The sequence below is a fragment of the Streptococcus parasanguinis genome (assembly GCF_015557775.1).
Classification (GTDB): Bacteria; Bacillota; Bacilli; order Lactobacillales; family Streptococcaceae; genus Streptococcus; species Streptococcus parasanguinis_AA.
The window spans coordinates 1-49,589 of the sequence record NZ_JADNOY010000006.1 but is presented as its reverse complement, the minus strand read 5'-3'; the positions used below and the strand labels follow the sequence as shown (position 1 = coordinate 49,589).

42 protein-coding genes and 1 pseudogene are annotated in these 49,589 nt (G+C 44.4%); 36 read left to right on the top strand and 7 right to left on the bottom strand.

The window, feature by feature from the left end; all coding sequences use genetic code 11:
* Positions 1-2,946, bottom strand: a 2,946-nt coding sequence (locus I2F76_RS08245; protein WP_195487629.1) for a Spy0128 family protein, incomplete at its 3' end; no start/stop codon positions are given.
* 194 nt (positions 2,947-3,140) lie between these two features.
* On the opposite strand from I2F76_RS08245, the gene recJ reads away from it, so the two are divergent.
* The 5 genes from recJ to I2F76_RS08220 all read left to right on the top strand — a co-directional run bounded on the left by recJ (position 3,141) and on the right by I2F76_RS08220 (position 8,368).
* The gene (gene recJ / locus I2F76_RS08240; protein WP_195487628.1) at positions 3,141-5,366 is read left to right on the top strand and encodes a single-stranded-DNA-specific exonuclease RecJ; all 2,226 of its coding nucleotides are present in this window, start codon (positions 3,141-3,143) and stop codon (positions 5,364-5,366) included.
* Entirely contained in the window at positions 5,363-5,956 is a 594-nt protein-coding gene (locus I2F76_RS08235) for a TipC family immunity protein (protein ID WP_155172178.1), read from the top strand. Before recJ ends, I2F76_RS08235 begins: the two co-directional genes overlap by 4 nt.
* 160 nt (positions 5,957-6,116) lie before the next feature.
* A complete protein-coding gene (locus I2F76_RS08230) occupies positions 6,117-6,629 on the top strand; it encodes an adenine phosphoribosyltransferase (protein WP_003007878.1) in 513 nt (170 codons plus the stop codon).
* A gap of 101 nt (positions 6,630-6,730) precedes the next feature.
* Positions 6,731-7,675 carry a homoserine O-acetyltransferase MetA gene (metA, locus tag I2F76_RS08225; RefSeq protein ID WP_061591464.1) on the top strand — a complete coding sequence of 315 codons (945 nt, stop codon included), beginning with the start codon at positions 6,731-6,733 and terminating at the stop codon, positions 7,673-7,675.
* 9 nt (positions 7,676-7,684) lie between these two features.
* Positions 7,685-8,368, top strand: coding sequence for a DnaD domain-containing protein (locus I2F76_RS08220; protein WP_045759626.1), 684 nt, complete (start codon positions 7,685-7,687; stop codon positions 8,366-8,368).
* Between the two features lie 317 nt (positions 8,369-8,685).
* Here the strand turns inward: I2F76_RS08220 and add are convergent, their stop codons facing one another.
* Positions 8,686-9,705: an adenosine deaminase gene (add, locus tag I2F76_RS08215; protein ID WP_045759625.1), complete on the bottom strand. Its 1,020-nt coding sequence runs from the start codon at positions 9,703-9,705 to the stop codon at positions 8,686-8,688.
* A gap of 138 nt (positions 9,706-9,843) precedes the next feature.
* On the opposite strand from add, the gene yghU reads away from it, so the two are divergent.
* From yghU to I2F76_RS08120, 19 genes and pseudogenes are all read left to right on the top strand, one after another.
* Positions 9,844-10,632, top strand: coding sequence for a glutathione-dependent disulfide-bond oxidoreductase (gene yghU / locus I2F76_RS08210; RefSeq protein ID WP_049475298.1), 789 nt, complete (start codon positions 9,844-9,846; stop codon positions 10,630-10,632).
* 270 nt (positions 10,633-10,902) lie between these two features.
* Positions 10,903-11,592 (top strand): tRNA (adenine(22)-N(1))-methyltransferase, encoded by a 690-nt coding sequence (locus I2F76_RS08205; protein WP_195487627.1) that lies wholly within the window; start codon positions 10,903-10,905, stop codon positions 11,590-11,592.
* Positions 11,579-12,376, top strand: coding sequence for a Nif3-like dinuclear metal center hexameric protein (locus I2F76_RS08200; RefSeq protein ID WP_195487626.1), 798 nt, complete (start codon positions 11,579-11,581; stop codon positions 12,374-12,376). The genes I2F76_RS08205 and I2F76_RS08200 overlap by 14 nt, the downstream gene beginning before the upstream one ends.
* Before the next feature lie 6 nt (positions 12,377-12,382).
* A complete protein-coding gene (locus tag I2F76_RS08195) occupies positions 12,383-13,474 on the top strand; it encodes an NAD(P)/FAD-dependent oxidoreductase (protein WP_045759621.1) in 1,092 nt (363 codons plus the stop codon).
* Between the two features lie 252 nt (positions 13,475-13,726).
* Positions 13,727-14,553, top strand: a pseudogene (locus I2F76_RS08190) (ZIP family metal transporter).
* Between the two features lie 92 nt (positions 14,554-14,645).
* Complete coding sequence (rfbA, locus tag I2F76_RS08185; protein ID WP_003002772.1) at positions 14,646-15,515, top strand: glucose-1-phosphate thymidylyltransferase RfbA; 870 nt, start codon at positions 14,646-14,648, stop codon at positions 15,513-15,515.
* Complete coding sequence (locus tag I2F76_RS08180) at positions 15,515-16,108, top strand: dTDP-4-dehydrorhamnose 3,5-epimerase family protein (protein WP_045759620.1); 594 nt, start codon at positions 15,515-15,517, stop codon at positions 16,106-16,108. Before rfbA ends, I2F76_RS08180 begins: the two co-directional genes overlap by 1 nt.
* 269 nt (positions 16,109-16,377) lie before the next feature.
* Positions 16,378-17,424, top strand: a complete 1,047-nt coding sequence (gene rfbB / locus I2F76_RS08175; RefSeq protein ID WP_049515463.1) for a dTDP-glucose 4,6-dehydratase — start codon at positions 16,378-16,380, stop codon at positions 17,422-17,424.
* A gap of 124 nt (positions 17,425-17,548) precedes the next feature.
* A complete protein-coding gene (locus tag I2F76_RS08170) occupies positions 17,549-18,661 on the top strand; it encodes a hypothetical protein (protein ID WP_195487625.1) in 1,113 nt (370 codons plus the stop codon).
* A gap of 141 nt (positions 18,662-18,802) precedes the next feature.
* Entirely contained in the window at positions 18,803-19,441 is a 639-nt protein-coding gene (gene udk, locus I2F76_RS08165; RefSeq protein WP_003002524.1) for a uridine kinase, read from the top strand.
* Between the two features lie 183 nt (positions 19,442-19,624).
* A complete protein-coding gene (locus I2F76_RS08160; protein WP_031576960.1) occupies positions 19,625-20,305 on the top strand; it encodes a YoaK family protein in 681 nt (226 codons plus the stop codon).
* Between the two features lie 380 nt (positions 20,306-20,685).
* A complete protein-coding gene (locus I2F76_RS08155) occupies positions 20,686-21,183 on the top strand; it encodes a GAF domain-containing protein (protein ID WP_070466698.1) in 498 nt (165 codons plus the stop codon).
* The gene (dnaX, locus tag I2F76_RS08150; protein ID WP_195487624.1) at positions 21,183-22,859 is read left to right on the top strand and encodes a DNA polymerase III subunit gamma/tau; all 1,677 of its coding nucleotides are present in this window, start codon (positions 21,183-21,185) and stop codon (positions 22,857-22,859) included. Before I2F76_RS08155 ends, dnaX begins: the two co-directional genes overlap by 1 nt.
* 38 nt (positions 22,860-22,897) lie before the next feature.
* Positions 22,898-23,095, top strand: a complete 198-nt coding sequence (locus I2F76_RS08145; protein WP_003002577.1) for a DUF3272 family protein — start codon at positions 22,898-22,900, stop codon at positions 23,093-23,095.
* Between the two features lie 206 nt (positions 23,096-23,301).
* A complete protein-coding gene (locus I2F76_RS08140; RefSeq protein ID WP_155169522.1) occupies positions 23,302-24,564 on the top strand; it encodes an ABC transporter permease in 1,263 nt (420 codons plus the stop codon).
* Positions 24,565-24,570: 6 nt separating this feature from the next.
* Entirely contained in the window at positions 24,571-25,212 is a 642-nt protein-coding gene (locus tag I2F76_RS08135; protein ID WP_049472614.1) for an ABC transporter ATP-binding protein, read from the top strand.
* A gap of 12 nt (positions 25,213-25,224) precedes the next feature.
* A complete protein-coding gene (locus tag I2F76_RS08130) occupies positions 25,225-26,601 on the top strand; it encodes an ABC transporter permease (protein WP_195487623.1) in 1,377 nt (458 codons plus the stop codon).
* A 72-nt stretch (positions 26,602-26,673) separates the two neighbouring features.
* The gene (locus I2F76_RS08125) at positions 26,674-27,327 is read left to right on the top strand and encodes a response regulator transcription factor (RefSeq protein WP_003019030.1); all 654 of its coding nucleotides are present in this window, start codon (positions 26,674-26,676) and stop codon (positions 27,325-27,327) included.
* Positions 27,324-28,649, top strand: coding sequence for a sensor histidine kinase (locus tag I2F76_RS08120; RefSeq protein ID WP_195487622.1), 1,326 nt, complete (start codon positions 27,324-27,326; stop codon positions 28,647-28,649). Before I2F76_RS08125 ends, I2F76_RS08120 begins: the two co-directional genes overlap by 4 nt.
* Positions 28,650-28,690: 41 nt before the next feature.
* Here I2F76_RS08120 and I2F76_RS08115 read toward each other — a convergent pair whose 3' ends face one another.
* Positions 28,691-29,380, bottom strand: coding sequence for an ABC transporter ATP-binding protein (locus I2F76_RS08115; RefSeq protein ID WP_195487621.1), 690 nt, complete (start codon positions 29,378-29,380; stop codon positions 28,691-28,693).
* 1 nt (position 29,381) lies between these two features.
* Positions 29,382-30,485 carry an ABC transporter permease gene (locus I2F76_RS08110; protein WP_195487620.1) on the bottom strand — a complete coding sequence of 368 codons (1,104 nt, stop codon included), beginning with the start codon at positions 30,483-30,485 and terminating at the stop codon, positions 29,382-29,384.
* Between the two features lie 97 nt (positions 30,486-30,582).
* Between I2F76_RS08110 and I2F76_RS08105 the strand changes: the two genes are divergently transcribed.
* On the top strand, positions 30,583-30,786 hold the full coding sequence (locus I2F76_RS08105) for a hypothetical protein (protein WP_195487619.1): 204 nt from the start codon (positions 30,583-30,585) through the stop codon (positions 30,784-30,786).
* Positions 30,787-31,445: 659 nt separating this feature from the next.
* On the opposite strand, the gene birA is transcribed toward I2F76_RS08105, so the two are convergent.
* The 3 genes from birA to I2F76_RS08090 all read right to left on the bottom strand — a co-directional run bounded on the left by birA (position 31,446) and on the right by I2F76_RS08090 (position 34,310).
* Entirely contained in the window at positions 31,446-32,387 is a 942-nt protein-coding gene (gene birA, locus I2F76_RS08100) for a bifunctional biotin--[acetyl-CoA-carboxylase] ligase/biotin operon repressor BirA (RefSeq protein ID WP_195487618.1), read from the bottom strand.
* Positions 32,388-32,401: 14 nt separating this feature from the next.
* Positions 32,402-33,409, bottom strand: a complete 1,008-nt coding sequence (locus I2F76_RS08095) for a LacI family DNA-binding transcriptional regulator (protein ID WP_195487617.1) — start codon at positions 33,407-33,409, stop codon at positions 32,402-32,404.
* Between the two features lie 67 nt (positions 33,410-33,476).
* The gene (locus I2F76_RS08090) at positions 33,477-34,310 is read right to left on the bottom strand and encodes an AraC family transcriptional regulator (protein ID WP_195487616.1); all 834 of its coding nucleotides are present in this window, start codon (positions 34,308-34,310) and stop codon (positions 33,477-33,479) included.
* A gap of 160 nt (positions 34,311-34,470) precedes the next feature.
* Here I2F76_RS08090 and I2F76_RS08085 point away from each other — a divergent pair, with 160 nt between their 5' ends.
* The 11 genes from I2F76_RS08085 to I2F76_RS08035 all read left to right on the top strand — a co-directional run bounded on the left by I2F76_RS08085 (position 34,471) and on the right by I2F76_RS08035 (position 49,202).
* A complete protein-coding gene (locus I2F76_RS08085) occupies positions 34,471-36,633 on the top strand; it encodes an alpha-galactosidase (RefSeq protein ID WP_195487615.1) in 2,163 nt (720 codons plus the stop codon).
* A gap of 14 nt (positions 36,634-36,647) precedes the next feature.
* Complete coding sequence (locus I2F76_RS08080) at positions 36,648-37,907, top strand: extracellular solute-binding protein (protein ID WP_195487614.1); 1,260 nt, start codon at positions 36,648-36,650, stop codon at positions 37,905-37,907.
* Between the two features lie 13 nt (positions 37,908-37,920).
* Entirely contained in the window at positions 37,921-38,787 is an 867-nt protein-coding gene (locus I2F76_RS08075; RefSeq protein ID WP_049523549.1) for a carbohydrate ABC transporter permease, read from the top strand.
* Between the two features lie 13 nt (positions 38,788-38,800).
* Positions 38,801-39,634 carry a carbohydrate ABC transporter permease gene (locus I2F76_RS08070; protein ID WP_021153463.1) on the top strand — a complete coding sequence of 278 codons (834 nt, stop codon included), beginning with the start codon at positions 38,801-38,803 and terminating at the stop codon, positions 39,632-39,634.
* 254 nt (positions 39,635-39,888) lie between these two features.
* Positions 39,889-41,331 carry a sucrose phosphorylase gene (gtfA, locus tag I2F76_RS08065; RefSeq protein ID WP_195487613.1) on the top strand — a complete coding sequence of 481 codons (1,443 nt, stop codon included), beginning with the start codon at positions 39,889-39,891 and terminating at the stop codon, positions 41,329-41,331.
* A gap of 127 nt (positions 41,332-41,458) precedes the next feature.
* Positions 41,459-43,870, top strand: a complete 2,412-nt coding sequence (locus I2F76_RS08060) for a glycoside hydrolase family 3 N-terminal domain-containing protein (protein ID WP_195487612.1) — start codon at positions 41,459-41,461, stop codon at positions 43,868-43,870.
* A gap of 241 nt (positions 43,871-44,111) precedes the next feature.
* Positions 44,112-45,290 (top strand): galactokinase, encoded by a 1,179-nt coding sequence (locus I2F76_RS08055; protein ID WP_155167614.1) that lies wholly within the window; start codon positions 44,112-44,114, stop codon positions 45,288-45,290.
* 9 nt (positions 45,291-45,299) lie between these two features.
* Entirely contained in the window at positions 45,300-45,959 is a 660-nt protein-coding gene (locus I2F76_RS08050; protein ID WP_195487611.1) for an HAD family hydrolase, read from the top strand.
* On the top strand, positions 45,956-47,428 hold the full coding sequence (galT, locus tag I2F76_RS08045) for a UDP-glucose--hexose-1-phosphate uridylyltransferase (RefSeq protein WP_195487610.1): 1,473 nt from the start codon (positions 45,956-45,958) through the stop codon (positions 47,426-47,428). Before I2F76_RS08050 ends, galT begins: the two co-directional genes overlap by 4 nt.
* A 63-nt stretch (positions 47,429-47,491) precedes the next feature.
* Positions 47,492-48,490 carry a UDP-glucose 4-epimerase GalE gene (gene galE / locus I2F76_RS08040; protein WP_070594975.1) on the top strand — a complete coding sequence of 333 codons (999 nt, stop codon included), beginning with the start codon at positions 47,492-47,494 and terminating at the stop codon, positions 48,488-48,490.
* 127 nt (positions 48,491-48,617) lie between these two features.
* Positions 48,618-49,202, top strand: coding sequence for a DUF1307 domain-containing protein (locus I2F76_RS08035; protein ID WP_070594973.1), 585 nt, complete (start codon positions 48,618-48,620; stop codon positions 49,200-49,202).
* The last annotated feature ends 387 nt before the right edge of the window (positions 49,203-49,589 follow it).

The window sequence follows — 49,589 nt, the reverse complement described above, 5'->3', positions numbered from 1 at the left end:
TTTCTTACCGTCGTATTGCACATCCGCATTCAATTGTCCAGTTTCATCTTTTGTGACAGTCACTGTTACAGTATGAACAGACTCATCATAAGTGATCGCTGATTCTGGTGTAGCTGGTTTTTGTTCAACAATTGTATAGGTGAAAGTACCAGCTTCATTAAAGCTTACTGGATTGAAGAGAATATCCCCATTCTCACCATTTGTCTTGGTATCAACGAGCGTACCATTTTGATCCTTGAGAAGGAAAGTAAACTCATTTGCTTTCAATGTACGATCGCTCGAACCGTTGATCGCCAATACTTTTTTAGCCTTGAATTGAGCTGTCGTTGGTTTCACTGTTGGAGGAACAGGCGCTGGAGGTGTATAAGTGTTGGTAAAAGTAGGAGTATCCTTCTTACCGTCGTATTGCACATCCGCATTCAATTGTCCAGTTTCATCTTTTGTGACAGTCACTGTTACAGTATGAACAGATTCATCATAAGTAATCGCTGATTCCGGTGTAGCTGGTTTTTGTTCAACGATTGTGTAGGTGAAAGTACCAGCTTCATTAAAGGTTACTGGATTGAAGAGAATATCACCATTCTCACCATTTGTCTTGGTATCAACGAGCGTACCATTTTGATCCTTGAGAAGGAAAGTAAACTCATTTGCTTTCAATGTACGATCGCTCGAACCATTGATCGCCAATACTTTTTTAGCCTTGAATTGAGCTGTCGTTGGTTTCACTGTTGGAGGAACAGGAGTTGGAGGTGTTTTCGTATTTGTAAACGTATCTCCTTTTTCAGCATCCCCACCTGAGTAAGTCACAGTAGCGACGAGTTTGTCGTTTGCTTTCTTCACATCGACAGTAGCCGTGATGCTTTGTGTGCTATAGTTGATAGAAGCATCCGTACCTTTATTTTCGGTAATGGTATAAGTATGTGTTCCTTCTTCACTATAAGAAAGGTCCTTAAAGGTTACAGTACCATTTGCCTTGTTCTTGGCAGTTTCAAGGGTATTGTTTCCTTCTTTCAAGACAAATTCAAATTGATCGTCTGTCAACGGTAAGGATGTTTCACCTTCTTTAAGGAGCTTGTTCACTTGAAGTGTAGCTTTTACACTTTCTGTTTTAGGAGCTTCTTTTTTGTTGGTGAACGTATCTGTGCCAGTTTGACCATCAGAGTAGGTGGCTTGTTCTACAACCAAGGCATTGTCTTTTTCAACCACTACAACCGTAGCTGTGATGGTTTTATCACTGTAGGTAATGGTTTTGTCCGTACCTTTTGTTTCAGTGATCGTATATTTGAATGTCCCTGCTTTATCTACAGTGATGTTATCAAAAGTAATCGAACCATTTTTTTGGTTCTTAGCTGTAGCAACAACTTTATCGTTTGCATCTTTTGCAACAAATTCAAAGTCATCGCCCTTGAGTTCACCACCTTCAAATGCTTTTTTAAGGTTTAAGGTCACCTTAGCATTTGAAACTTTTGGTTTGTTTTGAGTATTGGTGATCGTATTTTTTTGTTCACCATCTCCACCTGAGTAAGTGACACTAGCAACGAGTTCATCATTTACTTTTTTCACATCAACTGTAGCTTTAACGACTTGTGTACTATAGTTGATACTAGCATCTGTACCTTTATTTTCGGTAATGGTATAAGTATGTGTTCCTTCTTTATTGAAGGTCAGAGAATTAAAGTTAACAGTGCCATCTGCTTTGTTTTTAGCAGTTTCAACTACCGTATTATTTTCATCTTTCAAGACAAACTCAAATTGACCTTCTGTAATCGGAAGTTGTGTATGTTCCTGATCACTGGCTACTTCGAAAGCTTTTTTTACAACAAGATTTGCTGAAACCGGGCTAATAGTTGGTTCGCTATTGAAAACTTTAGCATCGGCTGAGGCAGCTTTATTCACCCAAGTGTTTTCTTTTGAAACACTTTCTTGGTGTTGATCACTTTTTAGGCTAGCTACATTAGTAACACTCTTAATTTGATCAGCATGTTGCAACAGTGTTTGGTAAGAAAGAGTAATTACATCTGTTGATGCATTTTTAAATTGGTCACTAATCTTAGTTAGATCAAGTTTAAATCCGTGTTCAGTCCACTCAATATATGGTTCTAACCCAAGGCCAGCCATTGGGACTCCATTGGCAACAAAAGTTTTTCCATTAACCCTCAAGTCAAATGAAGCAGGAAGATAAGTTCCTCCCTTAAAGTATTGAGCAACATCTTGTCCTTTAGCAGATTTAATACGGCTAAAATCAAGTGATGGAAGGTTAGGCATTTGGTCAGTAAAGACAATGCTTGATGCAGGTGCTTGTTTATCGACAGCATTATTTACTGAGATATGCCAAGTTAAAAACCCATCTGCTTGTTCATCAGTTACTGTTAAAGTATCTCTCCAGTCAGGAATTCCTGTTGGTCCCCAAATTTTCTGAGCATGTTGTAAATTAGTATTATCAGTAGCACCAGAATTGTACTTTTTAATTGGAAGTAATAATGGAACTGGGCCCTGTCCAGAACGTTTAACGATAACGGATTCGGTACCGATTTTAATCGTTCGTTCTTGATCTTTTCCGGTCGTATTGTCTTTATCCCATTTGTAATAGAAGGAGACATTTCCTTCAGCCCCTTTATTTCCACCTTTAACAAAGGTGATGGTTAGGGTCTTTCCGTCGTCTGAGACTTTACCAGTTGCGATCTCTTCTCCCTTTTCGTTCTTCATTGAATTGAAGGCAGAAGAAGCGAATTTGACGTCTTCTGGCATAGAAATTTTAAAGGTATCACCTATTTCTACGCCAGTTTCGATTTCCCAGTGGTAAGAGATTTGATCTCCGTCCAATTTTGCTTGGGTTATCTTTACTTGGGTTGTTAATTCTTTTGCTTGTGTTACTTTACTTCCTGCTACAAACAGTAAAAGCACAGCAGCTAGCAATGAAAAAACAACTAAAATTGGTTTTTTCATAATTCCTCCTAATTTTTAGTATTACCAAACAAGTCCATTGTACTAATATATAGTAATAAAGTCAAAGAAAAAACACTATTTTATTATACTGTTTTGTCATAATGATTTTATACCAAAAAAATCGTTTATTTCCCGCCATTTTAGCCTTTCATGTTATAATATTCAGATAGGAAAAAGAGGAGACCAAAAGCTAGATGATCACTTCAAAATACGATTGGCAGTTAGCTTCGCCAAGTGCAGATGAGGCCTTTTTAGCCCTTGCCAAAAAAGCAGGCCTAGAAGCATCTGTAGCAACCTTGCTGTATGAGCGTGGTATTCAGACCAAAGAGGATTTAGAAGACTTTTTAGAACCCAAGCTGGAGAAGCTACACGACCCTTATTTGCTCCATGATATGGACAAGGCAGTGGGGCGCATCCGACGGGCCATCGAAGATTATGAGCAAATCTTGATTTATGGTGACTATGATGCGGACGGGATGACTTCGGCCTCTATTATGAAGGAAACTTTGGAGCAGATGGGAGCAGAGGTGCAAGTCTACCTACCCAACCGCTTCACAGACGGCTATGGTCCCAATGAGAGTGTCTACAAATACTTTATCGAGCAGCAAGGCATTTCCCTGATTGTCACGGTGGACAATGGTGTGGCGGGCAATCAAGCCATTGCCATGGCTCAAGCAATGGGGGTTGATGTTATCGTGACGGACCACCACTCGATGCCAGAGGACTTGCCGGATGCTTATGCGATCATCCATCCGGAGCATCCAGATGCGGATTATCCCTTCCATTATCTAGCAGGATGTGGTGTGGCCTTTAAGTTGGCCTGTGCCCTCCTAGAGGAAGTACCAGTCGATCTCTTAGACCTGGTAGCAATTGGGACCATTGCTGACATGGTCAGCCTGACAGATGAGAATCGGATTCTGGTCAAATACGGCCTGGGTGTTCTCCAACATACCCAGCGCATGGGCTTGCAGGAACTCTTGGAGATCGCAGGGATTCGTCCGGAGGATATCAATGAAGAAACAGTTGGTTTTCAGATTGCTCCTCGTCTCAATGCCCTTGGACGCCTCGATGATCCCAATCCGGCCATTGAACTCCTGACAGGATTTGACGATGAAGAGGCGCACGAGATTGCCCTCATGATTCATCAAAAGAATGAAGAACGTAAAGAAATTGTCCAAAGCATCTATGACGAAGCTAAAACTATGGTCGATCCGAGCTTGTCCGCCCAAGTCTTGGCCAAGGAAGGCTGGAATCCAGGGGTCCTTGGTATTGTAGCTGGCCGTCTATTAGAAGAGCTTCATCAGCCAGTAGTTGTTTTAAGCATCGAAGATGGGCGTGCTAAAGGAAGCGCTCGGAGTCCTGAGTCGGTCAATATCTTTGATGCCCTCGCTCCCCACCGGTCGCTCTTTGTCGCCTTTGGCGGGCATGCCGGTGCAGCAGGGATGACCTTAGATGTGGACCAACTCCCTTCCTTGTCTCAGGCCCTTACGGATTATATTCGAGAGCAAGAGATTGATCTCAGTAGCAAGTCCACCTTAGCCATCGATGAGGAACTACATCTAACAGAACTAACGCTTGAGACCTTGAAAAACTTTGATCGCTTGAGCCCTTTTGGCATGGACAATAAAAAACCAGTCTTTCTGGTCCGTAATTTCAAGGTAGAAGGGGCACGCTCGATGGGAGCTGGCAATACCCACTTGAAACTCAAGATCTCTCAAGAAGATGCGACCTTTGAGGTGGTTGCCTTTGGCTTGGGAAGTTTAGAGGCAGAGTTTGCGCAAGCGCAAGACCTAGAGCTAGCCGTGCAGTTGTCGGTCAACCAATGGAATGGCCAAACAACCCTTCAGCTCATGTTGGTTGATGCGCGTGTGGACGGCGTGCAGCTCTTTAATATCCGCTCTAAAAATGTCAGCCTCCCCGCAGGTGTTCCCGTTCTGGATTTTACTAAAGAATTGCCAGATCTATCTGGGGCATCCGCTGTGGTGGTTGGAAATATCCCAGAGGATATAGAGCAACTACGGCAAATCTTCCAAGAGCATGATTTGCAAGCCGTCTATTTCAAAAATGAGATCTCCAAAGCCTACTATCTGACAGGATACGGTAGCAGGGACCAGTATGCCAAGCTCTATAAGACCATCTACCAGTACCCAGAGTTTGATGTCCGCTACAAACTCAAAGACCTAGCAGCCTATCTCAAGATCCAGCAGATCCTCTTGGTCAAAATGATTCAGATCTTCCAAGAGCTGGGCTTCGTGACCATTGAAAATGGCATCATGAAGGTCAATAAAGAAGCAGAAAAACGAGAAATCGCAGAGAGCAGCATCTACCAAAACCTCAAACAAACCGTTAAAGAACAGGAGTTGATGGCCCTTGGAACGGTTCGTGAAATCTACGACTACCTGACAGGTCAGGCCTCATGAAAAAACACCTAAAAAAATTTCTCTGGCTCACTCCTATCCTACTTTTTTGCCTTTATTGGTTGGGAATCTACCTGAGCTTGAAGAACCCCATGGAAGAAATTAACTACTCCGAAAATGGTGGGATGATGCGCTATGTGATGTTTAAGCCCTTTACAGAAACGATAGGAAATGATGGTATCTGGAAAGAAGATGAGGGATTTCAAACCTACCCTTATTCAAAAGGAATTGTTGATGGAAACGAAGACCAGTCCGTGATGATGTTTAGAGGAACTCCCAACTGGACCTATATGTATGATTTTAAATTGGAAAAAGGTGTGACACTCGGATTTATATTTAAATACGACTCGTCAAAAAAGCTGTTTTTTCAGAAGGAGGTCTACCTTTCTAAAGAAGATACTACCTACGAGGGCCAGCAACTCCTTGATCAACTTGCCACCTATGGCAAAGACCGGACTTGGTTGAAAAAGCAAAGTAAGAAAGTGGCCGAGCAATACATCCTTGGTACCTGGTTCAAAAATGGAAGTTCCCGTTATTCCCTGAAAAACTTGGGAGATATGAAAATCGAGTACAACAAATTGATAGAAGAATAGTAAGTTTTTTTGGGAATCCAATCTCACATCATTTCTCGGATGTGGGATTTTTGCTTTTGACGCGGGAGCTTGGGAAAATGATTTGGCAAAAAATGATGCAAGTTAGTAGAATTCATGATATAATGGAATGTAAAAAATTTTTTATGAAAGAAAGTTAACCATGAATTTAAAAGATTACATTGCAAGCATTGAAAACTATCCACAAGAAGGAATTACCTTCCGTGATATCAGCCCTTTGATGGCAGATGGTAATGCTTATAGTTATGCGATTCGTGAAATCGTTCAATACGCAACGGATAAGAAAATCGACATGATCGTTGGTCCTGAAGCGCGTGGGTTCATCGTTGGATGTCCGGTAGCTTTTGAGCTCGGTATTGGTTTTGCGCCTGTTCGTAAGCCTGGTAAATTGCCACGTGAAGTTATTTCTGCTGACTACGAAAAAGAATACGGTGTGGATACCCTCTGCATGCACGCAGATGCCATCAAACCAGGCCAACGCGTCCTCATCGTTGATGACCTTTTGGCTACGGGTGGTACCGTTAAAGCAACCATCGAAATGATCGAAAAACTCGGTGGCGTCGTTGCAGGGTGTGCCTTCTTGATCGAGTTGGATGAATTGAAAGGTCGCGAAGCGATCGGCGATTACGACTACAAAGTCTTGATGCATTACTAATATAGTCTAATACTATAACTGGCTACAGAAAAACCATAATTGAAAACTATAAGCTCCTATCATATAATGTTAGTTAAGAACTTGTAAGATGGGAGCTTTTTATGCCAATTACTCTAGATAAAAAATTACCAGCAGTCGATATCCTTCGTTCAGAAAATATTTTTGTCATGGATGATGTTCGAGCAACTCACCAGGATATTCGTCCTATAAATGTTCTGATTTTGAATCTCATGCCGACTAAGGAAGCAACTGAGACTCAACTGCTACGCCTCCTGGCCAATACGCCCTTGCAGATCAATGTAGAATTCCTCTATATGGCGAGCCATAAGTCTAAAAATACAGCGGCCGAGCATATGGAGAGTTTTTACAAGACTTTTGAGGATATCAAGGATAATTACTATGACGGCTTGATTGTGACGGGGGCGCCTGTCGAAAAGATGGACTTTGAGGAAGTGGACTACTGGGAAGAGTTGACCCAGGTCTTTGAATGGGCCAAGCGTCATGTTTTTTCTACCCTGCACCTCTGTTGGGGAGCCCAGGCTGGTCTGTACCACCGTTACGGGATTCAAAAAGTTGAGCTCTGTGACAAATTATCTGGCATCTATGACCAGGTAGTGGTGCGTCCTGAGAGTCTTCTCATGAGAGGCTTTGACGACCGTTTCCTTGCCCCTCATTCCCGCTATACCGATATTCCTTTGAAGGAAGTTCTGGAAAAGAGTAATCTTCAGGTGATCGCTCAGGGAAATGAGGTTGGGTTGTCCATCATTGCTAGTCCGGACATGCGTGAGGTGTATAGCTTTGGCCATCTGGAGTATGATCGCGATACGCTGGCGAAAGAATACCACCGAGATGTCAAGGCAGGCTTGGATCCAGCCCTTCCAAAAAATTACTTTGATGAGAATGATGCCAATACAGAACCTCGCATTCGTTGGAATCTTGCTGCGACGACCTTCTTTAGTAATTGGATCAACTATGCGGTTTATCAAGAAACACCTTACCGCTTGGAAGAATTGGAAAAAGATATTTCATTTTATGGTTACCTATAAAGGGGAATTATGACATATTCACAAGCATTTAAGTATGGCAACTTGGTTCTTCCAAGTGCCTTACTTTTTCATTATCATGAGTTATTTGACCAAGCAGATGACTACTTGGTTTGGCAGTTTTTCTTCCTTCAAAATACGACCGGTCAAGAGACCTTGACTCCCAATCAGATTGCCAGTCATCTAGGAAAAACCGTGACAGAGGTCAATCGTATCATGTCCAATTTGACCACCAAGGGACTCCTCCAATACCGGACTATTGAGCTCAATGGCGAGATTGAAGCCATCTTTGATGCGACCATTGCCCTGGAACGCTTGGATGAAATTTTAGAGGCTCAGACACAAGGGAAGACACAGAGTGCTCCTGCCAAGGGAAATGTCATCAAGGACTTGGTGGAAACCTTCCAACAAGAACTGGGACGACTCTTGACACCTTTTGAGATTGAAGACTTGACCAAGACTGTGCGCGAGGATCAGACAGATCCAGACGTGATCAAGGCAGCCCTACGAGAAGCTGTCTTTAACGGCAAGCCTCACTGGAAATATATCCAAGCTATTTTGCGAAACTGGCGCAGTGAAGGCATTAACAGCCTGGCCCAAGTAGAGGCGAAACTACAAGAACGCGAGCAAGCCAACCCACGCAATGTGACCGTTTCAGACGATTTCTTGAAGGCCATGGATTTGTGGAAGGATTAAAAAAACTAGTACTTAATTGAGTGCTAGCTGCAGAAGGAAGGTAAAGTTTTCCTAGAAACTTTCCTTATGTGATTAAGGACGTCAGAGAACTTCGAAGAAGTTCCATGACTTAGTTTTGAGCCTAAGGTCTCAAAACTCCCGAGTGCCTGAAACAATTACGTTTCAGGCACTTTTCTCACGGCGGAAAATTTTTAGTTTATACTTGAATAATATAAAAATAAGACATTACTTTTACTGAAACAAATAGGTTCTTAATTGAAAAAATATTTTTTAACCATTCAAAAAGCTAGCAGTCATATATTGCTAGCATTTTTTGTTTATAGATAGTCCGCGTAGGCTTTTTTTAGTTTGGTAAGGAGTTCTTGTTTTTCCTCTTCACTAGCAAAGGAAGCCTGGATGGCATCGACATTGTGCTGGTAAAAGTCAGTTTCCTTGGTTTGGAAGCGCTGATGGTAGAGGGCATATTCCTTGGTAAGATCGGTATCAGATACAGTCCGGTTATCGGTATTGATACTGATCCGAGCTCCGGCCGCCTTCATCTTCAAATAAGGAAAATCTTCTATATTCGGTGCTGCTTTTGTCTGTAAGTTGCTGGTCAAGCAGAGTTCACCAGTGACCCCATTTTCAATAAAGGATTGGAGTAAGTCCGGTTCATGAGATAGAGCTGTCACGTGGCCATTGCGTTTGATACCAAATGCAATCGATTGGGCAACAAAGTGTGGGCAATGACACTCACCTGCGTGAAGCGTCATGGGCCGATGGTAACTCTTGACTTGCTCAATTAGAGGTCGAATATCTTCTGGAGAGTAGTTGTGCTCATCCCCGGCAAAGTCAAAACCAACAAAATCCTGATCACTAACTTGGTTGGCTTCTGCAAGAATGCGAGATGTGACTTCTTGATCGGACTGGCGCATGCCACAGACCAAGGCTTTTGCAACAATGCCAAATTCATCCTGGGCTTGGCGCAGTCCTTCACAGACAGCATCGATTGTTTCTGGAACAGTGAGCCCTTGGTCCATGGACAATTCTGGGGCAAAACGAACCTCAATGTAGACGACATTTTCCAAAGCAGCTTGCTTGGCCACATCGTAAGCAGCAAGGGTCAAGGCTTCCTTGGTTTGAAGGAGAGGGCGAATGTAGTCAAAGGCCTCCAAATAGTCCAAAAGATTCTCACAGTGGGCAGGTGCAGTGACATGGTGCTTGAGCTCCTCATCGCTAGCAGGGAGGTCAATATTGGCCATGGCTGCCAATTGGCGAATGGTCGGAAGAGACAAGGAACCGTCTAAGTGGCAGTGTAGTTCTGTCTTTGCCAAACTATGAAAGTCGATCGTGGACATGTTTTTTCTCCTTCAAAATGTATTTTTTCTATACTATCATTTTGCCAAGAAAAGTCAAGTAAAGCCAGCGTAGCAGATTTTTGAAACTAGCGATTGGATTTGATATGCTAGTAGTAACATAGACAAAGGAGAAAAGAGATGTCAGATTATCAATTACCAGAAGTATGGGAAGCACCGAGCCAAATGGGAGGAGCCTGGGGTGGCTTGAACCAACCAACAGCAGGTGCCCGCTTTGAACAAACCCTTCCAAAAGGCGACCAGCCTTTCCAACTCTATACCCTTCCAACACCCAATGGGATCAAGGCCACCATTATGTTGGAGGAACTCAAAGAGCTGGGAGTGGATGCAGGCTATGACGCTTATCGGATCAAGATTGGCGAGGGAGATCAGTTTGGAAGTGACTTTGTAGCCATCAATCCTAACTCGAAAATTCCGGCCATGTTAGATCAATCAGGCGATCAAGACATTCGTGTCTTTGAATCAGCTAATATCCTCCTGTATCTAGCCGAGAAATTTGGCAAATTAATCCCGACTGATCGGGCTAAACGGACAGAAGTGCTCAACTGGCTCTTCTGGCAGACAGGGGCTGCGCCATTTTTAGGTGGAGGCTTTGGGCATTTCTTCCACTATGCTCCTGAAAAAATCGAGTATGCCATCAATCGCTTTGCCATGGAAGCCAAACGTCAATTGGACCTACTGGACAAGGAACTGGCCACTAAACCTTATATCGCAGGAGATGACTATACCATTGCAGATATCGCCATCTGGTCTTGGTATGGCCGTCTAGCCCAAGACAAGGTCTGGGACCGTGCAGGAATTTTCTTAGATGTGAAGGAATATAAGCATCTGCAAGCTTGGACAGAGAAAATTGCCAATCGCCCAGCAGTGCAACGAGGCTTGGAAGTAGACTATAAGGAAATTGACTAAAGTCTAATATCGGCTTGTTGAGGATGATAGCGAGAGTTTCCGCCGTGAGTATAGCACATGAAACGTATAAGTTTCATGTGCCCGGAAGTTTTGAGACATTAGACTCAAAACTTAGTCATGGAACTTTGAAGAAGTTCGCTGACGTCCGGACTCACCTAAGGAAAGTCTAAAGTAATACCTTTCCATAATAGACAAGGCGCCGTTGCGCCTTTTTTTAATGGTGCAAACATGGTATACTAAAGGGTGGAATAAAAGTATAGAAAGTAGCACATGGAATTTACAAAATTATCAAATCGATTGGACTTGGTGGCTAGCTTCGTCCCAGCTGGAGCTCGTCTGTTGGACGTGGGGAGTGACCATGCTTATCTGCCAATCGCCCTCTTACAAGAAGGCAAGATTGAGGCTGCTATTGCTGGTGAAGTGGTAGAGGGGCCTTATCAATCTGCCCTCCAAAATGTCGCCGATAATGGTTTAGAGGACAAGATTGAGGTCCGCCTGGCCAATGGTTTGGCTGCCTTTGAACCAGCAGACGGCATTTCCTGTATCACCATTGCTGGTATGGGAGGACGCTTGATTGCAGACATCCTAGCCGCAGGTCTTGAGAAATTAGCCAATGTCTCTCGCTTGGTCCTACAGCCCAATAATCGTGAAGATGAACTGCGGGCTTGGTTAGTCGACCATGATTTCCACATTGTTGATGAAGCGATCTTGGAAGAAAATGAGAAGTTCTATGAGATCCTCGTGGTGGAACAGGGTTCTCAAGAGTTGACAGCCAAGGAACTGCATTTTGGTCCCTATTTGATGCGGGAACAAGCTCCAGCCTTTGTCCAAAAGTGGTCCAAGGAAGTAGAGAAATTAGCCTTTGCCTTGGAGCAGGTCCCAGCTGAAAATCAATCGGCCAGAGCATCGTTAGAAGAGCGCATCTCACAAATCAAGGAGGTTCTACATGTTAGCAAGTGAAGTCATCAAACGCTATGAAGCCTACTGTCCTCAGGAACTATCCATGGACGGAGATGTCCGTGGGCTACAGGTCGGCACTTTGCAAAAAGACATCCATAAGGTCATGGTGGCCTTAGATATCCGCGAGCAGACGGTGGCGGAAGCTATCGCTCATGGGGTGGACTTGATCATCGTCAAGCACGCGCCGATTTTCCGTCCCATCAAGGATTTGGTAGCTGATCGGGCTCAAAATCAGATCTATATCAATTTGATCAAGCACGATATCGCGGTCTATGTCAGCCATACCAATATTGACATTGTCCCAGATGGGCTCAACGATTGGTTCTGCCAGCTCTTGGACATTGAAGATACAGAGCCCCTCAGTATGACAGGGGAGGGATTCGGAATCGGCCGGATCGGTCGGGTAGCTACCCAAACCTTTGGTCAGTTGGCTAGCAAGGTTAAAGAAACCTTTGGTTTAGATGCTTTGCGCTTGGTTAGCTATGACCAGGCGGATTTGGATCGGGTCATCGAGCGCGTCGCTATTTGTGGAGGAAGTGGCCAGTCCTTTTACAAGGATGCTCTCGCCAAGGGAGCAGAGGTCTATATCACCGGAGATATCTACTATCACACGGCTCAGGACATGCTGAGCGATGGGCTCTTGGCCTTGGACCCAGGTCACCATATCGAAGTTCTCTTTGTGTCAAAACTAGTAGAAAAGCTCAATCAGTGGAAGGCTGAGGAAGCCTGGGAGATTGAAGTGATTGGCAGTCAAGCCAGCACCAATCCTTTTTATCATATCTAAGGGGTCATGATGAAAGTTGCCATTATCGGTGCAGGGATCGTGGGATCCACTGCAGCCTATTATTTATCTAAAGAAGCACAGGTGGATGTGACCGTCTATGACCATGGAGTCGGCCAAGCAACCAAGGCAGCAGCAGGTATTATCAGTCCCTGGTTTTCTAAACGGCGGAATAAGGCTTGGTATCGTCTTGCTCGTCTGGGGGCTGATTTCTACCAAGAATTGGTAGAGGACCTGGCCAAGGACGGAATTAAAACAGATTTTTACCAGCAGACCGGCGTCTATCTCCTCAAGAAAAAGGAGGACAAATTAGACGAACTTTATCTGTTGGCACTGAGTCGTCGGGAAGAATCTCCCTTGATCGGAGACTTAGCGATTTTAAACAAAGAAGAAGTGTGCCAACAATTCCCAGGTCTACAAGGCTTTGAACAGCTCCTTTATGCCTCAGGTGGAGCCCATGTAGAAGGAGCTCTTCTGACAGAAACTCTTCTGAAGGCAAGTGGCGCACGAGTGATCCAGGAAGAGGTTGCTTTGGCTATTACAGAGGATGGTTTTCAGATAGCAGGAGAAAGCTATGACAAAGTCATCCTGGCAACAGGAGCCTGGTTGGGTCAAATGCTCGAGCCACTTGGCTACCAAGTTGATGTCCGTCCTCAAAAAGGACAGTTGAGGGATTATCAGCTAGACCGAGATATTGCTGATTATCCAGTGGTCATGCCGGAAGGAGAGCTGGATATCATTCCCTTTCAGAAGGGTAAGATCAGTATGGGAGCCACCCATGAAAATGAGATGGGCTTTGACCTGACAGTGAATCAGGCTTTGTTAAATCAGATGGAAACAGAAGCCTTGGCCTACTATCCAGAACTCGCTCAAGCGGAAGTTATCGGGGAGCGCGTGGGTACGCGGGCCTACACCAGTGACTTTTCACCGTTCTGGGGAGCTGTTCCCGATCAAGCAGGTCTCTATGTCGCTAGTGGACTTGGTTCGTCTGGCCTCACAACAGGTCCCCTCATTGGTTGGCACCTAGCCCAACTCGTGGTAGGAGGAAATCTGCGCTTAGATCCAGCAGATTATCCAGTTGAACAGTATGTGAAGAAGTAGGTTGGGACAAAAGTCCTAGCCTCTCAACTGTCTTTGGATTGTCGAGCAAGACGCAGTGGTTGAGTGGGCTCTACTACGCTGATTTCATCAGCTTTTACAGCCCTACTCAACTGTGCGGAGGTGGGACGACGAAATCGAATTCTAACGAATTACCGATTTCTGTCCCACTCTCTTTTTTTCGAAAGACCTTCCGTAATTTGGCTAAAAATAGTAGAATAGAAGAAGTGAATCATCGAGAAAATGGGAGTTGTTATGAATTGGTTTCAATCGCAATCCGTGGTCTTACAGGCCTTTCTCGCAGGATTGTTTACATGGGGCTGTACCATTGTCGGGTCAGCCATCGTCTTTTTCTTCAAGCATATCAGTCGTAAGTTACTGGACATCATGATGGGCTTTGCGGCAGGGGTCATGATTGCGGCGTCATTTTGGTCCCTCTTGCAACCGTCGATTGAGTATGTGGAAAACTCTCCTATGGGAGCTTGGCTTGGTTGCCAGCGGCTATCGGTTTTTTAGCTGGAGGTTTTTTCCTCCGTTTGATCGACGCCATCGTCCCTCTCCTTCATATGACGAAGGAGATTGATGAGGCTGAGAGTATCCATACGCCGCGGGAGAAGAAGTTGTCTAAAACAATCCTCCTTTTTCTCGCCATTACCATTCATAATTTTCCAGAAGGCTTAGCAGTCGGAGTAGCCTTTGGAGCTCTGGCTAGCAATCCAAGTCCAGAAGCCTTTATCGGGGCGGTTGACCTGGCCATTGGGATTGGCTTGCAAAATATCCCAGAAGGGGCTGCTCTTTCAATCCCAATCCGGACGGATGGAAAATCCCGTCTCAATGCCTTTTATTGGGGATCTATGTCAGCCATCGTCGAGCCCATCGGAGCCCTCCTAGGAGCTGTGGCAGTCCTATCCATGACAGCCATCTTGCCTTATGCCCTTTCTTTTGCGGCAGGGGCGATGATCTTCGTAGTGGTTGAAGAGTTGATCCCAGATTCCCAGACAAATGGCAACACAGACGTTGCGACCCTTGGTCTCATGGTTGGCTTTGTCATTATGATGATCCTAGACGTCGGTTTGGGATAACCTGTCATCACCTTGTAACACAAATGCAAGGTGACTTTTTTATATAAACATGATAAAATAAGGGTAATGACTACGTAGAAAGGCCTAACATTATGAAAGGTATTATTTTAGCAGGGGGCTCAGGAACTCGCTTGTATCCATTGACACGTGCGGCTTCTAAGCAGTTGATGCCCATTTATGACAAACCAATGATCTACTATCCGCTGTCAACCCTTATGTTGGCTGGGATCAAAGATATCCTGATCATCTCGACGCCTCAAGACCTACCTCGTTTTGAAGAGCTTCTTGGAGATGGTTCTGAACTAGGAATTTCTCTCTCTTATGCAGAGCAACCAAGTCCAGATGGCTTGGCGCAAGCCTTCATCATCGGAGAAGACTTTATCGGTGACGATCATGTTGCCCTCATCCTTGGGGACAATATCTTCCACGGAAACGGCTTAACCAAGATGTTGCAACGGGCAGAAGCGAAGGAAAAAGGAGCGACTGTCTTTGGTTACCAAGTCAAAGATCCGGAACGCTTTGGTGTGGTAGAGTTTGACGCGGATATGAATGCCATCTCTATCGAAGAAAAACCAGAACATCCGAAATCAAACTTTGCGGTGACTGGTCTTTACTTCTATGACAATGATGTGGTAGAGATTGCCAAAAACATCAAACCAAGTCCTCGTGGAGAGCTTGAAATCACCGATGTCAACAAGGCATATTTGGAGCGTGGAGATCTCTCTGTTGAGCTCATGGGCCGTGGCTTTGCTTGGTTGGATACAGGAACTCATGAAAGTCTCTTGCAGGCTTCTCAATATATCGAGACTGTTCAACGTCTTCAGAATGTCCAAGTAGCTAACCTTGAGGAAATTGCCTATCGCATGGGTTATATCACCAAAGAACAAGTCCATGAATTAGCGCAATCACTGAAGAAAAACGAGTACGGACAATATTTGCTCCGTTTGATTGGAGAAGCTTAATGACAGAACAATTTTTCGAGAAAGAATTAGCAGCCCGCAAGATTGAAGCGATCCCAGGTTTGATGGAGTTTGATATTCCAGTTCGTGGGGACAACCGTGGTTGGTTCAAGGAAAACTTCCAAAAAGAGAAGATGCTTCCTCTTGGTTTTCCAGAAAGCTTCTTTGCGGAAGGCAAGTTGCAAAATAACATTTCATTCTCTCGTAAGAATGTATTGCGTGGCTTGCATGCAGAACCTTGGGACAAGTACATCTCTGTAGCAGATGAAGGAAAGGTTCTCGGTACTTGGGTAGACCTTCGTGAAGGTGAGACCTTTGGGAACACCTACCAAACCGTGATCGATGCTTCAAAAGGCATCTTCGTCCCTCGCGGTGTAGCGAATGGGTTCCAAGTTTTGACAGACAAAGTTGCCTATACATACTTGGTTAATGACTACTGGGCACTGGAGCTCAAGCCAAAATATGCATTTGTTAATTACGCAGACCCAAGCCTAGACATCCAATGGGAAAACTTGGAAGAAGTAGAAGTTTCAGAAGCTGACAAGAATCACCCATTACTCAAAGACGTTAAACCCCTCAAACCAGAGGATTTGTAAAAATGAAGCTCTTAAAACAATCAAGAAAATTATTATATAGTTTTTAGCTTTGCTATAAACGAGCGAAGCGAGCTATATGCTTAGCTTTCCGCCGTGAGAAAAGCACCTGAACCATTGTGTTTCAGGTGCTCGGAAGTTTTGAGACACTAGGCTCAAAACTTAGTCATGGAACTTCTTCGAAGTTCGCTGACGTCCGTACTCACCTAAGGAAAGCTAAAAAAAGATTGATTTAAGGAACTATTAAGAAAAAACAATTTTTTGGAGAAAAAATGACTGAATACAAAAACATCATCGTAACCGGTGGCGCTGGTTTCATCGGTTCAAACTTCGTACACTATGTCTACAACAATCATCCAGACGTGCATGTGACTGTCCTTGACAAGCTCACTTACGCTGGTAACCGTGCCAATATTGAAGAAATCCTTGGGGACCGTGTTGAATTGGTCGTAGGTGACATTGCTGACGCTGAATTGGTTGATAAATTGGCTGCTAAGGCTGATGCGATTGTTCACTACGCGGCTGAAAGTCACAATGATAATTCATTGAACGACCCATCACCATTTATCCACACAAACTTCATCGGTACATACACACTTTTGGAAGCGGCTCGCAAGTACGATATTCGTTTCCACCACGTGTCAACAGACGAAGTCTATGGGGACCTTCCATTGCGTGAAGATCTTCCTGGACATGGTGAAGGTCCTGGTGAAAAATTCACTGCTGAAACCAAATACAACCCATCATCCCCTTATTCATCAACCAAGGCTGCTTCAGACTTGATCGTGAAGGCTTGGGTCCGTTCCTTCGGTGTTAAGGCAACCATTTCTAACTGTTCAAACAACTACGGACCATACCAACACATCGAAAAATTCATCCCACGTCAAATTACCAATATCTTGTCTGGTATCAAACCAAAACTATATGGTGAAGGGAAGAACGTCCGTGACTGGATCCACACTAACGACCACTCAACGGGTGTATGGGCTATTCTCACTAAAGGCCGTATCGGTGAAACTTACTTGATCGGTGCTGATGGTGAAAAGAACAACAAGGAAGTGCTTGAACTCATCCTTGAAAAAATGGGTCAACCAAAAGATGCTTACGACCGTGTCACAGACCGTGCTGGTCACGATTTGCGTTACGCCATTGATTCAACAAAATTGCGTGAAGAATTGGGTTGGGAACCACAATTCACAAACTTCGAAGCAGGTTTGGAAGACACTATCAAGTGGTATACAGACCACCAAGATTGGTGGAAGGCTGAAAAAGAAGCTGTAGAAGCCAACTACGCGAAAACACAAAAAGTTTTGAAATAAGGAAGAAAGTCCAAGTAGAAAAACTACTTGGACTTTTCTTTTATTTTCTGAAAATCATAAAATTAACCATGGATTTGTGGTATAATATGATTAGTTTTTAGGATAAATCAATAAGGGGGATGTTATGAATCAAAAAGATTGGGTTGAATACTTTGAAGCGGTCAATGGTCGAAAGCCAAGTATGCAAGAATTTCAAGAAGCGCGTGAAAAAGGGGAGTTTGTCGTAGAGCGAAAAGAAGCGCCGACTCCAACAACTGAGGCACCAGCTCCAGCCACTGAAGCGCAGGCTCATGCTCAGGAAGCACCTGTTACACCTAGCGCACCTCTTTCACAAGAGCGAACAGCTGTTGTCCAACCGCAGCCATCGGCGAAAACCTTACAACCTGTTCCAAGACCGAAAAAATTGACATTTTCTTTTAATAAACAAACCCAAATTGGGGCTGCAGTTGCGGGACTTGTCGCAGTGATTGCCTTTGCTTGGTTCTTTTTCTTTTCAGGTGGGCCAAGTCTAGATGGTGTTTGGTTGAGAAATACGGATTCTAGTCCGATCACTTATGAACTAAGTGGAAAGAAACAAAAAGTCAATGGTAGCGAGACCATCAAAAAGGTTTTCAAGGGCAATGAAGCGAAAAAAGAATTTAATACCGCACTTTCTTTGTTAAATTCGACAGACTTGCATTCACTTGCGGATGTCGATAAGAAATTTAACCTGAAGACAACAGAAATTGTTGTTATTAAGTCTGGTGGGAACACACGCTATAACTTGCTCCAAAAAGACGGAAGCAATATTATTTTAAGAAATGATTTATTCGACTTGAAAACTTATAAGTCGTACAAAGGAAACTTTGAAGATAATTTGGTCTATCACAAGGTTGAAACACCAAAGGCCATGGTTGGAAAATGGAAGAATGTGACAGAAGGAGATAATACAACTGTTCAGATTTCAGATCATGGAATTATTAGTGATAAGTATTACGATAGCAAGGCTTACGCATTCTATTCTCTAGCTGATTCAGAAAAGTATGATGGAGACACGACTTCTAAAGAAGAAATTGAACACACATTTGAAGTCATTCAAGAAGCGGTGAAATCAGAAGGCTATCAAGTGAAGAGCGCTAAGGAAGTCTATATACAAGCTAATTCAAATTATTGTTTCGTACCTGTCAACGGTGGAAAAAATATACTTGTCTTACGTGGTGGTAATGAATTTGCCGCAAAATTAGAAAAAGTGAAATAATGAAAGGACCGCAAGGTCCTTTTTGTTTCCAAATTTCTGACTGAAAAACTATTCATGTCTAGGCAAAAATATGGTAAAATGGATAAGATGTATCTGAGATGTCTATTTCTTCTCAGACAACTAGAGGTAATGGAGTAGAAAATGCAAAATAGACCTATTATTATTGGTGTTACTGGTGGTTCTGGTGGTGGAAAGACCAGTGTGTCTCGTGCCATTTTGGCCAATTTTCCGAATGAAAAGATTGCCATGATTGAGCATGATTCTTATTACAAGGACCAAAGTCATTTGACCTTTGAGGAGCGGATCAAGACTAACTATGACCATCCTTTTGCCTTTGATACGGACTTGATGATTGCGCAGATCAATGAACTCTTGGAGGGTCGTCCGGTAGATATTCCAACTTATGACTATGCTGAACATACGCGCAGCAGCAAGACCTATCGTCAGGAACCACAAGATGTTTTCATCGTGGAAGGAATCTTAGTTCTTGAAGACAAGCGTCTTCGGGACTTGATGGACATCAAGATTTTCGTTGATACGGATGATGATGTGCGGATCATTCGCCGGATCAAGCGCGATATGGAGGAGCGTGGACGGAGTCTCGATAGCGTTATTGAGCAGTACCTTGGAGTGGTGAAGCCCATGTACCATCAGTTCATTGAGCCAACTAAGCGCTATGCGGACGTGATCATTCCTGAAGGAGTGACCAACACGGTAGCGATTGATTTGATCACAACCAAGATTGAAAAAATCCTCAACGAAGCGCGTGAGGGAAAATAAAAAAAGAGAGAAGAAGGGCAACTGGTCACCAAGTGTCTACGGATAGGAGGAGTGACGGAATAACGCAGTGGCTGATTTTGCTATTTAAGCTTGGAAGACTTCTGGATCAGCCTTGCGGGGGTGGTACTCGTGACGTTTGGGAACGTTCTGTATCACTCCCTCTTTTTCTTAGGGAGAATGGAAATGAAAAGGGAGTTTCATTCGCGGACCAAGGCGTTCGCTTGTTTATTGACCATGTGTGCTGGTTTTTCAGATGCTTATACCTTTATTTGTCGGGGTGGGACCTTGGCGGCAGGCCAGACGGGAAATGTGGTCTTTCTATCGGTTGGTTTGATTGGCCAGCAGATCTCAGATGTAGAAGTGAAGTTAGCCACGATGCTGGCCTTTATGCTGGGAATCTTTTTGATGACGGTTTTACGTCGCTTGATTGACAATTCAGTCTGGCGCTTGAGTACCCTGGTGCCCTTTATCCTCACGACATTGGTGACGGGATTTTTACCAGCATCGGTAAAAAATGTCTTCATCGTGCCTTTTTTTAGCCTGAGTTTGGGAATCGTAGCGACCTCATTTGGAGAAGTAGATGGCTATGCCTACAACCACTCCTTTATGACCGGAAATCTCAAGAAAACCATGGTAGCTTATGGAGATTTTGTTAGAGACAGGGAGATGAAATTCCTCTGGGAAGCCATCTTTATGACCTGCCTGATCGGGAGTTTCGTCTGTGGGGCCATCTTTTCGACCTACTTGATCCAGTTTTATGGACTAAAGACGATTTGGCTGGTGGCCATCATCTTGACCATCTTTTTAATCTACCGGGCCATTCAATATTTTGAAGTCTTTCACTTCAATCGACGACATGAATAGATAAAATGATTTTAAAAAATAAGTTAAATGATTTTGCAAAGAAATAAAACTGAAATTTCATTTTTAAAATGAATCCAGAATATATTGAAACTTTCTGACGTCCGTCCTCACCTAAGGAAAGTTTTTAAGAGAACTTATCTATATTCCAGAGGCTGGGACAAAAGTCCTAGCCTCTCAATTATCTTTGGATTGTCGAGCAAGACGCAGTGGTTGAGTGGGCTCTACTACGCTGATTTCATCAGCTTTTACAGTCCTGCTCAACTGTGCGGAGGTGGGACGACGAAATCGAATTCTAACGAATGACCGATTTCTGTCCCACTCTCTTTTCTTTCGTTGTTTGAAGCTTAATTTTTGAGCAAAGATTTGGTATAATGAAAGGTATGAAACATTCGGAAAAAGAATCACAATACCAGCTCTTGCTGGCTCAATTAGATGCTCTCTTAATGGGAGAAACCAATGCCTTGGCTAATCTTTCCAATGCCAGTGCGCTTTTAAATCAAGCCCTGCCTCGTTCGGTCTTTGCAGGTTTTTATTTGTATGACCAATCGGAATTGATCTTGGGACCTTTTCAGGGAGGTGTTTCTTGTGTCCATATCGCTCTTGGAAAGGGTGTCTGTGGAGAAGCAGCTCAAAAGCAGGAAACCATCATTGTCGATGATGTGCGCCAGCATCCCAACTATATTTCCTGTGATAGTCGGGCTATGAGTGAGATTGTGGTGCCTATGGTCAAGGACGGTCAGCTCCTTGGAGTTTTAGACCTGGATTCGGAGTGTGTCTCTGACTACGATCAGCTGGATCAGGAGTATTTAGAAAAGTTTGTCGCTCTCTTGATCGATAAGACAAACTGGGACTTTAAGATGTTTGGGGTTAAGAACTAATGTATCAAGCTTTATATCGGAAATACCGGAGCCAGACCTTTGGCCAATTGGTCGGCCAGCAAGTAGTGGCACGGACATTGAGACAGGCTGTCGAGCAGGAGAAGATCAGCCATGCCTATCTCTTTTCTGGTCCTCGTGGTACTGGGAAAACCAGTGTGGCCAAGATCTTTGCTAAGGCTATGAACTGTCCTAATCAAGTCAATGGGGAGCCTTGTAACGACTGCTATATCTGTGAATCCATTACCAATGGGAGCCTAGAAGATGTCATTGAGATCGACGCGGCGTCCAACAATGGGGTCGATGAAATTCGCGATATTCGCGACAAATCGACCTATGCTCCGAGTCTAGCCAAGCACAAGGTCTACATTATCGATGAGGTCCATATGCTTTCAACAGGGGCCTTTAATGCCTTGTTGAAGACGCTGGAAGAGCCGACAGAGAATGTGGTCTTTATCCTTGCAACAACGGAGTTACACAAGATTCCTGCGACCATTCTGTCACGGGTGCAACGCTTTGAATTCAAATCCATCAAACTGCCGGATATCGTTCATCATTTGGAAAGTATCTTAGCTACAGAAGGCATTGCCTATGAAGCAGATGCTGTGCAGATTATCGCTCGGTGCGCTGAAGGTGGGATGCGGGATGCCTTGTCCATTTTGGATCAAGCCCTGAGTCTGACTGCGGGTAGTGAGTTGACGACAGCAATCGCTGAAGAGATTACGGGCTCAATCAGCCTAGCTGCGCTCGATCAGTACGTAGCTGCCATCCTGGCTCATGATGCGACAGCGGCGCTGGATCAGCTGGCGATTATCTTTGATAATGGGAAGAATATGGCCCGTTTCGTCACGGACTTACTTCAATACCTGAGAGATCTCTTGATTGTTCAGACAGGCGGAGAAAACACTCACGCTAGTGACTTATTTGCGGCGAATCTTGAAGCCGATCAAGCCCGTCTTTTTGCTCTGATTGACCAGGCGACGACTAGTCTAGCGGATATCAAAAATAGTCTGCAACCGCGTATCTATACTGAAATGATGACCATTAAATTGGCTGAAAGCACAGGCCAAGTTTCTAACTCAGCTGCTCTGGAGGTTCCTTCCAATGTGCTAGCTCAGCTGCAAGACTTAAAAAAGGAAGTCGCACAGCTCAAGCAACAGTTAGCGCAATCAGGTAGCAGTCTTCCTGCTTCAAAACCAGCAGTAGCTCGCCCAACCAAGTCGAGCAAGGGCTACCGTGCAGATCGAAACAAGGTCAACGCGATCTTGCAAGAGGCGGTTGAAAACCCAGAGTTGGCACGGACCAACTTGATCCGTCTTCAGAACGCTTGGGGGGAAATTATCGAGAGCTTAGCAGGTGCGGATAAGGCCCTCTTAATCGGATCCCAGCCGGTCGCTGCCAATGAAAATCACGCTATTTTAGCCTTTGAGTCTGCCTTTAATGCTGAACAGACCATGAAGCGGGACAACCTCAATACCATGTTTGGAAATATCCTCAGCAATGCTGCTGGCTTCTCACCAGAGATTTTAGCGGTTTCGATGGAAGAATGGACCCAAATTCGGGCAGAGTTTTCGGCTAAGGCGCGTGGGCAAAAAGCGGAAGTGGTAGAAGAAGAGGAAAGTGTCATTCCTGAGGAATTTCACTTTTTATCCGATAAAATCACTCTGCAAGACGATTAATACATGAATTTTTTACTGAATCATGGTAAAATAATTTTATGAATAGAAAACAATTTGCAGTGATAGCAGTCTTTACTGCTATGGAGACTTATTTTTTCAATGAAGCGACCATGGCGGGTCAAATGCTCTTTGCATGTTTTTGGGCCCTCTTGATCTTACGCAATCTCCAGACGGCCTATATGGTGGAGAAAATTGCTAGTGCCATTGAAAAAGAAATCAGAAAGAAAAGAAAATAAAACCTTTGAAAAGAAATCCTTTTTCAAAGGTTTTTTCTATGGCTATAGATAAAGTAACTCTAAACGACTGTTCAGTTTTCCTAGATTTTTCTAGGAAATTTTTTCTATTTCATAAACATTTCACATTTCTTTTCTATAATAACTATAACAAATGATGAAAGCGTCCACATTGTATCGCCGTGGACCTTGAAATGGAGGGTAAGATCATGCTCTTACAACAGGCAATCGCCTATATTTCTCGGAAAAGAACGAGGAATCTGGTTCTCTTTCTGATTCTCCTCTTGATCCTCTCTTGCTTGTATTTCTGTTTTTCACTGATGCAAGTGGGTGAAAGGTTGGAGGACCATATCAAACAGTCGGCTGGGACCAGTTTTGCCCTGACCAGTAAGCAAGGGGCTACTCCCTTTGCTCTGAAGGAAGCTGAAAAGGTGCAGCAACTAGCTGGGGTGGGAGCTATGGTTCCTCAATATGAAAGTCCCGTTCGCATTCTTGGTAAAGAAGCGGTGACGGGACAGCAGTCGGTGGAGCGAGACGATTTGGGGCAGGAAGCCAAGCAAGCGCTAGGCGCTGTCTTTACCCAGAAGACAGACCAGCACCTGGATTTCCGGAGTAGCAGTTTCCAACTGGTGCAAGGCAAGCACTTATCCGACAAGGCTCGCGGCCAGATCTTGATCCACCAAGAGTTGGCTAAGAAGAACAAGCTAAAGGTCGGAGATTCCTTGACCTTATCCAGCTTTCAGATGGGGGAGACTCCCGCCAAAGAGCAAACCTTTAAAATCATAGGGATCTTTTCGGGTAAGAAACAGGAAAAATTCACAGGGATGACCTCTGATCTGAGTGAAAACCAAGTCTACCTCCCTTATGAGGATGCGACTAAGCTACTTGGTCTCAGTCAGCAAGAAGTGACCCAGGTCACCTTTGGCGTCAAAGATCCTGAGAAAATCGATGCCCTCTTGAAGCAAGTCAAAAGCTTGGATCTGGATTGGCAATCTCTACGCGTGGTCGAAGATCGCAAGGCCTTTGACCAGATGAAGGAATCCTCTCAGACCCTAGAAGGCCTGGTGCGGATCATGATGATCGTCCTCCTAGTGACGGGAGCCGGTGCCCTATCGCTCTTACTCAGTCTTTGGACACGGGAGCGGATCCACGAAATCGGGGTCCTCTTATCCATTGGGAAGAGCAAGGGCCGGATCTTTAGACAGTTCCTCTTGGAAGTGGTGCTGGTATCCTTACTAGCGGTGATCCCAGCCTTTCTCATCGGGCGGATGGTCAGCCATCGTTTCTTAGAGCAGTTTGTCGGACAGACCGGTCAACAGCAGACCCTAGAATTACTCAACCAAATCCCTCAAGGCCTTTCCTTAGGAATCGCCTATGCTAGCCTCTTGTGCTTGATCCTTCTGTCGCTCGGTGTAACGACCAGCATGATCTGGCGCAAGAGTCCAAAAGAAATATTAACAAAAATGAGTTAAGGAGAAATGACATATATGCTAGAACTCAAACATGTATCCTATAGTTACCAAAGCTACCAAGAAGAGATCTTCTCAGACGTGAACTATCAGTTCAAAAATGGGACTTTTTACAGCATTATCGGTCAGTCTGGAGCAGGGAAATCAACCCTCCTATCCCTCTTGGCTGGTCTGGACAATCCCAAGAAGGGACAGGTTCTCTTTGATGGGGAGGACATCCAGACCAAAGGGTCTAGCTACCACCGCAAGCACCATGTCTCCCTGGTCTTTCAGAATTACAATCTGATTGACTATTTGACGCCACTTGAAAATGTTCGCCTGGTCAACAAACAAGCTGGGAAAGACATTCTCTTGGAGTTGGGATTGGACGAAACGCAAATCAAACGCAATGTCCTACAACTATCCGGCGGGCAGCAACAACGGGTGGCCATTGCGCGTGCGCTTGTTTCAGAAGCACCTGTCATCTTAGCAGATGAGCCGACAGGAAACTTAGATGAACAGACAGCTGGTGATATCATTGCCATTTTGAAGAAGTTGGCCAAGGAACGCCAAAAATGTGTCATCGTCGTCACCCACAGTAAGGAAGTGGCAGAGGCCTCCGATGTGGTCTTGGAATTGAGTCGCCGTAGCCTCGTTGAGAAGAGTAAGTAAGGAGGGAATGTTATGTTGCGCAATGCTTTTGCTTATATCACACGTAAATGGCCCAAGTCCCTCTTGCTCTTTGCCATCATTCTCCTCATGGGGACCTTGAGCTTGATCGGACTCTCCATGAAGGGTGCAACCCAAAAAGCTTCATCGGAAAGTCTGGGATCCATCACCAATAGCTTCTCCATGCAGATCAACCGCAGGACCAATCCAGGAACCCCTCGGGGAGCTGGGAATCTCAGAGGAGAAGATATCGAAAAAATCAGCCAGGTAGAGGGGATCACTTCCTCCATCAAGCGGATCAATGCAATCGCGGATATCCTAGACCACGAGATCATTGAAACCGAAGAAACCCTGCAAAATCAATCTCCAGAGCGGGCTAAGCACTTCAAGAATACCTTGATGGTGACAGGGGTCAATGACTCTTCAAAAGAAGATAAGTTTGTCTCTGGAGCCTACAAGCTGGTCCAAGGGGAGCACCTGACGGATAAAGACAAAAACCAAATCCTCATGCACGAAGATTTGGCGAAAAAGAATGGCCTCAAGGTAGGCGATAAGGTGCGCCTCAAGTCCAATCTCTATGATGCTGACAATGAAAAAGGAGCCAATGAAACCGTCGAAGTGACCATTAAGGGTCTGTTCTCAGGGAAAAACCAAGCTCCTCTAACTTACGCCCAAGAGTTGTATGAAGATACCCTCATTTCTGACCTAGATACAGCTGCCAAGCTCTATGGCAATACTGTTCAAACAGCTACCTATGAAGATGCGACCTTCTTTGCAAAAGGGGATCAGGACCTGGATGCCTTGATCGAAAAAATCAAAGCCTTGGATATCCCATGGAATTACTATGATTTGGTTAAGAGCTCTTCCAACTACCCAGCTTTGCAAAAATCCATCAGCAGCATGTTCCAAGTAGCGAACTACTTGTTTATCGGCAGCCTCATCTTTGCTAGCTTGCTTCTTACCCTTCTCCTTGTCTTGTGGCTCAATGCCCGTCGCAGAGAAGTGGGTATCTTACTGGCTCTAGGGCTTTCTAAGGTACAGATTGCAGGGCAATTTGTGGCAGAATTGGTCATGATTTCCATTCCAGCCTTCCTCCTCTCCTATGGAGTAGCAGGTCTTCTTGCCAAAGCAGTAGGAGATACAGTGCTCAAAAACGTAACCAGTGGCATTGCCAAACAAATGGCTCAAGAATCCTCTGCAGCCAACCTTGGTGGAGGAGCTGAGGCAGAAAGCTTCAGTAAGACCCTGACGGACCTCCATATGGATATCCAACCGAGTCAATTGTTGGTAATTGTTTTGGTTGGCGGCCTCCTCTTGATTCTCGTATCCATCCTTTCTTCACAATGGCTCTTGCATAAGAAACCAAAAGATCTCTTGGTGGATGTCGAATAAGAGATTGTTTCCTAAAATAGAAATAGGGTATAATAGGAGGTAGAAGAAGTTTCTTAGATAAAAGGAAAGTGTATGAAGATACTAATCGTAGAAGATGAAGTCCTGATTCGCGAAGGGATGAGCGACTATCTCATGGAATGTGGTTATGAAGTCTTTGAAGCAGGAGATGGGCAGGAGGCCCTGGAGCTCTTTCACAGAGAAGCGCCGGATCTGGTCTTGCTGGATATCCAGCTCCCTATTCTCAATGGCTTGGAAGTGCTCAAGACTATCCGGAAGACCAGCTCGGTTCCTGTCCTCATGCTGACAGCCTTCCATGATGAAGACTATAAGTTGACGGCCTTTGGAGAGTTGGCGGACGGCTACCTGGAAAAACCCTTCTCCTTGTCCCTCTTGAAGGTCCGTATCGAAGCTATTTTTAAAAAGCTTCAGCCTTCCCGGGTCTTCACCTATGGAGAGGCACGAGTGGATTTTGAGAGCTATACAGCCAGCCTAGCTGGTCAAGCTATCTCCATGAATGCCAAGGAGTTGGAAATCTTGGAATACTTGCTCCAGCATGAAGGCAAGGCCCGGACTCGCTCTCAGATCCTCGATGCCGTCTGGAAGGAGACAGAGGAAATTCCTTTTGACCGGGTGATTGATGTCTATATCAAGGAACTACGAAAAAAACTAGAGCTGGACTGTATCGTTACGGTACGCAATGTCGGCTATAAATTGGAGAGACCATGACCAAACGGAGTATCTTTGCAAAGATCTTTCTGATCACCTTTGCCCTTTTTAGTGGCTTAGTCATCCTTCTACATGCTTCGGTTTACTTTATTTTCCCATCGACCTATATCGAGTCCCAGCGCCAGACGATTTTGAAGAAGTCACAGGCCCTGGCCAAGAGTTTCCAGGGCCAGGAAGAAGGGACCATTGAGTCGGTCATCGACCTTTATTCTAAGACCAATGATATCAAGGTCTCGATCAAGGGCAAGGAAAAACAAAATGCCCTAGAGGTCAAGGATGATCTGCTCGTGAACCCTGACAGCCAGAACAATTCTCTGGTCATTGAAGAGCGAAAGATCCATACCAAAGAGGGGAAGGACTTGACCTTGCAATTCTTAGCAACTGTCGATTCCCAAAAGGAAGCGCGAGACATCAGTCTGGGCTTTCTTCCCTATAGTCTTCTTGCTTCCTTTGTCCTGTCTCTGATTGCTTCCTATCTCTATGCCCGCCTGATTTCTGCTCCGATCCTGGAGATCAAGCAGATGACCAAGCGGATGAAGCGCTTGGATCGGACAGCCAGTCTTCCCATTCATTCGCAGGATGAGATCGGCGTCCTCAAGCAACAGATCAACGACCTTTATCACCATCTCCTAGAAGTGATCGACAATCTAGAGCAGCAGAAACAGGAAAATCTGAAGTTGGAGCAGATGAAGGTCGAATTCCTACGGGGGGCCTCACATGAGCTCAAGACGCCGCTAGCCAGCTTGAAGATTATCCTAGAAAATATGCGGGATAAGATCGGTCGCTACAAGGACCGGGACCGCTACCTGTCGGTCTCCCTCGATATCGTTGATGAGATGAACCAGATCGTCCTAGAAATCCTATCCCTGTCCTCTGTCCAAGAATTGGCCGGAGACAAGGAGTTGATCCAGCTGGATCAGGTCGTAGAGCAGATCCTCGACCAGTACAAGGTCTTGGCTCAATCCCGCGCGCTCACGATTGATAATCAGATCCCTGACAAAGCAGTCTATATGGACCCAGCGATTCTGAAATTGGTCCTCTCAAATGTCATCAGCAATGCCGTTAAGCATTCGGATGAAGGTGGAGAGATCCAGCTCCGGCTCGAAGAGGAAGGGACGCACTTGGCGGTTGAAAATACCAGCCAGGAAATGGTAGAGACCGCTGAGCTGCCTATGACCGCTAGCCACCAGAAGAAGGAAGGTGGCTTGGGACTCTTCGTGGTCCAACACTTGCTAGACCATGAAGAACTGGCCTATCAATTTGATAAAACGGCTATGGGCTTGCGCTTCCGTATGGAACTGCCCAAGGAGCCTAAAGAATAAAAACTAGCGAACAAGAGAAATGCTTGTTCGCTAGTTTGTATTTAATCAACCTTTTCTACCTTTAGCAGTTGGCCATGTTTTAATTCATAAATGGTATCCACATAGGTCAGGATGGAGCGGTCATGGGTCACCATGATGGCGCTCTTGTTTTTGGATTTGACTTCTTTCTGGATCAACTGGGCGATTTCTTGCCCTCGATCTGGGTCTAGGCTAGCCGTTGGTTCATCGGCTAAAATGACCTGTGGATTTCCGATGAAGGCCCGAGCGATGGCTGCCCGTTGTTTTTGCCCACCGGACATCTGATTCGGGTATTGGTGGTAACAAGCTTCGATGCCTAGATCTGCCAACAAGGCTTTGACTTCCTCTTGGCGTTTTTTCTTGTCCTTCTCCCCTTTTAATTTGGCCACCAGTTCTAACTGGTCACCGATTTTCATATAGGAGAGGAGCTGGTGATCTTGAAAGATAAAGCCGAGCAATTCCAGACGTTTTTGCGTCCACTGGCCTTGGTTGAGGCCGGTCAAGTCTTGGCCAGCGATAGAAATCCGCCCCTCGTCCGCTGATAAGAGTAAACCAGCGATAGCTAAGAGAGTGGATTTACCGGATCCTGAAGGGCCCAAGATCGCGACAAATTCGTTGGGTTCGACGTTTAAATTCAGCTGGTTGAGGACATGGTGCATCTGGTTACCATCGGCGTAGGATTTTCTGATATTTTCTAATGCAATAATGGCCATCTTATTCTCCATTTCCACCAATGACTTCGATTGGATCTACTTTTTTTATTTTGACAAGGGACAAGGCACCACACAAAATAGAAGTTAGGATAAAGCTAAGCGAGATGGTGAGGTTGTCTTTCAGGGTCATAAAGGAAGGGACGCTATTGGGTAAAAATGGCGCCATTATGGTTGCCAAGCCAAGTCCCAGCAGCACTCCGATGAGGGAGATGATGGTGAGCTGGGATAGTTGGACATAGGTAATCTGGCTCATGGACATGCCAATGGCCTTCAAGACGCCGAACTGTTTCAACTTCTGCAGGGTCAGGATATAGAAGAAAACCCCAAGGATAGCAGAAGAAGCGAGTAGTAGCACCCACGTGATCATCCGTAGCGTCAGGTTTTGAGCCTTGTAGCCAGGGATTTTATCGATCACTTGCTTCTTATCCGCCACCATTAAGTTACTGGATAGATCGTTAGAAGTGATGCTCTTCTTGGTCACAAGGGTTTGGGCTTGCCATTGATAGCTTGGATCTGTTTTTTGCCGCATGCCTGTGAAGGTTTCCGAGCTGATAAAGCCAATCTCGCTATAGCCATATTTAGCATTTTTCGCAAAGGCCACGACCTTGAGTTTTTGCTTAGAAGTTTTATCGATCACGTGATCACCGACTTGGATTCCCTCATCCTCTTTGAAAGAATGGTCCAAAATGACCTCGTTTTTCTGTAAGTCGGAGATCTTGAGCTCTGTATCTTCCATGATTGGATTGAGGATTTCCTCCTCATTATGATCGGTCGCGAAGTAGGTGATGTCCAGGGTATTGGAATCCTCTGATTTTGAGATGGTTGCCCGCTGGATGGACAAGCCAGAATAGTCTATCCCTTCTATCTTTTGGACCTCATCTAAATCTTTCGCCGTAATGGTTGAAAAGGGGATAATCCCTTCTGAATCCGTCGAAAGGATGTAGTGCAGAGCCCCATAGTTATCGATTTGGGCCGATACCGAACGGCCCAGTCCATTTGTCAGACCGGACAAAAACACCACCATAAACATGAGAATGGTAATGAGAAGTTCAATCAGGATAAACTTCTTAGGTTGGAATTTAATTTCATTCCATGCAATTTTCATTATCGTCTCCTTTTAACACGGAGGTGCTCAAGTAGCTTGGCACCTAAACATACTCTACCATCATACCACAAGTAGGGGGATAATAGGGGGATGATGTTTGGTAGAGTATGAAGGTATCGGATTTGTTTACTGTGTTCAATTTGTTTCTCAATTATTAATTGTTAATGAATACAAAAATAAATCTGCTATAGACAAGAAAAAAAGCCTTGATTTCAAGACTTTTCCTGTTGATTTAGATGCCCCCTGCATGGATTTGGAAAGAACTTTCATATTGAGAGTAATTAAAAATGTTGAAATTTAATTGAATTTCGGAAGGCGCTTTTAGGTATTTTCAATATCGTGATTAAAAAGTAGGGCAAAAAACATACTGAATTGAACTGTTTAGTAGCTTAAATATATCACGCTGTTATCTAAAAAGTTAATTTTATAGAGTTTACTAAGATAGTTGCTGAGCTTTTATTTATCACTCCAACTTTATTATTATACCATAAAAATAATTAGAAAAACAGACTTGTATTATTTTGAAATTTGTATATGATTAAGGTGTAAGAACTAGAAAATAGCCTGTTAGAAAGGGTAATGAAAGAATGAATCAGGTTATATAAAATTGGTGATTGGTATTCAATGTTGTCAACCAAGAAAGGAAAAGGTAAAAAATGCAAATACATAAAAAAATTTTTATAGTAGCGCTGGTTTTATCCATTTGTATCTCACTTTATTTTCTTATCAATCCGTCTAATATTCTCACCTTTCCGATTTTTGTGAGTGAATTTGATGACACCTCATTTAAATATTACATGTTTGTGAAGATTGGAATTGTATTATTATTTATCAAATTCCTACTAGATATATGCCTAGAATTTATCAAGAATTGGTTTAAAAATTTTTGATATTTCTTCACACAAAAGAGTCTGAGACAGCGTTTTGTCCCAGACTCTTTTGTGAGTTGTGATCTCTGTTTTATAGATTCCACTGCTTGAGGGAGATTTCGCCGCTATTGAGCCAGATTTCTTCCTGGTTGTCCAATTGGACCAAGAGTTGGCCGGTATCAGAGATGTCTTTGGCGATGCCCTGATAGGTTTGCTGGTTCTGCTCAAAGGTGACGGCTCGTCCAAAGACTAGGGAGCGCTCTTTGTAGAGGTAGACCAGTTCATCGATATCCGTATGAAGAAATTCCCTCCAAATCTCGCTGATGAGGTCATTGCGGGTGATGGGACAAGGGCCTTCAAATAAGGAACCAGCCTTACTTTTTAGCTCATCTGGAAAAGTAGGGATAGCCAAATTGAGACCGACTCCGATAATGACATCCGTGACAAGGCCAGTCTCAATGGATGTAATAGCTTCGGTTAGGATTCCCCCAATTTTCTTATGGCGATAGTAAATATCATTGACCCATTTGATATCGACATCGATCAGGGTCAGGTTTTTAATAGCCTTGTAGATGGCTCCTGCGACCATGAGGGTATAAGGGGGGAGCTCCGCAGGTGGGAGTTGGGGCTTGAGATGAAGAGACATATAGATGCCACCTTGATTGGGAGAGTAGTAGTCGCGACCAAAGCGGCCCTTTCCAGCAGATTGGGATTTGGCCAGGTAGAGAGCCCTGCCCTCTTTATGGGCTTCCATGCCTAATTTTGCGTCCAATTGGGTAGAATGACATTCTTCATTCAAAGTAACGGTCAACTGGGTATTGCTTGCGATGACCTCAGGAAGCAGAATATCGCCTGAAACCAGTCTATAGCCCTTCTTTTTTAGGGATTCGATGACGACCCCATCTTTTTCCAGGCGCTGAATAGCCTTCCAGATGGAGGTGCGGGAAACGCCTAATTCTTTTGCCAACTGTTCCCCGTTGACATAATCATCTGCCTGAGAAAGGGTTTGAAAGAGGATTTCGTGTGTTTTCATAAGACTAAGACCTCCTAGCGACTGCTGTCTCGAATCGTCAGTTTGGTGGCTAATTTGACCATGCAGGGAACACTTGGTTGACTCCCTTGAAAGGCTTGCCGCAACATCTGAATGGCTTGCTTGCCCATTTCTTCTGTGTAGACGGTCACTGTAGAGAGGGCAGGAAAGACATACTTAGCAATCGAGGTATCATTGAAGGAAATGAGACTGACGCGATCAGGCACAGCGATTTGGTGCTCCTGAAGGGACCGAAGGGCCCCAACAGCTATGGCATCACTGGCCATGAAAAAGGCAGTTGGTAAGTCGTCGCCCAGTGCTTGAATCAGCTGCTCCATCATCTGATAGCCTGACTCAGTTGAGAACTGACCGACAGCGACAAAGCGCTCCTCATAAAGCTCTTTTTCCGTGAGAAACTGTTGAAAGACTCGTTGACGAGGATCCATCTGAAGCGGTGTCGCATCTGCGGTCTCTTCTTGCCCAACCAAGAGTCCGATCTCCTTGTGGCCATGCTCAAGAAAATGCTCGAGAGCGGTGATAACAGAATCTTCTAAATCTGTCGTCACGCAAGAATGCCCCAGATAGAGGGTATTGCTATCGACAAAGATCAGGGGTTTGCCGTAGCTTTCCAGATCTTGAATGGTCTTGGGACTGAATTTCCCAAGAGCGATAATGCCGTCTGCCTCTTGAATCAAGGACCAATCGTCATTATTGAAGATACGAAAGATCTCATAGCCTAATTCCTGGGCTTGTTTTTCTAACCCCATCCGAATGGCATAGTAGTAGAGGTCATCTAATTCTTCTTCACGCGTGTACCATTCAAAGATGACGATTTTATGAGAGTCTTCGACTGGTTGAGGCGCCGTTTTGCGGCTTTTCTTTTGGTAATGCAGGTCCTCAGCGATGCGAAGAATCCGACTGCGCGTGTCTTCCCCAACAGATAAGGTCGCATCCTGGTTGAGGACGCGAGAGACCGTTGCCTGAGAAACGCCAGCTTTTTCCGCAATATTTTTAATCGTTGCCATAGTTCATCCTTTATTGATTTCTACTTCCAGTATACTCTAAAAACTAGTAAAAAGAAATAAATTTTTACTAAATTTTATGTTTGCTACGATATTGGCTAGGAGTCAGCTGGCTATAGGCCTTAAAGGCCTTTGAAAAATAGAGGGGATCCGAAAAGCCCACTGAGTAAGCCACAATCTTGATGCTTTCGTCTGTGTTGGTCAGTAACTGCTGGGCACGTTGCATGCGGACCGAGTGCAAGAATTCTTTGGGAGAGATCTGGTGAAACTCCTTAAAGACAGTTGTCAGATAGGAGCGATGAACATTGAGGTCATCAGCGATCTCTTGAATACTGAGATGCTCTTTTGCGTAATACGTCTCAATCACATGCTTGCAGGTCAGGTAGAGTTGATAGGTTGGAGATGGGTGGCTCCGATGGATATCGGGTGCCACTTCACTGATAAGAAATAGCAGTTCATAGATCTGAGAGAGAAGGTGGAGTTGGTAGTGCGAGGTCATCTTAGAGTCCTCTGCCTTGTGGACAAGCTGCTCCATAAACAGCCCGATCCGCTCTGTGTCCACCTCATCTTTCTTTAGAAAGCCTTTGGCATGTAAGGTTGAAAAGCGCATGAAATCACTCACCTTGGTGCCGCTAATCCCAATCCAGTAGTAGGACCAAGGATCTTCTGCGTCTGCCTGGTAGTAGGTCACCATATTTTTAGGGAGAAGGAAGAGATCCCCGGCTTCTAAATGGATTTCATTTTTATTGATGTGAAAGACACCTTTTCCCTTGGTGATAAAATGCAGAACAAAATTGTCACGGACGCTAGGTCCGAATTCGTAGTTCTTGGGGCAATCTTCGTAGCCGTAAAAATCAAGGGCTAGATCAATGGTGTCGGTTTGGTATTCTGAAAAGACTAACATAGGTAAACCTCCTACCTAACATTTTACCATATAAGCCAAACAAAATTCTATTTCCGAAAGCGTTTATATCAAGTAAAATAAAGACATGTAAAAAAAGAAAAATATTGGAACTAAATATAAAAATACATAGTGATATTTTTAGGGTCCAATGGAGGAAGATATGGCAATTCGTATCGAACAAAATTTGTTCTATGTAGAAAGTAAGGGACTGAGCCTCATCCTTGAAAATCGCGATGGCTACCTGATGCTCAAGCATCTGGGACGTCCGATCCCGTCTTATCATTTTTCCAATACCGTGCATGAGAAGGACCATGCTTTCGCTGGAAATCCAACACCTGACAATCGAACCTTTAGTCTAGATACCCAGCGACAGGTCTTGGGCCAGCACGGACTAGGAGATTTTCGAAAGCCGTCTATTCAGATCCAACACGGTGCTACAGAAGTGACGGATTTCCTCTATGTTGGAGCCAATATTTACTCTGGCAGTGTTGAGGCGTCCGGTCTTCCGAACCCTCACTCAGTAGATCAGGCTGAAACCTTGGCACTGGTCTTTGAAGATGATCAAGCAGCCCTGCGTTTGACCCTCTACTACACCGTCTACGAGGATCGGGCAACCATCACCAGCTTCTCAAAGATTGAAAACTGTAGTGATGAAAATGTCGTGATCCACAAGGCTCTCAGTGTGTTGGCCGATCTGCCAGCCAGTGATTACGATATTATCACTCTGCAAGGAGCCTATGCGAGAGAAAAAACAGTTCGCCGTCAGCAAGTGGAACAGGGAATCTTCTCCATCAGCTCCAACCGTGGTGCTTCTGGACACGCCCAGACCCCGGCCCTCATCCTTGCCGATCATGAAGTGACAGAAGATGCGGGCTCTGCTCTGGCCTTCCAACTGCTCTACAGTGGGAATTTTGAAGGATTTGTTCAGAAAAATCAACTCAATGAAGTTCGGGTTGGATTGGGAATCAATCCTGAAAACTTCGCTTGGAAATTGGAACCAAATCAGAGCTTTGATACGCCAGTGGCCATGATCACATACTCCCATAAGGGATTGACCGGTCTCAGTCAAGAGAGTCAAGCATTTGTCCAAAACCATATCATTCCTATCCAGTTTGCCCATAAAGAACGACCGATTCTTATCAACAACTGGGAAGCGACCTACTTTGATTTCAAGAAAGACAAATTATTGGAGCTAGCAGACGAAGCTCAAAAAGTAGGGATCGAACTCTTTGTTCTTGATGATGGCTGGTTTGGCAATCGTTATGATGACAATCGGGCCCTTGGTGATTGGACGGTCAATGAAGAAAAATTAGGTGGAAGTCTAGCAGCATTGATCCAAGGCATCCATGACAAGGGACTTCAATTTGGCCTTTGGGTGGAGCCCGAAATGATTTCTCTTGATAGCGACCTCTATCGGGCTCATCCGGACTGGGCTATTCAAGTCCCAGGCTATGAACACACCTATTCACGGAATCAACTGGTGCTTGATTTCTCAAATAAAGAAGTAGTAGCTTATATCAAGCAGGTCTTGGATGACTTGCTTGGAAACCATGAGATCGACTATATCAAATGGGATATGAACCGCAATATCACTAAGCTTGGAAATGGTAAAACCTACCTGGAAATCAAGATGCAATCTCATGCTTATATCTTGGGTCTCTATGAAGTGGTTTCGTACTTGACGGAGAAATACGAGAACATCCTCTTTGAGTCTTGCTCCGGTGGTGGTGGTCGCAATGATCTGGGTATGATGCGTTACTTCCCACAGGTCTGGGCGAGTGACAATACGGATGCCATTGCCAGACTTCCGATCCAGTATGGATCTAGTTATCTCTATCCAACTATTTCTATGGGAGCTCACGTATCAGCGGTGCCAAATCACCAGATGGGACGGATCACACCACTAGAAACGCGAGGTCATGTAGCTATGATGGGAAATCTGGGCTATGAATTGGATCTGACCAGCCTTTCTCAAGAAGAGTTGGATAGGATTGCAGCTCAAGTCGCTCATTACAAAAGGATTCGACCCCTTGTCCAATTCGGAAAACACTACCGCTTAATGAATCCTAGTCAAGGTGCCAATCAAGCAGCCGTCCAGTTCACTTATCAAGACCGTACGGTTGTAACCTATGTAAGGGTCTTATCAACGGTTGAAGAGATCGAGCCGACTCTGAAACTCAAAGGCTTGGAAGAAGATGCACTCTATAGCTTAGAAGGGACCAACCAAGTCTATTCAGGAGCTGAGCTCATGTATGCCGGCTTAACCGTCGTTCTTCCTCAGGGAGATTTTCTCTCTAAACAATATGTTTTTGTCAAAAAATAAAAGGAGACAGCCAAATGAAATGGTTTAAAAAAATCGGACTTCTTGCAACTACAGGTTTAGCTTTGTTTGGGCTTAGCGCTTGCTCCAACGATGGTAAATCTGCGGATGGTACAGTGACCATCGAGTATTTCAACCAGAAAAAAGAAATGACCAAAACCTTGGAAGAAATCGCTCGTGATTTTGAAAAGGAAAATCCAAAGGTCAAGGTCAAAGTTGTCAATGTACCGAACGGTGGTGAAGTATTGAAAACACGTGTCCTCGCAGGAGATGTGCCGGATGTGGTTAATATATACCCACAGTCCATCGAACTGCAAGAATGGGCAAAAGCAGGTGTCTTTGAAGATTTGTCCAATAAAGACTATCTGAAACGCGTGAAAAATGGTTATGCTGAAAAATATGCCGTGAACGGAAAAGTCTACAACGTTCCCTTTACAGCCAATGCTTATGGAATTTACTACAACAAAGATAAATTCGAAGAACTGGGCTTGAAGGTTCCTGAAACCTGGGATGAATTTGAACAGTTAGTCAAAGACATCGTTGCTAAAGGACAAACACCATTTGGAATTGCAGGTGCAGATGCTTGGACACTCAATGGTTACAATCAATTAGCCTTTGCGACAGCAGCAGGTGGAGGAAAAGAAGCCAATCAATACCTTCGTTATTCTCAACCAAATGCTATTAAATTGACTGATCCGATTATGAAAGATGACATCAAGGTCATGGATATTCTTCGCATTAAAGGTTCGAAGCAAAAGAACTGGGAAGGCGCTGGCTATACAGACGTTATCGGAGCCTTCGCGCGTGGAGATGTCCTCATGACACCAAATGGATCTTGGGCCATTACCGCGATCAATGAACAAAAACCGACATTTAAGATTGGGACCTTCATGATTCCAGGGAAAGAAAAAGGACAAAGCTTAACCGTTGGTGCGGGAGACTTAGCATGGTCTATCTCAGCTACTACCAAACATCCAAAAGAAGCCAATGCCTTTGTGGAATACATGACCCGTCCAGAAGTCATGCAAAAATACTATGATGTGGACGGATCTCCAACAGCGATCGAAGGGGTCAAACAAGCAGGAGAGGATTCACCGCTTGCTGGGATGACCAAATATGCCTTTACGGATCGTCACTTGGTCTGGTTGCAACAATACTGGACCAGTGAAGCAGACTTCCATACCTTGACCATGAACTATGTCTTGACAGGTGATAAACAAGGAATGGTCAATGATTTGAATGCCTTCTTTAACCCGATGAAAGCGGATGTGGATTAGGAGTAGAGAGACGATGAAAAAAGTATTACAAAAATATTGGGCATGGGCTTTTGTGGTCATTCCCCTCTTGTTACAAGCAATTTTCTTCTATGTGCCGATGTTCCAAGGAGCCTTTTACAGTTTTACCAACTGGACAGGTTTGACGTATAACTACAAGTTTGTCGGCTTAAACAACTTTAAACTCCTCTTCATGGATCCAAAATTCATGAATGCGATTGGATTTACCGCGATCATCACCATTGCCATGGTGGTTGGTGAGATTGCCCTTGGGATCTTCATTGCGCGTGTCTTGAACTCTAAAATCAAAGGTCAAACCTTCTTCCGTGCATGGTTCTTCTTCCCAGCTGTTTTGTCTGGTTTGACAGTAGCTTTGATCTTCAAGCAAGTCTTCAACTACGGTCTTCCAGCGATTGGGAATGCCCTTCATATTGAGTTCCTCCAAACCAGTCTTTTAGGGACTAAGTGGGGAGCAATCTTTGCGGCTGTCTTTGTCCTTCTATGGCAAGGGGTGGCTATGCCTATCATTATCTTCCTAGCAGGTCTGCAATCCATCCCAACTGAGATTACAGAAGCTGCGAAGATCGATGGCGCGACTAGCAAGCAAGTCTTCTGGAATATTGAATTGCCTTACTTGCTACCAAGTGTCTCTATGGTCTTTATCCTAGCCCTAAAAGGTGGGCTGACCGCCTTTGACCAAGTCTTTGCCATGACTGGTGGTGGTCCAAACAATGCCACAACCTCACTTGGGCTCTTGGTTTATAACTATGCCTTTAAAAACAACCAATTCGGTTATGCCAATGCCATTGCCGTAATCTTGTTCTTCTTGATTGTAGTGATTTCAATCATCCAATTGAGAGTATCTAAGAAATTTGAAATTTAAGAGGAGAAGCACGATGAAACAAGATGAAAGAAAAGCCTTGATTGGCAAATATATTCTATTGATTCTAGGATCGGTTCTGATTTTAGTGCCGCTCCTTGCCACCCTCTTTAGTTCCTTCAAACCAACCAAAGATATTGTAGATAATTTCTTTGGATTCCCGACGAATTTCACATGGGACAACTTTAGCCGTCTATTGGCTGATGGGATCGGAGGCTATTATTGGAACTCTGTCGTCATCACTGTCTTGTCTTTACTTGCAGTAATGATCTTTATCCCCATGGCAGCCTACTCCATCGCACGTAATATGAGTAAGAGAAAAGCCTTTACCATCATGTACACCCTCTTGATCCTTGGAATTTTCGTACCTTTCCAAGTCATCATGATTCCGATTACAGTTATGATGAGTAAACTCGGTTTGGCTAACACCTTTGGTTTGATCTTGCTCTACTTGACTTATGCGATTCCACAGACCCTCTTTCTCTATGTGGGGTATATCAAAATCTCTATCCCAGAAAGTTTGGATGAAGCAGCAGAAATCGATGGGGCTAATAAGTTTACAACTTATTTCCGTATCATCTTCCCAATGATGAAACCGATGCATGCGACAACTATGATCATCAATGCTCTTTGGTTCTGGAATGACTTCATGTTGCCACTCCTTGTCTTGAACCGGGATTCAAAAATGTGGACCTTGCCTTTGTTCCAATACAACTACGCAGGACAATATTTCAACGACTACGGACCAAGCTTTGCTTCTTACGTTGTCGGCATTATCAGTATCACCATTGTCTATCTCTTCTTCCAACGCCATATCATCGCAGGAATGAGCAACGGCGCAGTGAAATAAGAAATAAGATACAAAGGGACGATTCAGCTTGCTGAAAATTTCTGTAGAAAAATAGGAAATCGACGTAGTGTGCTTGCACACAAGAAGATTTATCTTTTTTCCTAAGAAATTAGTCCCGTGTTCAATTCTGTACACAAAGTAACGATTCAGCTTGCTGATTTAAATCGTATCCTAGGAAGCAATTTTAAAATAGAAAAACTCAAGAAAGCCAGGTCTCTTAAAACTTGGCTTTCAAAAAAGAAAAGGAAACCATTATGCCAATTCAAAACAAAACCATGTTAATTACTTACTCAGATAGCTTAGGAAATAACCTGAAGGACCTCTATGAAAATCTGGAGAAATATTTTGGAGATGCAGTAGGTGGGGTTCACCTCTTGCCATTTTTCCCATCAACTGGTGACCGAGGCTTTGCGCCTGTGGACTATGACCAAGTGGATCCAGCCTTTGGAGATTGGGAAGATATCAAACGCTTGGGCGACAAGTACTATCTTATGTTTGACTTTATGATCAATCACATTTCTCGTCAATCTAAATACTACAAGGACTACCAAGAAAAGCACGACCAAAGTGCCTACAAGGACCTCTTCCTCAACTGGGACAAGTTCTGGCCAGAGAATCGCCCAACTCAAGCAGATGTGGACTTGATTTATAAGCGCAAAGACCGGGCTCCTAAACAAGCCATCACTTTTGCGGATGGGACGACCGAGCACCTCTGGAATACCTTTGGGGAAGAGCAGATTGACCTAGACGTGACCAAGGACGTGACCATGGACTTTATTCGCAAGACCATCGAACACCTGGCGAGCAATGGCTGTGACCTCATTCGTTTGGACGCCTTTGCCTATGCTGTGAAGAAATTGGACACCAATGATTTCTTCGTGGAGCCAGACATTTGGGATTTGTTGGATAAGGTGCGCGATATGGCGGCAGGCTACGGTGCTGAGCTTCTTCCAGAGATTCATGAGCACTATTCCATCCAATTTAAGATTGCCGATCACGACTATTATGTCTATGATTTTGCGCTTCCAATGGTCACCCTCTATAGCCTCTATAGCTCAAAAGTGGATCGCCTTGCCAAGTGGTTGAAGATGAGTCCGATGAAGCAATTCACGACGCTCGATACCCATGATGGGATTGGGGTGGTCGATGTCAAGGATATCTTGACAGATGAAGAGATTGACTATGCTTCAAATGAGCTCTATAAGGTAGGGGCAAATGTTAAACGCAAATATTCCACAGCAGAATACAACAACTTGGACATCTACCAAATCAATTCGACCTACTATTCAGCACTAGGAGATGATGATCGTAAATACTTCCTAGCCCGTTTGATTCAAGCTTTTGCGCCAGGCATTCCACAGGTTTATTATGTTGGATTCCTAGCTGGGAAGAATGATTTGGAACTCTTAGAAAACACCAAAGAAGGCCGCAATATCAACCGTCATTACTACAGCAATGAAGAAATCGCTAAAGAAGTAGAGCGTCCAGTCGTGCAATCCCTTCTCAAACTCTTTAGCTTCCGGAATAACTCGAAAGCTTTTGATCTAGAAGGAAGCATTGAGGTGGAAACACCAGATGATCATACCATTGTCATCACGCGCCAAAATAAAGACCAAACTGTCACAGCAGTAGCCCGAATCGATCTTGCTGACGGGACTTACCAAGTGACAGAAAATGGTCAAGAAATGGTGTTTTAAAAAAATATGAACGAACTAAAGGATAAGTAAAAAATGCTTATCCTATTTTTTTATTTTAGATATTGTAACCGTTTACAAAACTATAAAACAATGGTACAATATCTATTGAAAGAAAGGAGGTCGCTTTATGAAAAAAATCATTTATCCATCTGCGGCCCTATTAACGGCTTTTGCTCTATTATCCGTTCAAACAGCAAAAGCAGACACAGCTCAAGTGTCGGATCAAGCCAATGAACCGGCAGCAACAGTAGAAGAGGTGGTGGCTTCTCCAACTCCAGAAACCACCACAGAAAATCAGGGGGGAGTGGCCGAAACACCGACGACCACAGACCGTGCAGCTGTCCCTGCTGCCTCCCCAACGGTAACATCGACAGAGACGGCATCTCCTGAAGTGGAAAAACTGATTGAAAACATGCCACTCAAACAAAAGGTGACTCAAATGATCATGCCGGACTTCCGTAAGTGGCAGGAGGCTAATCAGGAGTCGCCACAGGATCTCACCAAGGTCAATGCTGAAGTAGCGGATGCGATTGATAAATATGATTTTGGAGGCGTCATTCTTTTTGCTGAAAACGTCAAAGAGACCAAGCAGACCCTGGCTCTGACGCAAGATATGCAAAAGGCAGCGATTGAAAACAAAGCCAATAACGGGAAGATTCCGCTATTATTAGCCATCGACCAAGAAGGGGGGATCGTCTACCGCTTGGGGACAGGTACAGCCCTTCCTGGCAATATGGCCATTGGGGCTACCAATGATCCCAAACTAGCGAAAGAAGCCGGTCAAATTATCGGACGTGAACTTTCTGCGCTAGGCTTGAATGTGGATTTTGCTCCGGTTCTAGATACCAATAACAATCCTCAAAACCCTGTGATTGGGCTTCGTTCCTTCTCATCTGATCCAAACCGGGTTGCCTACTTGGGTATTCCGATGATGAAAGGTATTCAGGACTACAATGTGGCTGTAGCAGCCAAGCATTTCCCAGGTCATGGAGATACAGCGGTCGATTCCCATACGGGTTTGCCATTGGTGGATAAATCTCTTGCTGAGCTTGAAAAATTGGAACTCCTTCCATTCAAAAAAGCTATGGATGAAGGGGTCGACCTCTTGATGACGGCTCATATCCAATACCCGCAGATTGAAAAAGATCAGGTCGTGTCAAAAGAAACGGGTGAGAAAATCTATGTTCCAGCGACACTTTCAGATGATATTTTAACGGGCTTGGTACGGAAGAAATACGGCTATAAGGGCGTGATTGTCTCCGATGCCATGGGAATGGATGCTATTGCTAAGAACTTCGGTGAGGTGGAAGCCGTGAAGATGGCCATCAAAGCCGGAGTTGATCTGGTTTTGATGCCAACGACCCTTCGCAGCAAAGCCGATTTGACCAAGATTGATACCATCGTCAATGCAGTGGTAGATGCGGTCCAAACCGGTGACATCTCAGAAGAACGCTTAAATGAGTCGGTTCGTCGGATCCTGACCCTCAAAGAAAAACGTGGGGTCCTGAATTTTGATCCAAGTGCTCGGACAGCTGAAAAAGCAGAGGAAGCAGTCGGATCTAGCCTCAACCGTGACTTGGAACGCAAGATTGCAGCAGCAGCGGTGACGGTTGTAAAAAATGAAGACAATACCTTGCCATTTAAGGTGCAAACAGGGGACCATGTCTTACTACTCGGAGCTTTTGAAAATGAAGTCCCAGGACTAAATTTGGGCATGCGTCGCTTAATTGCTGACGGAGTGCTTCCAAAAGACACCTCCTTTGTGGCCAAGAACTTCACTAAAGAATCTACCCTTGATAGTCTAAAAGAAGACCTAGAGAAAGCCACTCACATTGTAGTGATTTCAGAGATCGGTTATGAAGGGCAACTGGATAAAGATTTCTGGCGGACCAAGATCCCAACAGAGATCGTCAATTATGCCAATACCAACCATAAGAAGGCAGCTGTCCTTTCTATCTCTAAACCTTATGATGTAGCCAACTATCCAGCAGCCAAAGCCATTTTAGCAGTCTATGGAAATAAGGGAATGGATCCAACGGAATCCCTCAAACCAGACAATGCATTTGGCCCTAATATTCCTGCAGGAGTGGAAGTCATCTTCAATGGCAAGGAACATCTAGGTACCTTGCCGGTTGATATTCCAAAAATTGTAGACGGAAAAATGTCGGAAACAGAGTACGCCTACCGCATTGGTCATGGTCTCTTCTATCCAGCACCTGCACCATTGCCAACACCAGAAACCCAAGATCCAACTTCACCAGTCCAAGATCCAACCCATCAGACACAACCAGTAGAGGTTGGTCACACAGGAACACAGGTTCTTGGTAACAAACAAGAAAAAGCTAGCCCTCTTGATGCTCCACAAGTTACTCCGATCGCTGTGAAACAAGCCACTGATCAGGCTCCTGTCAGCGTGTCAGCCAGTCCTGCATCATCGGTATTGCCAAAAACTGGTCAAACAGAGAATCTCCTAGCCCTCATGGGTGTCAGCCTCTTAACCTTCCTTGGATCTTTTGTCTATCCAAGAAAGAAACACTAAAGAATTAAGAATCTCAATTGGGTGACACTCCCAATTGAGATTTTTTGGTAAAGTTTTACTAAAATTAACTCAAGTTGTCAATGATCGAATAGAAGTTTTAATCGGAGGAAAACCCTTTGTTATAGCCTTCTTTGGCATAAAATAAAAAATTAATAAAATTTTACTAAAAACACTTGAAGTTTTACTTGTGATCAGATATAATACAAGTATAAAAACGTTTACAAAACTAAAGGAGTTTCTCATGACGACAACAATCACATCTCAAGATTTACAAGCAAAATTCCAGGCTGTCTTTGGGGAAAAGGCTGACCACACTTTCTTTTCACCAGGACGGATTAATCTGATCGGTGAACACACTGACTATAATGGTGGGCATGTCTTCCCAGCAGCCATCACACTTGGTACCTACGGAGCGGCAAGAAAGCGCGAGGATAAGGTCTTGCGTTTCTTCTCAGGAAACTTTGAAGACAAGGGGATCATTGAAGTTCCACTTGAAAATCTCCACTTTGAAAAAGAGCACAACTGGACCAACTATCCAAAAGGCGTGCTCCACTTCTTGCAAGAAGCGGGTCATGTCATTGATAGCGGTATGGATGTCTATGTTTATGGCAATATTCCAAATGGATCCGGTCTTTCTTCTTCAGCTTCCCTTGAGCTCTTGATTGGTGTCATCGCTGAGAAACTATATGATCTTCAGTTAGATCGTCTAGATCTGGTCAAGATCGGCAAACAAACCGAAAATCACTTCATCGGAGTCAACTCTGGGATCATGGACCAATTTGCCATCGGTATGGGAGCTGATCAACGGGCTATTTATCTCGATACCAACACCCTAGAGTATGATCTGGTACCGCTGGACCTCAAAGACAATGTCGTAGTCATCATGAATACCAACAAACGCCGGGAATTAGCGGATTCAAAATACAATGAACGTCGTTCAGAATGTGAAACCGCCGTCTCTGAACTCCAAGAAAAATTGGATATCCAAACCTTAGGGGAACTGGATCTCTGGGCTTTTGATACCTACAGCTACTTGATCAAGGATGAAAATCGCATCAAACGGGCTCGCCATGCTGTACTTGAAAACCAACGGACCCTCCAAGCTCGTAAGGCACTTGAAGCAGGGGATTTGGAAGGCTTTGGCCGTCTCATGAATGCTTCCCACGTATCCTTGGAGCATGACTACGAAGTGACAGGTCTAGAATTGGATACCTTGGTGCATACAGCCTGGGAACAAGAAGGTGTCTTGGGCGCTCGTATGACAGGAGCAGGCTTTGGTGGTTGCGCCATCGCCCTTGTAAACAAAGATAAGGTTGAAGCCTTTAAAGAAGCTGTCGGCAACCGCTATGAAGAAGTCGTTGGCTATGCGCCAAGCTTTTATATTGCAGAAGTTGCGGCAGGGACACGAGTTTTAGACTAGGTGATAATAATGGAAGCTGTAATATTTGATTTAGATGGCTTATTAGCCGATACTGAAATCATTTCTCTAAAAGTTTATCAAGAATTGCTTAGAGATTTTGGAATTCCTTTCACAGAAGAAATATATTCCAGAGACTACAGTGGACATAGAGAAGAGGAGAATGTTCAACGATTTTTAGATACCTATGATTTACCTTGGAATTTCGAACAAACTCTGGCTAAAGTTTATGAATTAGAAGCTCGAATCTTAGCCCAAGGTGTTCATTTAAAAAAAGGTGCTAAAAATTTGCTTACTTTTTTGAAAACAGAGGACATTCCAATCGCCTTAGCAACTTCAAGTGTTGAATCTCGGGCTAGAATGATCTTGGATAGCAATGGGGTACTGTCCCTATTTGACCATTTAGTTTTTGCAAAAGATGTCAAACGAAGTAAACCTTACCCAGATATATTTTTAAAGGCTTGTAGTGATTTGAATGCTTTACCAGAGAATTGCTTAGTACTAGAGGATAGTGAGGCAGGGATTGAAGCAGCCTATCGGGCTGGAATACCAGTCATATGTGTTCCAGATTTAAAAGTACCAGCACAGTCTTTCTTAACTAAAGCGGAACAAGTTTTCCAGGATTTAGATGCTGTCAGAGACTATTTAAAACGTAAGAAGGAGAATCAATGAATCAGGGAATTTTGGATGCATTTGTCACAGCCGTCATTGCGGCAAGTGACTACGAAGAGATGGATCGGATTTATCTAAAAAATCGCATCATGAGTCGCATTGGAGAAGAAGGGCTAGACGCCCCAGCTCAAAAAGAAGAGTTGATCGCACTCAAAGATCAGCTGGTAGAGATCGCTGTTGCAAATAGCAAGATCCAGGATAGTATGGCCGCAAAAGACAGTTTGGGTGCGGAGTTGATGGATTGGATCACCCCTAGTCCTAGTCAAGTCAACCATCGCTTTTGGGAGACCTACCGTCAGTCCAAGGAAGACGCGATTGCGGATTTCTATGCCCTCTCTAAGCGCAATGATTACATCAAGGTCAAAGCCATTGCGCAAAATATTGCCTTTGAGACACAAACTCCCTACGGTTCTCTTGAAATCACCATCAATCTGTCAAAACCTGAAAAAGATCCTAAAGACATTGCAGCGGCCAAGCTTGCCAAAGCCAGTCATTATCCAGCCTGCCAATTGTGCTTTGAAAATGAAGGCTATCAAGGTCGCCTAGACCATCCAGCCCGGGCCAATCATCGGATTATCCGTTTTGACATGGACGGTCATGACTGGGGCTTTCAGTATTCCCCTTATGCCTACTTCAATGAACACTGCATTTTCCTCGATAGCCAGCATGTTCCTATGGCCATTAGCCGCAAGACCTTTGAGCGACTCTTGACCATTGTCGAGACTTTCCCAGGCTATTTTGCAGGGTCCAATGCAGACCTGCCCATTGTAGGGGGATCCATCCTGACTCATGACCATTACCAAGGCGGACGCCATACCTTCCCTATGGAGCTAGCTCCTGTTGAGGAAAGCTTTAGCGTTGAGGGATTTGAGGCTGTATCGGTAGGAATTATCAATTGGCCCATGTCGGTTCTCCGCTTGCAATCGGACAACAAGGCGCAATTGATTGACCTGGCAGACCATATCCTCACAGCCTGGCGAGGCTACTCGGATCCAGCCGTTCAAGTCTTAGCAGCATCCGACGGTCAGCCCCACCATACCATTACCCCCATTGCACGGATTCGTGATGGGCATTATGAATTGGACTTGGTGCTCCGTGACAACCAAACCTCACCAGAGCATCCAGATGGCATTTATCACCCACATGCGGATGTGCAACACATCAAAAAAGAAAATATCGGCCTGATCGAAGTCATGGGCTTGGCCATTTTGCCACCTCGCCTCAAGGAAGAGCTCAAGCAGGTTCAAGACTATTTGATTGGACGTGAGAGCACAGTGGCAACCTACCACCAGCCTTGGGCAGATGATTTGAAAGCCACTCACCCAGCCATCACAGACGAAGCAGAGGCAGAAGCCCTTGTCCGTGAATCAGTTGGCCAGATCTTTGCGCGTGTGCTCGAAGATGCTGGTGTCTACAAGAGAACAGCAGAAGGACAAGCTGCCTTTAGACGCTTTGTTGCGACACTTTAAGTGTGGAGAAGTGGCAGAAATTTGGTACAATAAGAGAGAAGACAAGAAGCGAAAGGAAAACAAATGGCAATACTCGTACTCGGAGGAGCTGGCTATATCGGTTCCCACATGGTCGACCGTTTGGTCAATGAAGGACAGGAAAAAGTCGTCGTGGTCGATAGCCTGGTCACAGGCCACCGTGCAGCGGTGCATCCAGATGCCGTCTTTTACCAAGGAGACCTGGCGGATCAAGACTTTATGCGCACTGTTTTTAAGGAACATGCAGATATCGATGCGGTCATCCACTTTGCTGCCTACTCACTGGTCGCTGAATCCATGGCCGATCCATTGAAATATTTTGATAACAATACAGCAGGCATGGTCAAGCTCTTGGAAGTCATGCATGAATGTGGAGTGCACTACATCGTCTTTTCTTCAACTGCTGCCACCTACGGCATTCCAGAAGAAATTCCGATTCTTGAAACCACTCCACAAAAACCAATCAATCCTTATGGCGAAAGCAAGCTCATGATGGAAACCATTATGCGCTGGGCCGATCAAGCCTACGGGATCAAGTACGTGCCCCTTCGTTACTTTAATGTTGCGGGTGCTAAGCCAGATGGATCCATCGGAGAAGACCATGGACCAGAGACCCATCTCTTGCCGATCGTCTTACAAGTAGCCCAAGGCAAACGCGAGAAGATCTCTATTTTTGGAGATGACTACAAGACACCAGATGGGACCAATGTTCGGGACTACGTCCATCCATTTGACTTGGCAGATGCCCATCTTTTAGCAGTGGAGTATCTCCGAAATGGCAATCCATCGACCGCCTTTAATCTGGGCTCATCGACTGGATTCTCCAATCTTCAAATCGTTGAAGCAGCCCGCAAGGTGACGGGACATCCGATCCCACTTGAGATTGCAGATCGTAGACCAGGAGATCCTGATACCCTGATCGCATCCTCTGAGAAGGCGCGTGCCATCCTTGGTTGGCAACCAAAATTTGACAATATCGAAACCATTATCCAAACAGCTTGGGCTTGGCATTCCAGCCACCCAGATGGCTACAATGATCGATAAGGAGGGACTGCGAACATCATTTTTGAGACTTTTTTAATAACATCTAAAACGACAGTTGATCTTGCCAAATGACTCGTTTCAGACGTCAGTCATTTCCTTAACCATCATAAAAAGTGAGGTATTCAAAATGAATAAAACCACAAAAATGTTAGCCGTCTTCTTGACAGCGGGTCTTCTTTTAGCTGGTTGCGCACAAAAAGAGACTACAAAATCTACTAGTCAATCGTCCACTAAGGCGACAAGTAAAGCAACAAGCAAATCATCCGCTAAAGAAAAGACAAAAGAGTCATCAACTGATGAAAGCAAAAAAGAAGATGCACTAGCAGGTGCACAAAAAACCGTTCTCGAAACGAGTGATGAAGCAGGTAAGTCAACTATAACCTTGTATTACAAGGGAGATACCTTGTTATTACAAGAAAAAGTTGATGATTACGACGTCTCAAAAGTGCCTGGTGAGAACCCTCTTGAAACCATGAAAGAAGCCGTCGCCAAGAGCCAAGAAAAATTCAAAGATCTGATGGGCCATGGATTTGAACTAACATCAGAATACAAAGACGGAATCTTTTATATCCGCAATACCATTGATTACACAAAAATCGATTTTAATAAATTAAAAGAAATCGTCCCAGGCTTTAATCCCCTAGATGACAAAACAGTCAGTTATTCAGTAACGAAAGACAGTCTTATCAAAGGCGGAATGGTAGAAAAATAAACCAAATGGAGAGCAGCTCAGTTCGCTGCTCTTTTTTGTTTTAGTATGAATTCATGGGCATATTTTGTAGAATAGGATTTAAGGAAAAGAGTATTTAAATGAGTGATATCTTTTTAGAGAGTGCAAATCATGATTTGCATTTGTATGAATAAAATCTTTAGTTGAGTGATTACAGTTAAGAAGTCCACTGACGAGTAGGAAGTATTGAGAAGATCAATCCAGTTTACTTATGCACTGATCAAACGATTCATCCCTTTTGAAATTAAAGATGTAATAGAAGGGGTTGGAAGAAATACAATTAAATATAAAAAAGAGGCTGGGACAAAAGTCCTAGCCTCTCAATTGTTTTTGGATTGTCGAGCAAGACGCAGTGGTTGAGTGGGCTCT

Excerpts from the sequence above, each read along its gene's own strand:
- I2F76_RS08120 (WP_195487622.1), top strand. The coding sequence starts at position 27,324 with ATGACCAAACGGAGTATCTTTGCAAAGATCTTTCTGATCACCTTTGCC.
- I2F76_RS08050 (WP_195487611.1), top strand. The coding sequence starts at position 45,300 with ATGGAAGCTGTAATATTTGATTTAGATGGCTTATTAGCCGATACTGAA.
- I2F76_RS08060 (WP_195487612.1), top strand. The coding sequence starts at position 41,459 with ATGAAAAAAATCATTTATCCATCTGCGGCCCTATTAACGGCTTTTGCT.
- I2F76_RS08070 (WP_021153463.1), top strand. The coding sequence starts at position 38,801 with ATGAAACAAGATGAAAGAAAAGCCTTGATTGGCAAATATATTCTATTG.
- metA (WP_061591464.1), top strand. The coding sequence starts at position 6,731 with ATGCCAATTACTCTAGATAAAAAATTACCAGCAGTCGATATCCTTCGT.
- I2F76_RS08130 (WP_195487623.1), top strand. The coding sequence starts at position 25,225 with ATGTTGCGCAATGCTTTTGCTTATATCACACGTAAATGGCCCAAGTCC.
- rfbB (WP_049515463.1), top strand. The coding sequence starts at position 16,378 with ATGACTGAATACAAAAACATCATCGTAACCGGTGGCGCTGGTTTCATC.
- I2F76_RS08180 (WP_045759620.1), top strand. The coding sequence starts at position 15,515 with ATGACAGAACAATTTTTCGAGAAAGAATTAGCAGCCCGCAAGATTGAA.
- I2F76_RS08205 (WP_195487627.1), top strand. The coding sequence starts at position 10,903 with ATGGAATTTACAAAATTATCAAATCGATTGGACTTGGTGGCTAGCTTC.
- I2F76_RS08135 (WP_049472614.1), top strand. The coding sequence starts at position 24,571 with ATGACATATATGCTAGAACTCAAACATGTATCCTATAGTTACCAAAGC.
- I2F76_RS08195 (WP_045759621.1), top strand. The coding sequence starts at position 12,383 with ATGATGAAAGTTGCCATTATCGGTGCAGGGATCGTGGGATCCACTGCA.
- udk (WP_003002524.1), top strand. The coding sequence starts at position 18,803 with ATGCAAAATAGACCTATTATTATTGGTGTTACTGGTGGTTCTGGTGGT.
- I2F76_RS08075 (WP_049523549.1), top strand. The coding sequence starts at position 37,921 with ATGAAAAAAGTATTACAAAAATATTGGGCATGGGCTTTTGTGGTCATT.
- I2F76_RS08145 (WP_003002577.1), top strand. The coding sequence starts at position 22,898 with ATGAATAGAAAACAATTTGCAGTGATAGCAGTCTTTACTGCTATGGAG.
- dnaX (WP_195487624.1), top strand. The coding sequence starts at position 21,183 with ATGTATCAAGCTTTATATCGGAAATACCGGAGCCAGACCTTTGGCCAA.
- I2F76_RS08035 (WP_070594973.1), top strand. The coding sequence starts at position 48,618 with ATGAATAAAACCACAAAAATGTTAGCCGTCTTCTTGACAGCGGGTCTT.
- galE (WP_070594975.1), top strand. The coding sequence starts at position 47,492 with ATGGCAATACTCGTACTCGGAGGAGCTGGCTATATCGGTTCCCACATG.
- galT (WP_195487610.1), top strand. The coding sequence starts at position 45,956 with ATGAATCAGGGAATTTTGGATGCATTTGTCACAGCCGTCATTGCGGCA.
- I2F76_RS08140 (WP_155169522.1), top strand. The coding sequence starts at position 23,302 with ATGCTCTTACAACAGGCAATCGCCTATATTTCTCGGAAAAGAACGAGG.
- I2F76_RS08080 (WP_195487614.1), top strand. The coding sequence starts at position 36,648 with ATGAAATGGTTTAAAAAAATCGGACTTCTTGCAACTACAGGTTTAGCT.
- recJ (WP_195487628.1), top strand. The coding sequence starts at position 3,141 with ATGATCACTTCAAAATACGATTGGCAGTTAGCTTCGCCAAGTGCAGAT.
- I2F76_RS08160 (WP_031576960.1), top strand. The coding sequence starts at position 19,625 with ATGAAAAGGGAGTTTCATTCGCGGACCAAGGCGTTCGCTTGTTTATTG.
- I2F76_RS08115 (WP_195487621.1), bottom strand. The coding sequence starts at position 29,380 with ATGGCCATTATTGCATTAGAAAATATCAGAAAATCCTACGCCGATGGT.
- I2F76_RS08220 (WP_045759626.1), top strand. The coding sequence starts at position 7,685 with ATGACATATTCACAAGCATTTAAGTATGGCAACTTGGTTCTTCCAAGT.
- I2F76_RS08085 (WP_195487615.1), top strand. The coding sequence starts at position 34,471 with ATGGCAATTCGTATCGAACAAAATTTGTTCTATGTAGAAAGTAAGGGA.
- I2F76_RS08170 (WP_195487625.1), top strand. The coding sequence starts at position 17,549 with ATGAATCAAAAAGATTGGGTTGAATACTTTGAAGCGGTCAATGGTCGA.
- I2F76_RS08055 (WP_155167614.1), top strand. The coding sequence starts at position 44,112 with ATGACGACAACAATCACATCTCAAGATTTACAAGCAAAATTCCAGGCT.
- I2F76_RS08235 (WP_155172178.1), top strand. The coding sequence starts at position 5,363 with ATGAAAAAACACCTAAAAAAATTTCTCTGGCTCACTCCTATCCTACTT.
- rfbA (WP_003002772.1), top strand. The coding sequence starts at position 14,646 with ATGAAAGGTATTATTTTAGCAGGGGGCTCAGGAACTCGCTTGTATCCA.
- add (WP_045759625.1), bottom strand. The coding sequence starts at position 9,705 with ATGTCCACGATCGACTTTCATAGTTTGGCAAAGACAGAACTACACTGC.
- yghU (WP_049475298.1), top strand. The coding sequence starts at position 9,844 with ATGTCAGATTATCAATTACCAGAAGTATGGGAAGCACCGAGCCAAATG.
- gtfA (WP_195487613.1), top strand. The coding sequence starts at position 39,889 with ATGCCAATTCAAAACAAAACCATGTTAATTACTTACTCAGATAGCTTA.
- I2F76_RS08110 (WP_195487620.1), bottom strand. The coding sequence starts at position 30,485 with ATGAAAATTGCATGGAATGAAATTAAATTCCAACCTAAGAAGTTTATC.
- I2F76_RS08230 (WP_003007878.1), top strand. The coding sequence starts at position 6,117 with ATGAATTTAAAAGATTACATTGCAAGCATTGAAAACTATCCACAAGAA.
- I2F76_RS08155 (WP_070466698.1), top strand. The coding sequence starts at position 20,686 with ATGAAACATTCGGAAAAAGAATCACAATACCAGCTCTTGCTGGCTCAA.
- I2F76_RS08125 (WP_003019030.1), top strand. The coding sequence starts at position 26,674 with ATGAAGATACTAATCGTAGAAGATGAAGTCCTGATTCGCGAAGGGATG.
- I2F76_RS08090 (WP_195487616.1), bottom strand. The coding sequence starts at position 34,310 with ATGTTAGTCTTTTCAGAATACCAAACCGACACCATTGATCTAGCCCTT.
- birA (WP_195487618.1), bottom strand. The coding sequence starts at position 32,387 with ATGAAAACACACGAAATCCTCTTTCAAACCCTTTCTCAGGCAGATGAT.
- I2F76_RS08200 (WP_195487626.1), top strand. The coding sequence starts at position 11,579 with ATGTTAGCAAGTGAAGTCATCAAACGCTATGAAGCCTACTGTCCTCAG.
- I2F76_RS08095 (WP_195487617.1), bottom strand. The coding sequence starts at position 33,409 with ATGGCAACGATTAAAAATATTGCGGAAAAAGCTGGCGTTTCTCAGGCA.